Consider the following 57,671-nt stretch of genomic DNA (forward strand, 5'->3'; position numbering starts at 1 on the left):
CCGTTGGTTCCGGGCCTTGTCGGTGCGGCTCGGGCTAGGAGCCGGCGGAACCGGTCAGGCCCCGCAGCCACGGAAGCTGCGCGGAACCCGAGCCGAGGCTGCCCGAGCCGGAGTCGCCGCCCGGGGTGCCGCCGGGGGTGCCCGCCGACACGGTGGTCGTGGTCAGGGTCGGCGCGGGGCTCGGGTAGCACTTCACCGGCACGTCCACCGCGCCGAGGATCGTTCCAGAGTCCACCGAAGCGGTGAAGGTGAGGCCCGGATCGTCGTAGCTCGTGCCCGCGATGGTGCTGGTGAGGGTGCCGACGGCGGACGCGGTGAGGTTGACGGTCACCGCGGGCAGGGTGAGGGTCGCGCCCGCCGCGGTCGAACCGGGGGCGTCGAGGGTGATCTTGCCCGCCGACTGGGCGACGGTCGCGGTGACCGTGCCGCCGGATACCGAGGACGACACGTAGGTCGAGTCGGCCGGCACGGGCATGATCAGCTTGATGCCGCGAATGCTGCGCAGGGGGTGCCCGGAGACGGTCGCCGGGACCTGCATGGCCGCGGGGGTGAGCGTGATCGCCACGGCGTCACCGGTCTTCGCGGTGCTCGGCGCGGCGCCGGTCACCCCGAGGGCCATGGTGAAGGTCTGCGCGCCGCCGATCGGCGGCGTGGCCTGGCACTGGAAATTGATGGTGGTCGGGAGCGGATCCGCCTGAGCGGGGCCCGCCGCGAGGCCGAGCGGCAGCAGCGCCAGGGGCGCGAGAGCGGCTGCGGTGACGAGAGTGGATTTCATGGGTGTACTCCTCGGACTCGCGAATGCGAAAAGCCTTTTCGGCCTCGGCATTCCGTACCAGAACGCACCGAAAACGCTAGGACACATTGGGAGACAAGAGAAATCACAATTTCGAGGCGACTAACAATGTCTGGGTGTCAATCGGTTCGGTGAATTACCGGATACCGGTGCGCATCAGGAGCCCGAGCCGGAGGACGAGCCCGAGCCGCCGGGGCCGCTGGCCGAACCCGACGCGGAGCCCGAGGCCGAGCCGGTGCCCACCGGGCCGTCGGGCACGCTCGCGCCCTTCGAACCGGGGCGATTGATGTAGACCGACACCGGGGTGGAGGCGTTGGCTTCCACGGTCACCACCCGCGCGCCGGGGGCGGAGGTCACGGTGCCGCCGTCGACTCGAACCTGATATCCGTTGGGGTAGTGCAGATCCGAGACATAGATCTCGGTCGGCTTGCCGGTGGCGCGGGGCGTGTAGCGGTAGGCGAAGTCGCCGCTCGCGGAGTCGAAGATCATCCGGCCGGGGGCGCCGGAGGTGGCCTGGGGATAGGTGCGGACCAACTGGCCGCCGATGTCGCCGACGAACGGATCGCCGCCGCGGTACTGCCAGTACTGCCACCCGATGAACCGATCGTCGGCATTGATCAGGGTGTTGCTCAGCACCGTCGCGTCGCCGTCGCCGAATTCGGTGACCAGCGAAGGGATTCCGGTGCGATGGGTGAAGGCGTCGATATTGCCCCAGGTCTTGCCCTGCTGCAGCGGGCACAGGCCGCGCAGGAAGGTGGGCAGGCCGCTGTAGATGGCCATCTGGCTGGGGATGCAGTAGTCGTGCGGGGCGAACGCGATGTTCGGGGCGCTGATCGGCGGGTTCTTGCCCAGATTGCTGGGCATGGTCTCGTTCCAGGTGACATTGGGTTCCCACAGCACCATCAGGACGGCGTTGCGGGCGCGCACCGCGTCGGTCAGCTTCTGCATGGCGGCCTGGTATTTGGCGTCGAATCCGGTGCAGCCGTCGGGGAAACAGGACAGGAACGCCGTGCCCGGCCACGGCTCATTGAGCAGTTCGATGCCCATCGCGCCGGGGTGGCCGTTCAACTTGTCGGCGAGCGCGGCGAGGGCCTGGCCGAGATAGTCGAGTGCGCCGTAGGTGTTGTTCCAGACCTCGTCCCAGCCCGCGTTCATGGTGGGCATCAGGTAGTTCAAGGGGAATCCGGGGTTGGGTTCACCCGCGGCCGGGCGGGCGTGGATCGCCCACTCCGGGAACCCGTTGCCGCCCCAAGGCTTGGACAACCCGTCCTGATGATTGTCGAGCACGGTGTGAATTCCGTACTGCGCCAACATATCCACAGTGCCAGCCACCCGATCCAGGTACGCGGTGTCGACCACGCCCTTGGTCGGCATGAGCCCGTCGAAGTTGACGCCCAGCCGCACGGTGTTGAACCCGTGCCGGGACAGCAGGTCCGCGTCCTGGGCCGTGATCGTGGTTCCGGGCGCGAAGTAGGGCGGTTCCTTGTTGACGCTGTTGACGCCGTGCAGTAGCACGACCCGCCCGAATTCGTCGACGAAGCGGGACCCGTCGACATGCAACGGCACGAGCGTGTCCGGCGCGGCCGTGGCGGCCGGCGCCGAGGTGGCCAGGACGCATCCGGCCACCGCCGCGAGTACGGCCACGGATCGGGACACCCACCCGGTGCGACGGGTGCGGTCGGCGACTGTCGTTTTCATGGTCTCCTACTTGTCCGATCCGGGTCGCCGCGCGGTGGAAGGTTCCGGAGACGTGGCGGACCGCGCCGCGCCACGGCCGGCGAAGAATGAGCGCATTTCGCTCACGCCGGGAACGCTAAAGCAGCGGGCCACGGAACTGAAACCCTAGTTTGCGGCGCATTGACAAGTTGGCCTTGTCAATCGGCGGGGAACTACTGTTTCCACTCGACACTGCTGTGCCATTAGGTTTTTCGTGCGGACATCCGGCGATGCCCGGAAGAGATCTTCGGTGTCTGCGCCCACGGAGAGGTTGAATATGCTTTCGAGAGGCCGAGTCCTGGCCCCGGTCGCCGCGGCCGTACTCGCGTTCAGCGGATTCGCGGCGCAGCAGGCGCCCGAGGCGGCCGCGGAACCCGGCGGCTGGACCCTGCCTCAACTCACCGTCTCGAACGGCGTGATCACCGATGTCGCCGGTCGCACGGTGCTGCTGCGCGGCGCGAATGTCAACCAGCTCAACGACTACGCGCAGAACGATCAGCCGCTGCCGACCGCCGCGCCGCTGGATCACACCGACTTCGAGCAGATGGCGGCCCTCGGCTTCAATGTGGTGCGGCTGAATCTGGCCTGGTCCGCGCTGGAACCGACACCGGGCGCGTTCGACCAGGCGTACCTGGCCCGGATCCACACGGCCGTGAACGACGCCAAGGCGAACGGCATCTACACCGTGCTGGACATGCATCAGGACGCGTGGGGCAAGGCCGTGGGCACGCCGAAGGGCCAGGGCTGCCCGATCTTCATGAAGCCCGGCATCGGCTGGGACGGCGCGCCCGCGTGGGCGACCCTCACCGATGGCTGGACCACCTGCAATTTCGGTGGCGTCCGTGAGACCGCGCCGGCGGTGGCCCGCTCCTTCCAGAACTTCTACGACGACACCCAGGGCATCCAGGGGCACTTGGTGAACACCTGGGCCAAGCTGGCGGCGGAGTTCAGGGACGAGCCCGCGATCGCCGGGTACGACCTGCTCAACGAGCCCAATCCCGGTCTGCGCGACCCGTTTTCGGCGGCGGACCAGCTCGGCAAGTTCTATCAGCGGGTGATCGCGGCCATCCGGCAGGCCGAGCACGGCAGCGCACCGCACCTGGCGATCTTCGAGCCGTCCGCCATCTGGTCAGCCCTCGGGATCGACGCCACCCCGCCCGCGAAGTACATCACCGATCCGCTGGCGGTGTTCTCCCCGCACCTGTACAGCGAGTCCATCAATATCGTCAACGCCTTCCCGAGCATCGAACTGGGCTTCAAGATCGGCTTGGACGCCGCCGCCAAATACAAAGCGCCCCTGTGGACCGGCGAGTGGGGCTGGTTCGGCGACCCGAGTTCCGACGCGCCCAAGGTGGATCGGTTCATCGACCAGCTCAACGCCAACCGCGTGGGCGGCACCTGGTGGTCGTGGAAGCAGGCGTGCGGCGATCCGCACAGCGTGCGCGACGGCAATACGAACAAGGTGCAGGGCAACCTGAATCGCATCGACTGCCCCTCGGGCGTTCCGCTGGGCCTGGCTCCCGGCTACGCCCGCCCGGTGTCGCGCGCGTATCCGCGCGCGGTGCCCGGCACTCTCGCCACCGTGACGGCGACCGGTTTCACCGGCACCGGGACCGGTCGCGTGGAAGCCTGGTACCCCGGCACCGCGCGCCCGAATGTCCAGTCCACCAACGTTTCCGACCTCACCCTCACCCAGGTGGAGGGCGGCTGGCAGCTGATCGGCACCACGGTCGGCTCGTACTCGATCAAACAGTCCTGACGGAGCCCGGTCCGGCGCTCCCCACAGTTAGTAGGTCCTCTGTGTCTTCCCGCAAGCAGCTCCGCGCCGATACCGCGGCTGTCGCCATGGCCGGTCTGATCGCGCTGGGCGCGGCCCTGGGCGCCGCGCCCGCGACCGCGCAGCCGAGCGATATCGCCTCCGGATCCGGTTCCGGCTCCGGGAGTTTCGGTTCCTCGGGCTCGGCCGATTCGGGTTCGGCCAAGGCCGACGACCTGGTGTCCACGCTGCCCGCCCCCGCCGTCACCGCCATCCGGCTGGACGGGGCGCGCAACTTCCGCGATATCGGCGGCTACCGCACGACGGACGGCCGCACGGTGCGCTCCGGCGTGGTGTTCCGCTCCAACCGCATCGACAAGCTGACCGACGCCGATCTGGCCAAGCTGGTCACGGCCGGGGTGACCCTGGATGTGGACCTGCGCAACGGTTCCGAGCGCAGCAGCGCGCCCGACCGGGTGCCGACCGGCGCGACCTACAAGGTCGCCGACGTGGTCAGCTTCGACAGCGGCATCGGCTTCCACGAGCTCCCGCCGATCACGCTGGGGCGCGCGGTGATCGACGGCCTGATCAACGGCTCATCGAACATGGGCCTGTCGATCCAGTACCCGTTCATGGTGAACTTCCACGGTTCCGACGTCGCCTTCGGCACGCTGCTGCGCTCGATCGCGGGCAACAATGGCGGCGCGACGATGTACCACTGCATGGACGGCAAGGACCGCACCGGCTGGGCGACCGCCGTGCTGCTCACCCTGCTCGGGGTGCCGCGCGATGTGGTGAACGCCGACTTCCTGGCCAGCAATACCGAGCTCGGCGACCCGGAGGCCGTCGAATTGTCCTGGCTGCATGCCGCTTTCACCGAAGTGGACCGGCTCTACGGCAGTGTCGACACGTACGCGCGCGAGGGGCTGGGCCTGGATCAGGCCACCATCGACGCGCTGCGCGCGAAGCTGCTGGTCTGATCCGGCCGGGTCAGCGCAGGCAACGCTCGTCCGCGATCTCCTCGCACAGCGCGTTGGAGATCGCGGCGGCTTCCTCCCGCGCCCACACGCCGAAGCCGGGGTAGCACAGGTCCGCGCCGGACAAGCAGTCCCAGCAGGCATTCGCGCCGTGCGGCGGCCGGACCGGGAACAGCATCACGATGAAGCGCTGCGGCACAGTGGTTTTCCCGACCACGACGCGCCGATAACCCTGCGGCACCACCAGCGAGCCGGAAGCCGTGGTGGCGAAGTAGACCTCGGCGAACGCCGCAGCCCGGCGCCACTTCTCGGCGGTGGCCAGTTCGCGGGCGCCGAAGAGGTGGATGTTCCCGAACCGCGACCAGCCGTCACAACACCGCAGAAAGTCGCGGTAGGCGGCGTCGAAGGAGACGCCCAGCCGTTGTTCGGCCGCGTCGATCTCGGCGTCGGTGGCGGGCGGATTGGGGGCGGCCGACAGGTCCGGTTCGCCGAGGCGCTCCGCGACGTCGCACTGCAGGGTGAACAGCTTGCCCACCAGGGCATTCCAATTCGTCACAGGCTTCCTCCGCTGCCGGATCGCTCAGGAACAAATGTGCAAGGGAACCGGAGCGCGAATGGGATACTGAATACTTCCTATTCCGGCCGCGGTGAACGCCCGGTAAACGGTAGTGCATCGTGGTGTGGAAGAGAAATCATTCCGGGGCGGCGATTCACAACCCCGATTTGTGAATCATCACGGAGGCTTCCGGAAACGCTTCCGCCTGGATGGAAAGTCACTCTAGACTGCGCGCCATGGAAGTTCACACCCGCCAGTTGCAATACTTCATCGCGGTCGCGGAGGAGCTGAGTTTCACCCGGGCGGCGCAGCGATTGCACGTTTCGCAGCAGGGTTTGAGCACCCAGATCAAACAGCTGGAACACGCGATGGACGTGGTGTTGTTCTCCCGCACCACCCGCAATGTCGAACTGACCGCGGCCGGCACGGTCTTCCTGCGCGATGTGCGGGGCGCGCTGACCGGACTGGACGTGGCGGTCGAGCGGGCCCGCTCGGTGCACCGCGGCGAACAGGATCGTCTGGTGCTGGGCGCGCTCGAGGGGGCGGCGCTGACCCTGACCGAGCCGATCCTGTCAATGTTCCGGCAGCGCCATCCGGGGATCACCGTCGAGTTGCGGCACTTCACCTACGAGGACCCATCGGCGGGGCTGGCCAGCGGGTCGGTGGACGTCGCGTTCGCCCGCAGGCCGTTCGTCGATGACGGCGTGCAGTTCGAGACCCTGTTCTCCGAACCGCTCATGGTGATGGTGCCGACCACACATCGACTCGCTGACCGCGAGCAGGTGTTCGCCCACGAGTTGCTCGATGAACCGATCCTCGGGGCCGCCACCACCGATCCGGTGTGGAACGCGTTCTGGGAGTTGGACTCCTACCGCAGCGGAATCCCGGCGCCGGTGGTGTCCCGGTCGAACTCCCTGCTGGAGGAACTACACAAGGTCGCGACCGGCGTCGGCGTGGTGCTGACCGTGGCCGGTGCGCGCTGGATCCCCTTCCCGGGCGTACGCCTGCTGCCGATCGCCGATGTCCAGCCCAATGACGTGGCCGTCGGCTGGCGCACCGCGCACGAATCCGCGCTGGTCCGTTCGTTCGTCGAGGTCGCCCGGTGCGTTCGCGATACCCATCCTGATCTGGTCACCCAACTGGAAAAACCGGATTTCGCGGATTGCACGGTGCCGCCGCACCTCTGATTGACAATCGAATCTTGTCAAAGTCCAAAAAACACTGATTTCTCGTCGATTTCCTTGCGAACTAACGTTTCTCAGCAATCGTTAAGCAAGAGAATTCGAGGGCCGATGAGGGTTTTCACTGTTCTACTACTGGCCGCCGGGCTGCTGATAGCCCCGGCCGTTCATCTCGAACCGGTCGCGCAGGCCGCGCCCGCCGGTCTGAAAGGTCCGCTGAGCACCCGCGGCCGCTATATCGTCGACGAGGCCGGCAACCGGGTGAAGCTGCAGTCCGGCAACTGGCACGGCTCCAGCGGCACCTGGAACGGCAGCGGCGACGACGAGGATCCGGCGAACAACTTCGCCCAGGAGACCGGGCATCGCGCACCACTGGGCCTGGACCGGGTGCCGCTGGACAAGATCGTCGGGGACTTCAAGGAGCTGGGCCTCAACAGCATCCGGCTACCCTTCTCCAACGAGATGATCACCGACAGCCGCCCGGTCAAGGGCCTCACCGCCAATCCGGCGTTGAACGGGCTCAAACCACTGGAGGTCTACGACCGGGCGGTCGCGGCGCTGACCGGGGCCGGGCTCGGCGTCATCCTCAACAACCACACCACCTCCACGCGGTGGTGCTGCGCGGTGGACGGCAACGAACGCTGGAATTCCGGGCAGGACACCGCCAAGTGGGTGAGCGACTGGGCGTTCATGGCCGCCCGCTACAAGGCCGATCCGGGTGTCATCGGAGCGGACCTGCGCAACGAGGTACGCCGCGACACCTGGGACAACCCCAACTGGGGCATGGGCGACGGCCACGACTGGGAGGCCGCCGCGCACGAGGCGGGCGACCGGATCCTGAAGGACGCCAACCCGAATCTGCTCATCATGGTCGAGGGCCTCAACTGGATGGGCATCCCCACCGACCTCACCTGGCACGAGCGCCCGATGCTGAAGCCGGTCAAGACGCTCTCGGAAACGCTGATCCGATCGCACAAGGTCGTCTACGCGGCGCACTTCTACGGCTACATCGGCCCGAACCACACCGGCGGCACCGGCATCAGCGGCGGCGAGACCCACGATCCGCGCTTCCGCGACATGTCCCGCAGTGACCTGTTCAAGTCCATGGACGAGCTGGCCGGGTCCATCGCGACCACGCCGGACAAGCACTTCACCGCGCCGGTCTGGGTGAGTGAGTTCGGCATCGGCAAGGGCGCGACCGGCGCGGACCAGGCGTGGTTCCCGAATATGGTCGACTATCTGATCGACCGCGACCTCGACTTCGCGTACTGGCCGATCGTCGGTTTCCAGCATCAGGACAAGGGCAACGACTGGGGTCTGCTCCGCTATGACACCGACGGCAGCAAGCGCAGCGTGATGGACACCGACGACTGGCGGGGTGCGCACGTCCGGCGGCTGCTGGACGCGGCGGGGCAGACCGGCCAGATCGCGCCGGTGCGCGGCTGGTCGATGCTCAACGCCATCCACGACGACCACAACGCGTCGCTGCGCGCGGCCGCCGACTGGGATTCGGGTGCCCACAAACTGGTCTGTCCGGACGACCAGCGGCTGATCGGTATCAGCTCGCGCGGGCAGGGCGGCCTGTGCACCGACGCCACCGAGGGTGATCTCTGGCAACCCGGCACCTCGGCGACCAAGGTCTCCAGCGAGAAGGTGACGACGGACTGGGCGGGTGGATTCACCAAGTACCAGTGCACCGAAGGTCAATTCATGATCGGTTACAGCCTGCGCGGCGACGGCATGTCGGCCATTCTCTGCGCTCCCGCCCGGCGCGCGCTGGCGGGTGCGGGCCGGACCGTGTGGGACGACCGTGGCGACAATCGCCCGGCCTCGGGCGAGGGCGGCGATTACGCCAGCGGCTGGTACAAGGGCCAGTGCAACGCCGACGAGTACGCGGCGGGCATCGCGTTCTCCTGGGCCAATGCCCGCGGCGGCCATCCGGACGCCCTGTACTGCCGCAAGCTGACGTAGCGGCCGCCGGTTGACATACCCCGGGAGTTCCAAATACCGTCAGTATTTGAATTCCTGGGGTATCCAACAAGGAGGTTGGGATGGGCACGCGGCGGCAGCCTCGGATCGTGATCATCGGGGCCGGCGTGTCCGGAATCGCGACGGCGATCACCTTGCATCGCAAGGGGTTCCACGACTTCGTGATGCTGGAGAAAGGCTCCGACGTCGGCGGCGTGTGGCACTGGAACCGCTACCCCGGCCTGACCTGTGACGTGCCCTCGCAGCTGTACCAGTTCGGGTTCGCGCCGAAGCCGGACTGGTCGCACATCTTCGCGCCGGGCCCGGAGATCCAGGGATATCTCGCCGACGTGGTGGAGCAGTACGAGCTGCGACCGCACCTGCGGGTGAATTCCGAAGTGGTCGCCGCGACCTTCTCCGGCTCCGAATGGCAGGTCGAGACGATCGACGGCAGCACCTACACCGCCGATTTCGTCATCGCCGCCACCGGCGTCCTGCATCACCCGGCCGTGCCGAACATCCCCGGCCTGGGCGAGTTCACCGGCCCCATCGTGCACACCGCGCGCTGGGACGACACCGTCGAGACCGACGGCAAGCGGATCGCGGTGCTCGGCACGGGATCGACCGGCGTGCAGGTGGTTTCGGCGCTCCAGCCCAAGGCGGAGAGCATCACGCATTTCGTGCGCAGCCCGCAGTGGGTGATCTGGGCCCCGATGTGGCTCCCGCAGCCCGCGCTGGTGGGCGCGGCCCTGAAGCGTCTGCCGCAGGTGAATCGTGCGCTCTACCAAGCGGGAATGACCGGCGCGCGGCTGTTCACCGACGTGGTCACCCGGCCCAGCTGGCGGCGGCGCGCGGTGCAGGGGTACGCCCGCATGAGCCTGCGCACGCAGGTCACGGAACCGGGTCTGCGCGAACAGCTCACCCCCGATTACGAGCCGCTGTGCAAGCGCCAGGTGCTGTCGGGCACCTATTACCGGGCCCTGCGCGCCCGCAATGCCGAGCTGGTCACCACGGGCATCGACGCCGTGACTCCGACCGGCATCCGCACCGCCGACGGCCGTCACCACGAGGTCGACGTGATCGTGCTGGCCACCGGCTTCCGCGCCCACGACTACATGCGGCCGATGAATCTGACCGGCCGCGACGGCGTCTCGATCGACGACGCCTGGGCCAAGGGACCGCGCGCCTACCGGATGACCGCGATCCCGGGCTTCCCCAACCTGTTCACCGTGCTGGGCCCGCACTCCCCCACCGGCTCGATCCCGCTGCACCACGCCGCCGAGGTGACCGCGCGCTACATCACCCGCTGGATCCAGCGGTGGAGCGCGGGCGAATTCGACACCGTGGAGGTCACCGAGGCGGCGACCGACCGGTTCGAGTCCGAGGTGGCCGAGGCCATGGGCCCGACGGTGTGGAACACCGGCTGCAACTCCTGGTATTTCACCGAGGGCGGCAGCATCGACCTGCTGCCGTTCGATCGCGCCACCATGGAGTCGATGCTGGCCGAACCGGATCCCTCCGACTTCAATTTCCACTAATTAGCGAATCTTCAGTTACCATCGTCTGATTGTTGCCCGCGCGTTCGTCTACCAGGGCGGAGATACGCCATGATCGGACAGCACGAGTTTCGAAGACCCGTTCGCACCCTCGCTCTCACGCTGGGTTTCACAGCATTGACTTGCGCACTATCCGCCACCGCGGAGGCCCGGCCCCGGCACGACTGGGACGCCGTGGTCGAGTGCGAGGCGGACGGGGACTGGACCGCCGACACCGGAAACGGGTACTACGGCGGCTTGCAGTTCAGCCCCAGCACATGGCGGGCATACGGCGGTAGAGGGAATCCGGCCGATGCCACCCGGGAGGAACAGATCCGGGTCGCCGAACGCGTCCTCGCCCGGCAGGGTCCGGGCGCCTGGCCCACCTGCGGCGCCTTCCTCTGAACCGCTACCCGGCGGCCTTGGTCCGGAAGACGATCCAGCGCATGGACGCGTACATGAACAATCCCTCGCCGAGACTGCCCACGATGCGGGCGATCCGGTAGTCGACGCCGAGCGTCGCGACGCCGCTCGTCACGCCGAGGATGAACGCCAGGTAGTTCACCACCACCACCACGATGTAGCGGGCCAACTGGGGGCCGACCGCGGCATGCGATTCGAAGTTCAGGACCCGATTCAGCAGGTAGCTCAGGCCGAAGGCGGTGCAATAGGCGACCGTCACCGCGACCGGGAGCGGCGCGACCGGGTGCAACGTGGTGAGCAGCAGCAGGTCCACGCCGAAGGTGAAGGCGCTCACCAGCAGATAGCCGACGAACGTGGGGGCCACGAAGCGGCGCAGCCGGGCCGGCAGTAGCGCGACCACCCCGTCGCACAGCGCGTGGAACCAGCGCACCAGGCGCGCCGGTCGCGACTGTGTCCGCATACCCACCCGGCCACCCTGACACCCCCGCATGTCCCGAAGATGATCAGTGGACCAACTTCCGCTGGCCGATTCGCCCATCGACAACCTGCCCTTGTCAATCGCTCGGAAATCAGTGTTTCCGCGCGATCTCGCTGTGCCATAGCATCCTTCGGCGCGTCCCCGAGACCTCGACGGGACGGGAGTCGGAAGTGTCGACCGACATGCTGAATGGAGATTCCTGATGGGGCGTGGATTCGGAACCGCGAATCGGCGGAAGGTGCTGGGCGGCATGCTCGCCGCCGGCGCGGCGGGTGCTGCGGGCGTGGCCGGGCTGCCGGAGGGCATGGCGGAGGCGCTGGCGGAACCGGGCCGCTCGGGCAGCCTCGATCAGGTGCAGCACGTGGTGATCCTGATGCAGGAGAACCGGTCCTTCGACCACTACTTCGGAACCATGAGCGGTGTCCGGGGTTTCGGTGACAAGCGCGCGGTGCGGCTGCCCGCAGGCGGTTACAACCCGGTGCTGCAGGCCGCCATGGACGCGGCGCTGGCCGGTGGGCTCGGCACCGACCTGGGCAGTGGGTCGGCGGGCACCGGCAGCGCGAGCGGTTCGGCCAGCGGGAGCGGCGGCGGGAGCAGCAGCGGATCGGGTGGCGGCGGCGAACGGAACGCCTTCCAGCAGCCGGACGCGTTCAGCAGCACCGGATTCCTGCTGCCCTGGCACGTGGACACCACCCGCGTGGACGGCCAGGACATGGGCGATCTCGCGCACGACTGGAACACCACCCACGTGGCGTGGGCCGACGGCGCGTATCACTCGTGGATCGCGGCCAAGTCCAAGATGACGATGGGCTATTTCACCGAGGCCGATATCCCGTTCCATCGCGCGCTGGCGTCCGCGTTCACCATCTGCGACCACTACTTCTGTTCGATCCAGGGCCCGACCACCCCGAACCGGCTCTACCACTGGACCGGCACCGTCGACCCGGCCGGGCGCGCGGGCGGTCCCGCGGTGGCCAATCCGCCGGACTACCGGCCCGCCTTCCACTGGACCACCTACCCCGAACGCCTGCAGCAGGCGGGGATCTCGTGGCAGGTGTACGCCGACTCGCACAGCGGCGGCCCGTTCCTGGCGGACTACGGCGACAACCCGCTGTGGCTGTTCCAGAACTACCACGATGCCGCGAAATCCCCCGATCCCGCCGTCCGGCAGCTGGCCGACCGCGCCATGGTGACCACGGGCGGCATGACGCCCCCGCCGGCCGGCGTCGACGGCAGCGATGTCGATTACGTTCTGCAGCGCTTCATCTCGGACTGCGCCAGCGGAAATCTGCCGCAGGTGTCCTGGGTCGTCGCGCCCGCCGGGTACTCCGAGCACCCCGCCTACCGTCCGGCCGACGGCGCCGCCTACATCCAGCGCGTCCTGAAAGCGTTGTGGGACAACCCGAAACTGTGGGAGTCCACCGTCCTGCTCGTCAACTACGACGAGAACGATGGCTTCTTCGACCACATGGTGCCCCCGACCGCGCCGCCCGGCACCCCCGACGAGATCCTGCCCGCGGCGGGCGATATCGGCGGCGACCTGAGTTCCGGCTCGGCGACGCTGGGGTCGAGCTCGGGCTCGGCGAGCATCGGCAATCTGATCACCAAGGCGGCCTCGGGGCTGAGCGGCAATGCCCCCATCGGCCTGGGCCCGCGCGTCCCCATGCTGGTCATCTCGCCGTGGAGCCGCGGCGGCTACGTGAATTCCCAAGTGTTCGACCACACGTCGGTGCTGCGCTTCCTCGAGGCCTGGACCGGTGTCGCCGAACCCAATATCTCCGCCTGGCGGCGCGCGGTCTGCGGCGACCTCACCAGCTGCTTCGATTTCAGCCGCCGCGACACCAGCATCCCCACGCTGCCCGACGCCAATGCCGAGCGCGCCCGCGCCGCCGGGCAGAAGAACCTGCCCAAGCCGGTCCCGCCGTCGCCGGGCGGTCAGCAGATGCCCGCCCAGGAGCCCGGCCGCGCCAAGGCACGTCCCCTCCCCTATCAGCCGCTGGCCTGGTTCGAGGTCTCCGGCTCCTCCGCGACCGTCCGATTCGGCAATCAGGGCTCGGTTCCCATGCCGTTCCAAACCTATGCCTACCAAGGCAATTCGATCCGGCAGACGGTCGTCGCCCCCGGCGCGACCGCCGAGGAGCGTTTCCCGGTGAGCGGCGCCTACGACTTCGCCGTGCACGCGCCCAACGGCTTCCTCGCCGAGGCCTCGGGCGACGGTGACGCCGCGCTGACCGCCACGGCGGCCATCGGCGGCACGGCGTCGACTCCCACTTTCGTTGTCACCGTGCGCAATTCCGGTTCCGCCTCGGCGACGATCGATGTCGGCGGCTCCCGCACCACCGTCGACGCGGGAGCCACCCGTGACATCACCGCCCCGCTCGATCAGGGCTGGTACGACCTGACACTGACCGCGTCCGGAAACGGCAACTGGCGCAGGCACTTCGCCGGTCATCTGGAGAACGGCAGCGCCGGCGCCACCGCCTGACCGATGGGGGCGGCTAGTTGCGTTCCAGCGCCGCTGCCGCCTCCTTCCGCAGGTCGGTGTAGGACTCCTTGCCCACGTCGATGGTGACGTTCTCGATGGTCCCCCGGTGAACGTGCCGGGGGTCCGATACTGGAGGGACACGCTGTCGTAGCCGACACAGAGCCCGTCACCGGCGAGGGTGGACTTTCCGACCTGGGCGCGCATCGGACCCTCGTTGACGGGCCAGCCGTCCACGTAGAGCGTTGTGGTGACGAGGGATTCGCCGTTCGGCCCCTTGTCCTCGCGGAAATCCGGTTGATCCGAGCTCAGCGCTGTGGCGTCATGGAACCCGATGAAGCAGCAGCGCACGGGTACCGCCCGATCCGTCACCGACGGCCTCAAACTGCACCGGCACCTGGTGCGGTCGCCCGGTCGTGCCCACACGGTGATCACCTTGCGACCCGGGACGCATGCTCGGTTCAGCACCAACCGATTCCACGAGACCTGGCACGTGCTGTCGGACGATCACGGTTCCCGGCTGCTGGGCCGGTTGCTGTGGGGGATGTCGTATCAGGCGCGTCCGGGGACCGTCGTGCTCATCGATCAGGCCTTCCTCACCCCGAATCCGTTCGATGCCGAACCGCCCGATCCGATCCTGCTGGTTCCCGGCTGGTGCACGCCGTTCGACGACCGGATCGCGGGACAGCTGAAGCGGCGGTTGCCGCTGACGAAGCCGGAGGGCACCGTGCGCTGGCAGACCTTCGGGCTGGACCGGACCCTGGAACCGGCCGCCCTGGAGGACTGGTGGAGCCGGTATCGCCACCGGGAGCATCGCGGCCGGGTCACCCGCAGTCACGGGCTGGTCGTGCTCACCCCGTCCACTCCCGACGAAGCCCGCGCGTGGGCACTGAGCGCCACGAGCCTGGACGCGTCCGGCCCGTACGGCACCGACTACACCTACCTCGGCCCGTACGACCGGGGCTTCGACGGTGAGATCCAGATCTTCCGCCGGTTCCGCCCGATGGTGAGCGTCGCCGGTCGGGCTCGCGCACAAGTGCTTTCGCGGCACGAGGGTCCGGTCGATCCCGACCTGCTGCGCCCGGCTATCTGGCGGGAAGCCGAAATCGTCCGGGGCGAAACGCATCTGAGAATTCGCGTGTGGCGCGACCGCGGCTACGAGCTCGGGGCCGCGGCGGCCGCCATGCTGGCCCACGCGGACGTGACCACGCTCGACGACCTCGCCGCCATCGGTTCCGTCGAGGCCTATCGCCGCATGCGTGCCGCCGACGTGCGGGGCCTCGACCTGGAGATGCTCTGGGCGATGGAGGGCGCGGTCACCTACCGCGACCGCCGCGGTGTCGGCGCGGAGCGGCGCCGGGAGCTGCGCGCCCAGCTGGGCGAGGAACCGGGGGCGGCGGTCACAGCGGCGGCACGTACGTACCGACCACGTCGCGCACCCACCAGGCCCGGGTTTCGAGCAGTTCCCGTGGGCCGGTGAAGCGGTATTCGTAGAGCAGCGCCCGGACGTGCCGGGGCGGGCCGTCCGGGAACGGGTTGCGGCGCACCAGGCGCAGGGTGTCGCGGTCGTTGCGCAGCAGGCGGCGCAGGAAGCCCTCGAACCAGGGTCGCGCGTACGCGGAGGAGTGGGCGGCGAACCACAGCAGCCAGTCCAGGCGCAGGTGGTACGGGGCGAACTGGCGCGGCATGCGGCGCGGATCGCCGGGCTGGCCCTTGAATTCGTATTCGCGCCACCGGGTGTGGCGGGTGAGCACCGCCTCGTCGGTGCCCTCGATGACCACCTCGTAGCGGATGCGGTCGATGACGCCGAACGCGCCGAAGGTGTTGATCAGGTGGAATGGGTTGTAGGACTCGTTCATTCGCTGCCGGCTCGACAGCATATTGCGGACCGGCAGATAGCTGAGCGTCAGCGTGAAAGCCGTGAACGCGAACACCAGCACCGTGAACCAGATCGGAGCCTCGGGTAGTTCGTGCCGCTCCGATACCGGAAACACCAGTGCGGCAGCGGAATTCGAGATCGCCGACCAGGCCAGGAAGATGGTCAGCCAGTTGAGCCACGCGAAGTTCCCGGACAGCACCAGCCACGACTGGGTGACGATGATGATCGTCGCGGCGATGCTCGCCACCGGTTGCGGCGCGAAAAGCCCGAACGGCACCACCAATTGCGCCACATGATTGGCCGCCACCTCGACCCGGTGCAGCGGCCGGGGCAGATTGTGGAAGAACCAGCTCAGCGGACCGGGCATGGGCTGGGTCTCGTGGTGGTAGTACAGGCACGTCAGGTCACGCCAGCAGCGATCGCCGCGCATCTTGATCAGCCCGGCCCCGAATTCCACCCGGAACACCAGCCAGCGCGCCAGCCACAGCACGAGCAGCGGCGGCGCGACCCGGTCGTTGCCGAGGAACACGGCCAGGAATCCGGCCTCCAGCAGCAGTGACTCCCAGCCGAACGAGTACCAGACCTGCCCCACGTTCACGATCGACAGGTAGAGCACCCACAGCAGCAGCCACACCACCATGGCCGCCCACAGCGGCAGCAGATCCGCGGCCCCGCACACCAGCGCCGCCGACACCGCAGCGCCGAACCAGGCTACGGCCGCGAAGAACCGGTCGGAGTAGTAGAAGTGAAAGATACTCGGCGTCGCCTGGAACGACCGTCGCGCGACCCAGCGCGGAATCGGCAGCATGCCGTGTTCCCCGATCAGCGCCCGGAACTGCCGGGCCGCCGACACGAAGGCGACCACGTACACGAGCGCCACTCCGCGCGTCAGCACCTGTCGCGCGAGCCAGTATTCCGGTGCGCTGAACCACTCCATCCCGCGCCTCCTGCGCCGGTGCGTCGCCTCAGCTCGGCCACTCCGCTCCTACTGAGAAGCCTAGCCATCCCGCGCGCGCACCGGCCCGGGTGACCCGGCGGCCGTTGACTCCCCGCCCGCCAACGGCCGCGGCCGCGGCAGCGGTACGGACCCTCGCACCCCTTGCCGCGCCCTCCACGATTCCGTAGTCGGACCGGTCTGTCTGTCGGGTGTTCGACGGACACCCGTGCCCCGGAAGGGATGGGATGCTGGGCCGAATCCGGTTCGGTACCGTGACCGGGTGCTGCGCGAAGCCGACCCGACCCACGCCGCGGTCGCGCAGGAGGCGACGTGGCTTGCCATCCGGTTCCGGCACGCCGCCTGCCTGCTGCTGACGGTGGTGCATCTGGCGAGTGGGGCGGTCGAGCCGGGGCTGGGGCAGGCGGTCACGCTGGGGCTGGCGGTGTGGTCCGCGAGCCGGCTGTGGGGTCGCCGGCTCGGGCCCGGGTGGACCGCGGCCGATGTCGCGGTGGTGGCCACCTACCTTCTGGGGACGACCAGTGTGGCCGCGTCCGGAATCGGGACCGGAGACCTCATCGACGTGAAGGTCGTGGCGGCAACGGTGATCTCGGTCGGAATCGCGGAGCGGGTGCGGGTGTCGGCGGCGGTGACCGGTCTGGTCCTGCTGCTGCTCTACTACGCCAATCGCGCCACGCCCGGGCTCACCCCGTGGAACTTCCTGTCCGATCTGACCGTCGCCTACCTGCTGGTGGAGTGGCTGCTGGCGGTGGGTGTGCGCCGGGTGGTGCTGGGCGCGGCCGCCGTGCACGACCAGACCGTGACCGCCGCCGCCGACGCCCGGATCGCGAGCGAGGTGGCGGCCGCACGCCGCCGCTACGAACGCGAGCAGTGGGCCGTCATGCACGACACCGCCGCGGCCACCCTGCTGATGGTCGGGCAGGGCGCGGCCGGGGATCGAGACCGCATCGCCCGGCAGGCCGCCCGCGATCTGGCCGTGCTGGATTCGGGGATTCCGCTGCCCGGCGACGACACCCGGGCCGACCTGTCGGTCCTGCTGCGGGAGGTGAGCAACGGCTGTGCGACGCCGCTCACCCTGCGCACTCCGGGCCCGCTGCCCGTGCGCGGCACCCTCGCGTGGACGGTGACGGCCGCCGTGCGTGAGGCGCTGACCAATGTCGATCGCCACGCCCGCGCCGCAACCGTCGACATCGGCGCCGGGCCGGGCGCGCTGGTGATCACCGATGACGGTGTCGGCTTCGACGGCGTCCCCGGCGAGGACCGTTACGGCATCCGCCATTCGATCGTCGAGCGCATGCGGGCGGTCGGCGGCGACGCCGAGGTCACCAGCCGCCCCGGCCACGGGACGCGGGTGCGGCTGAACTGGCCGACCGCCGAACCCGGTGCCGCCGAGGACCACTCGTTCGATGCCCCGGCCGCGGGCATCGACAGGCTGGGCCGCAGTTTCGGGTACGGCATCGTCGGCGTCGCGGTCGCCGACACCCTGTTGCAGTCCACCCTCACCGATGCGGCGGCGGCACCCCCGGCGGCGGTCAACGCGGCGCTGGTGGCGGTGAACGTGGGATGCGCGCTGGCCGCGCTGATCCCGCGCCGCCGGGAATCGGTGACGCTCGCGCTCATGGCGTTCGCGATCGCGGCCTCGCTGACCCTGATCGCCCTGTTGCCCGCGGATGCCGTGCTGGCGGGCGCGAACTGGTCGATCGGCGCGTCCGGCTGGGCCGTGGTGGCGCTCGGCTTCCGGCTGTCGCCGCGACTGTCGCTGACCGCGCTGACCGCCTGGTGGGTGCTCGTGTGCGCACTCGTCCTGGTCCGGGCGCCGAGCCTGGACAGCCTGCGGGTGCTGGGCTATCACACCGCGGCGATCTTCTTCCTCCAGTTCCTCACCGCCCGCTTCGCCGCGACCCTCGACCGCGTGGCCCGCGACGCCGCCGCCCTGCACCGGGAACGCCTGCGCCACCGCACCGCCGACGCGGTCGGCCACATGACCGAACAGGAATGCCTGCGCCGCTACCGCGAACTGCTGAGCGAATTCACGCCGCTGCTGCGAGGTTTGGCCGACGGCACCCTCGATCCCGCCGAGCCCGCGGTGCAGGTCGCCGCGCGCACCGAGTACGCGCGCCTGCGCCGCCTGTTCACCCAGCAGGACGGCCTGGGCCATCCGCTGCTGGCCGACCTGCGCGGCGGCATCGACGCGGCGGAGCGGCGCGGGGTCGCGGTCACCGTCGAAGCCGAGGCCGACGCCCATCCGGAACCCGGCCGCGAACTCCCGGACCCGGTGCGCGGGCATCTGGTGGCCGCGACCCGGATCATGCTGGACGCCAGTCGTTCCCGGGCCCGGGTGGTGGTGACCACCGACGCGACCGGCTGTACGGTCAGCGCGCTCGGCGACTGCCCCGCCGACACCGTCGACCGCCTGTCCGCCCTGTCCACCGCGGCCGCCGACCCCACCGGCGCCGTGCACACCGAGGTCGTCACCGCGGGCGAATTGCTGTGGGCGCGACTGCATCACCGCTTCGAGTTGGAGAACGCCCGATGATCCGCATCGCCATCGTCGACGACCACCCGCTGATCCGCGACGGCGTGCGCGGCTGGTGCGCCGCCGCCGAACCCCGGCTCGAGGTGACCGCCGACCACGCCGACCCGGCGGCCTTCCTGGCCGCCACCGGCCCCGATCGCGGCGACCTGGACGCCATCGTCCTGGATCTCCAATTCGACCAGCGCGCACCGGATCTGAACGCGCTGGCCACCATCTGCGCGCGCGGCCACCGCGTGGTCGTCTACTCCCAGCACACCGAACCCCATCTGGTCCGCGACTGCCTGGACCTGGGGGCGGTCACCTACCTGTCGAAAACCGAAGGCCGCGAACACCTGATCACCGCCCTGCACGCCGCCGCCGAGGTGCGCCCCTACCTCAGCCCGACCATGGCCCGGGCCATGAGCACCGACGGCGACGACCGCCCGAAACTGTCCCAGCGCGAACGCGAGGTCCTGCTCGCCTGGTTCCAGACCGAATCCAAAGCCCTCGTGGCCCAACAGCTCTACATCACGCCGGGTACGGTCAACACCCACCTGGAACGCATCCGCGCCAAGTACGCCGCGGTGGGCCGGTCCGCCCCGACCAAGGCCGCCCTGGTCGCCCGTGCCATCCGCGACGGACTGATCAGCACCGACGAGCTCTAGTCGGCGGCGTCCGCGTCGAGGTCGACGTCGATCTTGTCGCGGTCGGCCCACTCCAGCAGGGGCGCGAGGTCGAAGACCGCCTCGTCGATGCCGGCGTGCAGGTCGCCGAGGTCGGCGTAGCGGGCGGGGACGGTCTTCATGGTGAAGTCGCCGGGATGGATGTCGGGAATCTCGTTCCAGCGCACCGGGGTCGAGACCGTCGCCTCGGGGACGCCGCGGACCGAGTAGGCGGCGGCGATGGTGTGGTCGCGGGCGTTCTGGTTGTAGTCGACGAACAGGTGCGCGGGATCGCGGTCCTTGCGCCACCACGCGGTGGTGACGTCGGCGGGCGCGCGGCGCTCCACCTCGCGGGCGAAGGCCAGCGCGGCGCGGCGGACGTCCTGGAAGCCGTACTCCGGCGCGATCCGGACGTAGACGTGTAATCCCTTGCCGCCGGATGTCTTCGGCCAGCCGACCGCCCCGAGTTCGTCGAGGACCTCATGCACCACCCCGGCCACCCGCCGCACCCGCGACCACGGGCAGTCGGGCATGGGGTCCAGGTCGATGCGCCATTCGTCGGGGAGTTCGGTGTCGAAGCGCCGGGAGTTCCAGGGGTGGAATTCAATGGTCGACATCTGCACCGCCCAGATCACGTCGGCGAGCTTCTCCACGCAGAGTTCGTCGGCGGTGCGTCCGTAGCGGGGGAAGTAGAGCTGAACGGTGGGGATCCAGTCGGGCGCGCCGCCGGGCAACCGCTTCTGGTGGACCTTGCCGCCGGGCAGGCCCTTGGGGAAGCGGTGCAGCATGCAGGGCCGGTCGCGCAGCGCGTTGACGATGCCATCGCCGACGCTGAGGTAGTACCGGACCAGATCCATTTTGGTGGCTCCGGTCTCGGGGAAGTAGACCCGATCCGGATTGGACACGCGCACCGTGTGTTCGCCGACCGGCAGCTCGATCGCCGGGGCGGCTGACTTGCCGGCCATCTGTCCGACGGTAACCGGCATTTCGGTCAGCCGCGACCGGCTCGCCGCGAACCACCCGCCGAACTAGAACAAGTTATAGTTCTCGGTGCTGGGTAATTCTTCGCTCGGGAAGGTGGTCGCAACGGTGCGGACCTGGGACTCTTCGGCCGATGTGGTGGTCGTCGGATACGGCGGCGCGGGTGTCGCGGCGGCGTTGGCCGCGCGGGAGTCCGGGGCGGAGGTGCTCGCGCTGGACCGCTACCTGGGCGGCGGCGCGACCACGCTGTCCGGCGGCATCGTGTACGCGGGCGGCGGGACCTGGGTGCAGAAAGCCGCGGGCGTCGAGGACGACGTCGAGAACATGCTCGCCTACCTGCGGGCCGAGGTCGGCGACACGGTGAGCGAGCAGACGCTGCGGCGGTTCTGCGAGGAATCGCCCGCGCTCATCGATTGGCTGACCGGACACGGGGTTCCGTTCGACGCGTCGCTGTGCCCGTTCAAGACCTCCTACCCCACCGACGACTACTACCTGTACTACTCGGGCAGCGAGAACTCCGGCGACTTCCGGGAATTGGCGAAGCCGCGGCAGCGCGGGCATCGCGCGCACGGGCGCGGGGTGTCGGGCAAGAAGCTGTTCGGGCCACTGGCCGAGTCGGCCGCGAAGCACGGGGTCCGGGTCCAGACAGGTACCAGGGCAACGAGTCTCGTGATCGAGGACGGCCGGGTGGTCGGCATCGAGGCCACCACGATCGCCGATGCTCCGCCGGCCGTGCGACGCCGGTTCGCGGCGCTGGCCAAGATCTCGGCGAAACCCGGTGTGTACCACCAGGGTCTGCGCAAGGCGGTGCAGGTGCTGCTGGCCCGGATCGAGCGGCGTTACGGTGTGCCCGTGCGCATTCGGGCGCGCTCGGGTGTCATCCTGACCACCGGCGGCTTCATCGCCAATGGCGAGATGGTCGAGCGGCACGCCCCCGACTACCCCTGGGCCGAGGGCCTGCCGCTGGGCACCGCGGGTGACGACGGCAGCGGTATCGCCATGGCGCAGGCCGCGGGCGCGGCCACCGACCGCATGGACGTGCTGTCGACCTGGCGCTTCATCGCCCCGTCGAGCGCCTTCTTCGGTGCGATCGCCGTGGATGCCAACGGACAGCGCATGATCGACGAATCCCGCTACGGCGCGGCACTGGGCGCGGCCATCGCGACCAGCCCCGGCAATCGGGCCTGGCTGCTGGCCGATGCCCGGCTGCTCACCGAGGCGCGCCGCCAGCTGCCCGAGCAGTCGGTGTGGTTCCAGCGCATGCAGGCCGAGCGGCTGCTGCGGGTCGGCAGCGTGAGTGGCCGGACCGTGGAGGAGGTCGCCGCCCGCGCCGGGATCGAACCGGCGGCGCTGCGCAAGACCGTGGACGCGCACAATCGCGCCATCGAGCAGTCGCTGCCCGATCCGATGGGCAAGCCCGACGATCTGCGCCGCCCGCTGCACTCGGGACCCTTCACGCTGCTGGACATCTCGTTCAAGGCGCGGCTCACCTATCCGATGCCGATGCTGACCCTCGGCGGCCTGGTGGTGGACGAGGAGACCGGCGCGGTCCGCACCGAATCCGGCACGGCGATCCCGGGTCTGTTCGCGGCGGGACGGGCGGCGGTGGGCGTGTGCTCGAACTCGTACGTGAGCGGTCTGTCGCTGGCCGACTGTGTCTTCTCCGGCCGTCGCGCGGGCACCCACAGCGTGGAGCTCGCCGCCACTCACTGACGGGTGCGGGCGGTGTCCCGGATTTTCCCGGGACACCGCTTACGCCGTGACCGCCGTCAGCGCGTGTACGACGGCACCGAATCCCGGCTGGTTCGGGCCCCAGGCGCCGGATCGAGCCGGGGAGATCCGCGCCCGCCGGTGACCGCCTCCGAGGTCAGCCGGCCGTGTCGGATTCGAAGGCGCGCAGCAGATCCGCCGCCACACTGACGGCGATGACCGCGGGCTCCTTGCCGGTGATCTCGGTCAGCCCGATCGGAGTCTTGATGCGCGCCAACGCTTCCGGCCGGTGACCGCCTTCGGCGGTGAGCCGCTTGGTGAAGCGCGCCCATTTGGCCGGGGACCCGATCAACCCGACGGTGCCCAGCCCGTCGGTGCGCAGGGCGGCGTCGCAGAGCGCGGCGTCCTCGGCGTGATCGTGAGTCATGATCAGGACGTGGGTGCCGGGCGGCAGGTGGCCCAGCACCTCCTCGGGCAGCAGCGCGACGCGGTGGGTGTGGATCACGGCGATGGCGTCGTCCAGGGCCGCGAGCCGCCCGGCGGCGAGCATGTCCGGCCGGGTGTCGATCAGGTGCAGGTCCAGTTCGTGGCGGGCCAGGATGCGGGCCAGTTCCAGGCCCACATGGCCGACCCCGAAGATCGCGACGGCCGGGGGTACCGGCAGCGGTTCCAGCAGGACGGTCACCGTGCCGCCGCAGCACTGCACGCCGTGCTGGTTGACGACCTTGTCATTGAGGGCGAAATCCATCAGCTCGGGTTCGGCGGGCAGGTGGGCGATCAGCTCACGGGCGCGTTCGACGGCGACGGCCTCGACATTGCCGCCGCCGATCGAACCCCAGGTATCGCTCTGTCCCACCACCATTTTCGCGCCCGCGCGGCGGGGCGCGTGGCCGCGCACCGTCGCCACGGTGACCAGCACACCGGGTTCCCGGCGTTCGCGCAGTCGCGCGACGGCCGTCACCCAGGTCAGATCAGGCACCGGCGGGCACGCTTTCCCCGGCGGCGAATTCGCCTGTCTCCACGTCTGATTCGCCAGCGCGGCGAGCCGCGTCGAGCGCCCAGTACACGGCCTCCGGGGTGGCGGGCGCGGCGAGTTCCACGCTCACGCCCTCCGGTCCGAAGGCGGCGGCCGCCTGCCGCAGCGCCTCCCGCACCGAGAACGCCAGCATGAGCGGCGGCTCCCCCACCGCCTTGGACCCGTACACCACGCCCTCCTCGTGCGCGTGCGCCAGCAGGCTGACATTGAACTCCTCGGGCATCTCCGAGAAGCTCGGCAGCTTGTAGGTGCTGGCGGCCTGGGTGAGCAGCCGGCCGCGCCCGGGTCCGTCGCCGGTGTCCCAGCGGATGTCCTCGAGGGTCAGCCAGCCCGCGCCCTGCACGAAACCGCCCTCGATCTGGCCGATGTCGACGAGCGGGGACAGGCTGTCGCCGACGTCGTGGACGATGTCGACCCGGCGCACCCGGTACGCGCCGGTGAACCCGTCCACCTCCACCTCGGTGGCCGCGGCCCCGTAGGCGAAGTACTTGAACGGCGACCCGTGCATGGTCTCGGCGTCCCAGTGCAGGCCCTCGGTGCGGTAGAAACCGGCCGCCGACAACTGGACCCGCTGCAGGTAGGCGGCGCGCACCAGGTCGTCCCACGCGACCCCGTCGGTACCGGCCCCGAGGGCGCGGGCGACGCCGTCGGCGATCCGGATATCGGAGGCGTTGACGCCCAGCCGCGTCGCCGCCACCCGGGTCAGCCGTTCCCGCAGCTGCTCGCAGGCGTTCTTCACCGCGGCGCCGTTGAGATCGGCCCCGGAACTCGCGGCCGTCGCGGAGGTGTTGGGCACCTTGTCCGTTCGCGTCGGCGCCAGCCGCACCTTGTGCAGCGGGATGCCCAGCGTGGTGGCGGCCACCTGCAGCATCTTGGTGTGCAGGCCCTGCCCCATCTCGGTGCCGCCGTGGTTGATCAGCACCGACCCGTCCTTGTAGATCAGCACCAGCGCCCCGGCCTGGTTGAAGGCCGTCATATTGAACGAGATGCCGAATTTGACGCCGGTGATCGCGAGCCCGCGCTTGAGGTGCCGATGTGACGCGTTGAAGGCGGCGATCTCCCGTGCGCGGGAGTCGATCTCGCCGTTGGCCAGCACCTGGTCCCAGGTCTCGGCAATGCGCTCGGCGTGGCGCACTTCCTGCCCGTAGGGTGTGCACTGCCCGGGGCGATAGAAGTTGCGGCGGCGCAGTTCTCGCGGATCCAGGCCGAGCAGCGGCGCGCACCGCCCGAGCAGATCCTCCATCACGAGCATGCCCTGCGGCCCGCCGAATCCGCGGAAGGCCGTATTGGACGGCTTGTTGGTCTTGGCGATGCGACCGCGGAAGCGCGCGTTCGGAATCGAGTACAGATTGTCGACGTGGCACAGCGCGCGAGCCAGGACCGGCTGTGACAGGTCCAGGCTCCAGCCGCCGTCCGAGGTCAGCGTGGCGTCGAGGGCCAGCACGTGCCCGCCGGCGTCGAACCCGGCCCGCCAGCGCGCGTGGAAGCCGTGCCGCTTGCCGGACATGGTCAGATCCTGGGTCCGGTTGAGCCGCAGCCGGACCGGGCGTCCGGTGAGGGTCGCGCCGAGCGCGGCGATGGCCGCGAAGCCGTGCGGCTGCATCTCCTTGCCGCCGAATCCGCCGCCCATGCGCAGGCATTGGACGGTGACCTCGTGATTGCGCAGCCCAAGCACGTGGGCCACGATCTCCTGGGTCTCGGAGGGATGCTGGGTGCTCGACTGCACGAACACCTGCCCGGCCTCGTCGACCTGTGCCAGGGCGGCGTGGGTTTCGAGATAGAAGTGTTCCTGGTCGGAGAACAGGAGTTCCCCGGAGAAGATGTGCGCCGAGGCGGCGAAGCCGGACTCCAGGTCGCCACAGCGGACTTCGGGTTGTACCCCCTGGAAGCTCCCGGCGGCCTCCGCCTCCTCGATGGTGATGATCGACGGCAGCGGTTCGACCTCCACCTCCACCGCGGCGGCCCCCAGCCGCGCGGATTCCAGGGACTCGCCCAGCACCCAGCACACGGCGTGGCCGTGGAAGCAGACCTCGTCGGGGAACAGCGGTTCGTCGTGCTTGACGCCCGCGTCGTTGAGGCCGGGCACGTCGGCGGCGGTGAGCACCCGCACCACGCCGGGCACCCGCAGCGCGGGTCCGGTGCGCAGGGCGGTGATCCGGGCGTGCGCGTGCGGGACCTGCACCGGGTAGGCGTGCAGCACGTCCTTGGTGCGGTACACCAGGTCGTCGGTGTAGAGCGCGGTCCCGGTGACGTGCAGGGCGGCGCTCTCGTGCGGGAGCGCGATCCCCACGACCGGATCGTCGGGTCGTTGCGACAGGTGACTCATGACAGCACCCCCTCGGTCTCGGTGGTGTCGGAGAACAGTTTTCGCAGGCTCTCGCCCAGCATGGCGCTGCGATATCGCGCGCTGGCGCGGTGATCGTCGAGCGGTGTGCCTTCGCCGTGCAGGATGTCCGCGGCCGCGGCGACGGCGGCTTCGGTCCAGGGCCGCCCTTCGAGGGCCGCCTCGGTCGCGTAGGCGCGCACGGGTGTCGCGGCCACGCCGCCCAGCCCGATGCGGGCCCGGCGCACCATGCCGTCGTCGATATCGAACGCGAAAGCCACTGCCACACTGGAGATATCGTCGAACCGGCGCTTGGCGATCTTGTGGAAGGCGGCCACGGGCGCGAGCGGCAGCGGGATGCGCACCGAACGGATGAGCTCCCCGGGCCGCCGCACCGAACTCCGGTACCCGGTGAAGTAGTCGGCGAGTGCGACCTCCCGCTCCCCCTCGGCATCCGCGAGCACCACCGAGGCTTCCAGGGCGAGCAGTACCGGCGGCGCGTCGCCGATGGGCGATCCGGTGCCGAGGTTGCCGCCCAGCGTGGCGGCATTGCGGATGAGCCGAGAAGCGAACTGCGGGAGCAGCTCCGACAGCAGCGGCACCCGTCCGGCGAGCCCGCGTTCGAGCTCGGTGAGGGTCAGCGCCGCGCCGAGCTCGATCCGGTCCGCGGCGATCACCAGCTCGCGCAATTCGGGGAGCCGGTCGACGGCCAGCGTGTACTCCGCCCGCCGCCCACGGATATTCGCCTCGACGCCCAGGTCGGTATTGCCCGCGAGCACGGTGGCGTCCGAATGGTCGCGCAGCAGCCGCAGCGCCTCGGCCAGCGATGCGGGCCGGACGAATCGCCGTCCATCGGAACTGAAGTCGGTCGCCGCCGGTTCCGGCGCGTCGGCCTCGCGCCGCCGGGCCAGGGCGTCGTCCTCGGCCGGCGCGCCGACCGCGTAGGCGGCGTCGCGGATCGGCCGGTAGCCGGTGCAGCGGCACAGGTTCCCGCTCAGCGCGTGCAGATCGAAGCCATTGGGCCCGGTCTCGCCGTGCGCGCACACCTCGTCCGTGGCGGTCCGATCCGGCCGGTAGTACTCGGCGGCCATGCTGCACACGAATCCCGGTGTGCAGTAACCGCATTGCGAGCCCCCGCGCACCGCCAGCTCCCGCTGCACCGGATGCGGCGCGGCCGCGGTGCCCAGCCCCTCCGCGGTGACGACCTCCTGCCCCTCCAGCGCGACGGCCGGGGTCAGGCAGGCGTTGACCGCCACCCATTCGGTCGGCTCGATCCGGCCCGGCCGGGCCACCAGGACCGAACACGCGCCGCATTCACCCTCCGCACAGCCTTCCTTGCATCCGGTGAGCCCGTGCTCCCGGAGAAAGTCCAGCAGGGTGGTGTGCGTCGCCGCGGGAGAAATCGGTGTCGATTTTCCGTTCACCGTCATGAAAATTGCCATTGCCGGCCGCTTTCGTCGTCGAGTGCACTATCCAGTGTCGGCGGATCAATTCCGCTCGTCGAGAAAGCCGGCTCAGCAGCCGTGGGCGACGCGCCCGGGCACCCACACCGTGCGATGGGCCAGGCGACGCAGATCGGAGTTGGTGGACATCCGCTCGCCTCCTGTCTGTGACCACGGGTTATGTGGCCTGAACCTACGTCCGGCGGGATATTCGGTCAACACGGGACGCCGCTGACCGTGTGATTCTGTAGGAAAATACGAAGGCGGCCGAGAGCCACGCCGAACCGGCTGGACAATTGAACAATCCGCTGCGGACCCGGTATTTCCTGCGTCATCATTCGGTTCGTGGTCACGGCCTCCCCCGGCCGTTGATCCACGTGTTCCAGGAGGCTTGTCATGCAAATGCGCTTTCTCGCAAAAGTGCGCCCCTCCCGTAAATCCGAAATCGATGCCGCCACCGGACTCGTCAAGGCCCGTCACCCGGTCGACGAGATACCACCACCACCCACGCTGTTCTTGCTGGGCCTGCAACATCTGGCGATCATGTACGCGGGCGCGGTCGCGGTGCCGCTGCTCGTCGGCGGGGCGCTGAAACTCCCCGCCCACACCATCGCCCTGCTGGTCAATGCCGATCTGCTCGTCTCGGGCATCGTCACCATCATTCAGGCGGTCGGCATCGGCCGCATCCTGGGTGTGCGACTGCCGGTGGTCGCCGGCGCGACCTTCACCGTGGTCTCGCCCATGATCCTGATCGCTCAGGAGTTCGGCGGCGGCGAGGCCGGGCTGCCGACCGTGTACGGCGCGATCCTGGTGTCGGGCGTGTTCGGTTTGATCATCGCCCGCTTCTTCGCCATGGTGGTGCGCTTCTTCCCGCCGCTGGTGTCGGGCTGCGTGATCTGCGTGATCGGTTTGTCGCTGATCGGCGCGGACGCCGGGCTGATCGCCGGGGACGACCCGAAAGCCGCCGACTACGGACAGATCTCGAATATCGCGCTGGCCGGTCTGGTGATCGCGCTGATCGTGGTGATCCACCGGTTCGGCCGCGGTCTGGTCAGTCAGCTGGCCGTGCTGCTCAGCGTCGCGATCGGCACGCTGGTCGCGGTGCCCATGCATCTGGTGGACATGTCCGGGGTGGGGTCGGCGGGCTGGTTCGCCGTGTCCCGGCCGTTCATCTTCGGCGCGCCGGAGTTCCATCTGGGCGCGATCATCTCCATGTGCGTGGTCATGCTGGTGACCTTCACCGAGTCCACCGCCGATATGGTCGCCGTCGCCGAAATGGTGGACAAGCAGCTCGAACCGCCCGATCTGGCGCGCGGTCTGGCCGCCGACGGCTTCTCCGCGGTGCTGGCCGGCTTCATGAACTCCTTTCCCGACACCGCCTTCGCCGAGAATGTCGGCCTGGTCGGCCTGACCGGGGTGCGCAGCCGCTGGGTGGTCGCGGCCTGCGGCGGCATGCTGGTCGCGCTGGGCCTGGTGCCGAAGGTGGGCAGCGTGGTCGCGGCGCTGCCGGGTCCGGTGGTGGGCGGCGCGGCCACCGTCATGTTCGCCATGGTCACCGCGGTCGGCCTGCGGATTCTGCACAAGGTCCAGTTCGAGGGCACCAGCAATATGCTCATCATCGCGGTCACCCTGTCGGTGGCGCTGCTGCCCGCGGTCGCCCCGAACATCTACAAGCAGTTCCCCACCGACTTCCAGATGATCGCGGGCAGCCCGATCACCTCGGCGGTGATCGTGGTCTTCGTGCTGAACCTGGTCTTCAACCACTGGGGTGCGGGGAAACGACCGGTTCCGCCGGGCGGGACCGCGGTGTGACGAAACCAGCAAACCCTGCCGGTAGGGTTCAGAACATCCGGGAGGGGGTATCGCACATCTGAGGTGGGTTGGGTGTTGATCGGTGCCAAAACAAAAGACGGTGCGGTCAGATCGAAAGACCAAGCGGTGGCGAGCGATTCCGGTACGCCATCGCGACCGTGGAATCGGACGACGGCGTGGGTGCTCGCCTGCGGCGCGGCGCTGTCCCTGGCACTGATATTCACCACCGTCGACCCCTGGCTGGACCAGGTGGGTTTCCTGGCGGGCGGTTTCGATGTGCACGTCTACCGCGACGGCGCCTGGAAGATCTACAACGGGCATCCCCTCTACACCGAGACCACCCATCGCGGGCTGTCCTTCACCTACACCCCGTTCTCCACCCTGAGTTTCCTGCCGATGCTGGCCATCCCGTGGGCGTCCGTCACGAATACCTGGCTGGCACTGAACATTTGCGTGCTCTACGCGTGCGTCCTGTTGTGCTGGCGGGTGCTCGGCTACCGCCTGACCTGGCGACTGGCCGGGCTGAGCGCGCTGCTCACGGCCACCTGCATGTTCCTGGAGCCGGTGCGCACCACCCTCTACTACGGCCAGATCAACCTGGTGCTGATGGCCTTGATCCTGTGGGACTTCTCGCGCCCGCCGAACAGCCGGATACGCGGGGTCGGGGTCGGGCTGGCCGCCGGGATCAAGCTGGTGCCGCTGTATTTCGTGGCGCAGTTCGTGGTGTTGCGGCAGTGGGCGGCGGCGGTGATGGCCGCGGCCACCTTCGTGTTCACCATCGGGCTCGCCGGGGCGGTGCTGCCCTCGGATTCCCGGCAGTACTGGACCCGCACGTTCTTCCAGTCCGACCGGATCGCCCCGGATACCCAGCCCGCCAACCAGTCCCTGCGCGGCACGATCGCGCACTTCACGGGCGGCCAAGTGCCGCAATGGCTGTGGCTGCTGCTGGCCGCGCCGGTGGCGATCGGCGGGCTGCTGCTCGCGGCGGAGCTCTATCGGCGCGGTGAGAAACTGCTGACCGCCACCCTCGCGGGCCTGACCTCGTGCGTGGTGTCGCCGTTCTCCTGGAATCACCACTGGGTGTGGTTCCTGCCGCTGTTCGTCTACCTGGTGCATCGCGCGGTGTCGGCCCCGCGCTGGTGGGCGGCGGCCGGCGCCGTCTACGTGGCGACCGGCGCGTGGGCCTACCACTGGACCGACACCTGGGTGGTGGTCGGCTGGTTCCTGTTCCCGCCGTCGTGGCCGATCTCCCCGATCCTGTTGAACTGTTACGTCATCGTGTACGCGGTGATCGCGGGATGTCTGATCGCGTCCGTGCGGCGCACCCGTGACTCCCATTAAGCAACCGACCGGTCGGCAAACCGGCCGCATCCGTTACGCAAGAGTGCCCGGACCTATATCCGAAACAGGCCGTCAGTGGGAATCCCTCTCCCGCATACCCTTCGCGGAAGCGATGACAGAGGAGGACGCCATGACCGAGCCGATGTGCATCGATTGCTGGCGGCGTGACAACCTCAGCTTCACCCAGCGGCTGGACCCCGCCTACATCAAGCCGGGCCCGAAATACCGCTGCGCGCTGCACCGCGCCCAGTACGAAGCCGACCTGCCGCGCCCGGACCACACCGAGCGCACCGACCGCGCGGCATGACGACGCACCGGACGCCACGCGGACTCCGGGTATCCCCGGATGGCCCTGGCGGCCGAGTTTCGACACACTGGATGCCGTGAATCGTCTATCGCCCGAACGGGTCCGCGCCCACCGCGGAGGACACCGGTGACCGCCCTCGCGCGCGGCGAGAACCGGCCCGCGCCCGCCGACCGGATGACGGTCACCGTCACCTGCTCCGTCGCGGTCGATGTGTCCGCGCTGCTCCTGGGCCCGGATGGGCGGGTCAGGTCCGACGGTGACTTCATCTTCTTCAACCAGCCGGTGGGTCCCGGCGTGATGTACCGGCACGGCCGCGGCGCGGGCGACATGGTCGACGTGATCACCGCCGCGCTGCCCGCCGACGTGGACAAGATCGCCATCACCGCCAGCCTCGACGGCAGCGGGCCCGCCACCTTCGCCGGGGCGGCGGGCTCGCTGACCGCCACCATCGGATCCGACGCGGGGACACTGACATTCCCGATGAACGGCCTGACCAGCGAGGCCGCCGTGGTGTGCGTCGAGATCTACCGGCGCGGGGACGGCTGGAAGGTGCGCGCCGTCGGCCAGGGGTACGACGACGGGCTCGCGGGTCTGGCCGCGGCGTTCGGGGTGAACATCGACGACGAACCGGAACCCGCGCCGGCGCCCCCGTCGGCCGGCTTCGCGGCGCCACCCCAGCCCGCCGGTTACCTGCCGACGCAGCCCAACCCGGCGCCGCGGCCGATGCCGCCGCCCACCATGCCCGCGCAGCCCTACCAGCAGCCCGTGCCCGCGCCGTCCTATCAGCAGCCGGTGCCGCCGCAGCCCTACCAGCAGCCGATGCCGGCTCCGCAGCCGATGCCCGCTGCCCCGCAGTCCTTCTCGCCGCCCGCGTATCCGCCCGCGGCCCCCGTTCCGAATCCCCCCGCATCACAAGGAGTTCCGCCCGTGCAGAGCGAGCTGTTCCATCCGCAACACGCCGAGGTCAGCGGTCTCGGCATCCAGAAGCAGGGCGGCAAGATGATTCGCGTCGCGGTGGACGGGGAGACGCTGGCGCGAGCCGGGTCGATGGTGGCCTATCAGGGTGATCTGCGGTTCAAGGCGCTCGGTTCCGGCGGGATCGGGCGGGCCATCCAGCAGCGGCTGACCGGTGAGGGCGTGCCGCTCATGCAGGTGCAGGGGCGCGGGGATCTGTTCCTGGCCAATGCCGCCTCCGATGTGCACATCGTGGATCTGGACGGCACCGACGGACTGACCATCAACGGCGCGAACGTGCTGGCCTTCGACTCCTCGCTGTCGTACAACATCCAGCGGGTGCAGGGCGCGGCCGGCTATGCCAGCAATGCCGGGTTCTTCAACTGCGTGTTCACCGGTCGCGGCCGGATCGCCATCACCACGCACGGCCAGCCGGTGGTGCTGAACGTCGATCAGCCGACCTACGCCGACCCGCAGGCGGCGGTGGCGTGGTCGTCGAGTCTGCAGACCGGGATCAAGCGCAACGACTCCATGGGTTTCGCCCGCCTGATCGGCCGCAGCACCGGTGAGGGCCTGACGCTCTCGTTCTCGGGTCGCGGTTTCGTGATCGTGCAGCCGTCGGAGCTGCCGCCGGGCGGATTCATCGGCGGGACCGGCGGCGGGCAGGAAGCCGGACAGCAGGGCGGCCTGCTCGGCGGTCTGCTCGGGTAGCGTCGGGGGCAGTCTCGTTCCGAGGGAGGGCTCGTGCGCACACTGACCCGGCTACTGCTGATGCTGGTCACGCTGGTTTCGGCCTTGGCGCTGCCGCCATCGCAGGCCCTGGCCGCGCCGGCCGAACCGGCGCTGGACGAGTCCACCTCCCGGCAGTTGGACGAGCTGCTCGCGCTGCGCAACTCGATCCCGGGCGCCCGGACCGACGCGATCGCGCAACTGTCCGGCCGCTTCCTCGGCACCCCGTACGGGGCGAACATGCTGATCGGTTCGGCCACCCGGGCCGAGCAGCTGGTGGTCGACTTCCGCCGGGTCGACTGCTTCACCTACCTCGATTACGTGGACGCGCTGAGCCGTTCGGCCGACCGCGCCCAGTTCGTGCAGAACCTGGTGGCCACCCGCTACGCGGATTCCCGGGTGGAATTCACCAGCCGCAAGCACTTCTTCACCGATTGGGCGACGGTGAACCGCACGGCCGCCACCGATATCACGCGCGGCCTCACCCCCGCCGCGGTCACCGTCACCAAGCATCTGAACGCGAAAGCCGATGGCGGCAACTATCTCCCGGGCCTGCCGGTGATGGACCGCGACATCGCTTTCGTGCCCGCCGCGGCGGTCGACAATACGGTGATCGGAAAACTCCGCACCGGCGATTTCCTCGGCGCGTACACCGATGAGGCGGGCCTGGACGTCACCCACGTGGGCATTTTCATCGACACCCCGAACGGGCCGATGTTCCGCAACGCGTCCTCGCTGGCCGCGAACGAGCAGGTCGTCGACACCCCGCTGACCCAGTATCTGACCACAGTGCCGGGCCTGGTGGTGCTGCGCCCCATCTGAATCGGGTGGCGCCCGATTCAGCGGGTGCGAGAGCAGGCGACGCCCCTCAATTCGCCGCCTGCTGAATCGAAAGTGGTGCCGAGAGCAGAATTTCGGTCCGAATGATTGGTATCTCTCGAATCTAACGCGGCGACCGCCCGAATGTGATTCGTTTGAACAGGAAATCGACAGGACCGAACACCCGCGCACCGTCCCGCGATCGGTCATTCTGAGCTGATGGGTGTGGCGTGATGGCTGACGCGGCAACGGGTCTGGCGAGTGGGCGGCGGGGTCTGGAACTGCGGGGCCGCGTGGTGACCCGCGCCGGGGTGCTCGAGGACGGTGTGATCACCGTGCGGGGTGAGCGGGTGGCCGCGGTCCGGCCCGCCACCGAATGGGCCACCACGCACAGGGAATTGCCGCCGGTGTACGCGGGCACGGTGGTACCGGGCCTGGTGGACATCCACACGCACGGCGGTTTCGGGTATCGCTTCGACACCGAGGACGCGACCGAGGCGAAGGAGGCCGCGGCCTTCCATCATCGGCGCGGCTCGACCAGCGTGCTCGCCAGCATCGTGACCGCGGCCCCGGACACGATGGTGGCGCAGGCGGCCGTGCTGCGCCGGCTCGCCGCGGACGGCGTGATCGCGGGCGTCCACATCGAGGGCCCGTTCCTGTCGCAGACCCGCTGCGGCGCACACGATCTCGGCTATCTGACCGATCCCGACCCGGAGCTCATCGACCGCCTCCTGCATGCCACCGACGGTCAGCTGCGGGTCATGACCCTGGCCCCCGAGCGCCCTGGATTCGATACCGCCGCCAAACAATTGGCCGACAGCGGCGTGGTGGTGGCGGTCGGGCACAGTGATTCGAGTTTCGCCCGCTTCCGGGCGGCGCTGAGTCCGCAGGGCTGCGGCACCCTGGTCACCCATCTCGCCAACGGCATGCCGCCGCTGCATCACCGCGCGCCCGGCCCGGTGGCGGCGGGCCTGGTGGCGGCGGCCCAGCGACAGGCGTTCGTGGAGGTGATCGGCGACGGCGTGCACGTCGACTCCGGTTTCGGCGCACTCGTTTTCGCCACCGCCCCCGACCGGGTGGTGCTGGTCACCGACGCCACCCAGGCGGCGGGCATGCCGGACGGCCAGTACCGGCTGGGGCCGCGCCCGGTCACCGTGACCGACGGGGTGGCGCGGGTGCCGGGCGGCTCGCTGGCGGGCGGCACCGCGACGCTGCTGCACTGCCTGCGCTGGGCGGTGCGCGACTGCGGCATCCCGCTCTACGACGCGGTCGCCGCCGTTACCTCGACCCCCGCGGACGCGGCGGGCCTCGACGACGTCGGCGACCTGCGTCCCGGCATGTACGCCGACGCCGTGGTGCTCGACGACCAGCTGGGCCTGCGCCAGGTGCTGCGGCGCGGACGCTGGCTGGCCTGACCGGCCTCAGGCCCCGGCGGTGAACTCGCGCAGGGTGATCGGCGGCCGCCCGGTGAAGCGCTCGATGGATTCGGTGACCCGGAACAGCTCATGCCCGGAGCCGATGGCCGCGAACATGGTCCACAGGTGGGTCAGGTGTTCCACGACCACTTCGTCGCGGTACACCGTCAGCGCCCATGCGGACCATTCGGCCGGATCCACGTTCCGGTAGGGGACGGCGAGTATTTCGGCGGCCTCGCCGACGGTCATGATCTCCCCGGCCAGCCACAGCACCGGATCGACCGGGCCCGCGGTGCGCAGCACCCCGGCCCCGACGCCCGCCACGTCCGCGCCCGCGATGAGCGGCAGCACGGTGTCGGGCGAGCCGAGCGGCAGCGCCAGCTCACCCCGGTCCCCGATGGCCACCCGCAGGTTCTCGAAGAACACCGCGGCCCGCAGGTGCACCGCGCCGATCCCCGCATTGTCGAGGACCTGTTCGGCCACCCAGTGCCGCCGCATGTGCGGGGTGCCCGCCTGCGGATCGGAGCCGAGCTGGGAGGTGGCGACCACCCGCTCCAGCCCGGCCTGCTTGCCGACGGCCGCGAGCACCGCGGTGGCGTCCAGCATTCCGGCGGTCACCGGATAGGTGAAGTAGGCCCGGCGCACGCCCTGGAGAGCGGGTGTCACGGCGCTGATCTCGCGCAGATCGCCCGTGACCACCTCCGCGCCCAGGTCCTTCAGCTCGGCCGCGCGGCCGTCGTCACGGTGCACGAAGGCGCGCACCGGCAGGCCCTCCCGCACCAGGATCTCGGCGACGCGGCGGCCGGTGCCGCCCTGACTGCCCCCGGCCGCGCCGGTGACGAGAATCGGTTCCACGGTCGTGCTCCTCACGCGTGTTCCGGCAACCGGAGTTCGAAGGCCCCGCGCGCGGCGAGATCCCGCAGGAAGCCGACGGCCTCGAAAGCCTCGGCGGGACTGGCGACTCCGCTCTTGGCGGCGCCCTCGGTGAGCCGCACCGCCGCCTCCACCGAGGCCAGCGCGGCGGCCGACCACAGGTCTCGCCCGGACAGCGTCCCGGACACGGAGCCGCCGGACGCGAGCACCTGGGCGGCGATCATGAAGCGGCTGTCGGCGCGGGAGGCCGGATCGACCTGCTCGCTGGTAAAGGCCTGGTCCTCGGCGAAGGTGTGCGCGGTCAGTTGCGCCTCCACCGCTTTCGTGCGGGTGTGCCGGGGCACGGTGACGGCTTCGGGGAACGGCACCGGCGCGATCATGGGCCGCGGTCCGACCGGCGGCGGGAACGCGAAGATCGCCTGCCGCGGTTCCACGAATCCGTATCGGGGTTGCCCGTCCTCGTAGCCGATGCGGTCCGTGTCGGCGAACAGCAGTCGCGCGGTCTCCACCGCACCGTGGGTCATCATCCAGTTGGTGACGTGGTAGGCCACGGTGATCCGGTCGATGCCGGACGTTCCGCGCGCAACGGCCCCGGCGAGCAGATCACCCAGTCCCCCATAGAAACTCACGCTCGGCAGCAGGGTGATCCCGGCCCGCTGGGCGGGTTCGGTGAAGTCGTCGAACAGCCGCTTCACGTGGTGCACTTCCACGGCGTGGTCGACATAGTGGCAGCCGCCCTCGACGGCGGCGGTGGCCACGGGCAGTCCGGTGGTGGCGAAGGGCCCCGCGCAGTGGATGATCACGTCGGCGGCCTCGGCCAGTGCCCGCAAGGCCGCCGGATCATCGAGCGCGGCGGGCATGACCCGTGCGGGGCCCAGGGCGGCGAGGGCATCCGGATCGCGCCCGGACACAACGACTTCCTTCCCTCGTGCGATGAGGTCGGCGGCGACGAGGCGGCCGGTGTGACCGGTGGCCCCGTAGATGGCGAATACGGTCATGAAAGATCAACTCTTTTGACTCGACGGTGATTTCGAACGTCTGTTCACAGGTATAGACCTCACCGCCGCCCGAAATTCATCGCTCGCGGGCCGGAAATTCTTGCCCCGGATCTACTTCCGCAGCCGCACCGGCAGTCGCTTCAGGCCGCGGATCACCGGATTCGGGTGCCAGCGCAGCTCGGAATCGTCCACGGCCAGCTCGATGTCCGGGAACCGGAGCAGCTGGGTGAACGCGACCCGGGCCTCGAGCCGGGCCAGCGGCGCGCCGACGCAGTAGTGGACGCCGTGGCCGAAGCCCAGGTGCGCGACGTGCTCGGTCGGCGGATCCAGGCGATGCGGGAATTCAGCGTTTGGCGGCGGCCCGATCCCGCATGCGGTTGAGGGTCAGCCGCCACACGGCGGTCGCCACCTCCAGCGGCACCCGCGGCTTGGCCGATCGTTTGGTGGCGAGCAGGCGCGTCTTGCGCAGCAGGTCGGGGCTCGCCTTGTCGGGGTGGCCGGTGTCGTAGGGCGGGTGCGGGTCGTACTCGATGTAGAGCTGGGTCATCTGCGCCCGCTCCTCCCCCGCGATCCGGCCGACCAGCCACAGCCCGAGGTCGATGCCCGCGGAAACGCCTGCGGCGGTGACGATCTTGCCGCTGTGCACGATGCGGTCGTGCGGCCGCGACTCGGCGCCGAAGGGCGCGAGCGCGGGCTGGCCGAGCCAGTGGGTGGTGGCGGGCTGACCACGCAGGATGTCGGCGGCGGCCAGGATCAGCGATCCGGTGCAGACCGAGGTGGTCCACTGTGTCTTGGGGTGCACCGCCCGCAGCCAGTCGATGAGCTCGCGGTCGGCCATCGCGCCGGTGGTGCCCTGTTCCCCGCCGCCGACGAGCACCAGATCGGGTGCGGGCGTCTCGGCGAAGGTGTGGGTCGCGCCCAGTGCCAGCACCCCGCTGTCGGCCACCACCGGGCCGACTTCCCCGGCGACGAAACGGATCTCGCTGTCGGGGATGCCGCGCAGCACCTCGTAGGGTCCGACCACGTCCAGCACGGTCATGCCGGGATAGAGCACGATGGCGATCTGGAAGGTCATGAGGCACGCTCTCCTTCGGAGTTCTTGAACCGGGCGCGGTACTCGCCCGGGGGGATGCCCAGGTGGCGGTGGAAGATTCGGTACAGGGTCTCGGGGCTGCCCAGTCCGACCGCGGCGGCGACCCGGTCCATGGGCTGGTCGGTGGTCTCGAGCAGACGGCGGGCGGCGGCGATCCGCACTCGTTCCACGTAGCGGGCGGGCGTGGTCCCGGTCTCGCCGGCGAAGACGCGGGAGAAGTGCCGCGTGCTCATGCCGACCCGCAGCGCCAGGGCGGGCAGCGACAGGTCCGCGGCCGGATGCTCCTCCATCCACACCTGGAGTTCGCGCAGCGGATCGCGCCGGGGCGAATTGCCGGTGAGCGGTGCGCTGAACTGACTCTGCCCGCCGGGCCGATGCAGGTACACCACCATCCAGCGCGCGACCTCGCGGGCCAGTTCGGGTCCGTGGTCGGCGGCCACGATGGCCAGGGCCAGGTCGATGCCCGCGGTCACCCCGGCCGAGGTCCAGATCGGGCCGTCGCGCACGTAGATGCGGTCGGGTTCGGTGGTGATGGCCGGGAACTGCTGGGCCAGCAGTTCCCCGCCCGCCCAGTGGGTGGTGGCGCGGCGGCCGTCCAGGAGTCCGGCGCGGGCCAGCAGGAAGGTGCCCGAGCAGACCGAGCCCACCCGGTCGGACATCGCGGCCACCCGGCGGATCCCGGCCACCAGTACGGCGTCGCCCGAGGCCGCCCAGAAGGCCAGTCCGCCCACCACCAGCAGCAGGTCCAGCGGTCCGGTCCAGGTGTCGAGCCCGTGCCGCGCGGTCACCTCGATGCCGCACGAGGACCGCACCGGACCGGCCTGCGCCGCGGCCAGTTCGACCCGGTAGCCGCCGCCGTCGCCGAGCAGGGCGGCCGCCCCGGAGAACACGTCCGCGGGCCCGGCCAGATCGGTCAGCTGGAACCCGTCGAACACCACGATCAGCACCACCCGCATGCCCCCAGCCTGCGGCCCGCGGGCGACGGCGTCAACGACACGACTCTTGCAGATTCAGCCATCGCGGCGATGGCCGCGGGGTTGCCGTCCCGGCCCGCTTGATATGAATGCGTGCGTGGCCCGACACCTTTTCCAGTGCCCGCTGCGGTGGTCCGATGTGGACGCCGACGGGCACGTGCACAATGCCGCGCATTTGCGCTACCTCGAGGAATCCCGGATCGATCTGTTCTGGAAGAAGGGGTTCGGCGGGGCGAACGTGGTCGCGCAGATGGATATCGACTATCTGACGCCGCTGCGGTACCGGCCCGATCCGGTGCGGATCGAGACCTGGGTGAGCCGGGTCGGCACCTCCTCGTTCGTGTTGGAACAGGAGATCCGCGACGACGACGTGGTGTATTCGACGGCGGTGTGCACGATGGTCGCCTTCGACCAGGAGACCCAGCGGTCCCGCGCGCTGCCCGAGGACCAGCGCGTGCTCCTGAAGGACCTGGAGGCCTGATGCACACCTACGACATCCAGTTGCGCCGCACTGATATGGACGCGCAGCAGCATCTCAACAATGTGGTCTTCGCCCAATACCTCGACGAGGCGCGCGCGGATCTGCTGGACCGCTACGACTCCGACGGCGGTCCGTGGCGCGTGGTGGTGGCGGGTCAGCGGCTGAGCTACCGCATGCCGCTGGTCTTCCGGGCCGCGCCGGTGACCGTCACCTCCCGGGTGGAGAAGCTCGGCACCACCTCGTTCACCCTGCGGCACGAGGTGCGCGACGGCGAATTCCTTTATCTCTTCGCGACTTCCACCTTGGTCGCCATCGCCGACGGCGCGCCACGCCCGCTGACACGCGGGGAGCGCGAATATCTGATGACCTTGGCGGTCCCCGGCGCTTAGAATTACTTGTATCGCCTGGTCAGCGTTGCAAGGGGTTACATCATGGCCAAGATGACCGTCGTCGAATTGCTCGACGTGTTCAAAGGTATGACGCTGCTGGAACTTTCGGAGTTCCTCAAGGCGTTCGAGGAGGAGTTCGGCGTCAGCGCCGCGCCCCCGGTGGCCGTCCAGGTCGCCGCGGATTCCGCGCCGGCGGAGGCGGCCGACGAACAGGACGAGTTCGATCTCGTCCTGGAATCCTTCGGAGACAAGAAGATTCAGGTCATCAAAGCCATGCGGGAGATCATCCCGGGGCTGGGTCTCAAGGAGGCCAAGGACCTGGTCGAGGCCGCGCCGAAGGCGGTGCTGGAGAAGGTCGACAAGGACGCCGCCGAGGCCGCGCGAATCAAGCTCGAGGCGGCCGGCGCCCGTGCCGCCCTGCGCTGATCACTCCTTCGCGTGGCGGCGGGCGGCCGCTTCCAGGTGCTCGCCGAGTTCGGCCTGCGGCACCTTGTCGAGGGCTCGATCGGGGCTGTCGCGCACCGAGCGGGTCGCCGGCCAGACCGCACCTGCCCGCCGACCAGCGGTCGGTCATGGCGGGGGCAGGAAACCGGTCTTCACGTAGTAGTCGAGGTAGCGGGCCAGGATGGGGCGATCGACTCCCGGACAGGCCGAACGGGGATCGCGCGGGGCCATGCCGGTGACCTCGGCCGAATAGTTGACGCTGAGGGCGGCCGCGCGCACCAGACGGGCGTCGGCGTCCGGCCGTTCGGCCGCCGTGAGCAGGGCGGCGGCGAAGTCCGCCGGAGCCACCGGCGCGAGATGGTAACCGTGATAAAGGATTTCGTCTCGCACGGTGGTGAGGGACACCGTCCGGGCCGGCAGCAGGGTGACGGTCTCGACCTCACCGGGTTCGGCCGGCTTCCGGGCGGCGGAGACGATCGCGGCGGCGACCTGATCGACGGGCACCATGGCGACCTCGGCATCGGGCAGCTCGGGGGCGAGGCCGAGGACCAGCATGGCGCGCAGCATCGTCCACCAGGCGTCGTCGGCCCCGGCCGCGCCGCACCGGGAATCGCCGGTGATGAGGCCGGGGCGGTAGACGCGGGCCGGCACGCCGCGCTCGGCGGCGGCTCGAACCAGCTGTTCCCCAACCCATTTCGTGGCTGTATAGCCGGGCACGCCGTCCGGAAGCGGGCCGTTCGAGATCGAGGCCGTGGAGATGTAGTGGACCGGTGTGACGTGGTGCGTGGCGGCCAGCCGGAGTATCTCGGCGGTGCCGGTGACATTGGCGGCGCGCATGCGGGCATACGGTTCGAGGTGGTTGACGAGCGCGCCATTGTGGTAGATCGCGTCGATCCGCTCGGCCAGGTCGGTGAACTCGTTCGCGCTCAGGCCGAGACCGGGCTGCGCGAGATCGCCTGGGACCGGAACTATTCGATCGATGTGCGGGACGAGATCGATGCCGAAGCGGTCGGCATTGGCGACGATGCGGCGGCGAGCCTCGGATGCGCCGGGTGCACGGGTGAGGCAGTGGATGGTGGCGGAAGTTCGTTCGAGCAGCTCCCGGAGCAGGAAGCTGCCGAGGAAACCCGTTGCGCCGGTGAGCAGTACCGCCGACCGCGAGCCCGGACGGCGGGGCGGGAGACCGGCCGCGGTGATCTCCGGATCCAGCACGGCGTCCGCCACCGGGTCCGGGCCGGCGCCGACCATGGGTGTTTCCGCCCGCAGAGCGGCGGCCAGATCCCGGACGCGCGGGTGGGTGAACAGGTACGCGAGGGGCACCGGAAGGCCGAGCCGGCCGGCCAGTGCGGCACGGACCCGGATGGCGGACAGGGAGTTTCCGCCCAGCGTGAAGAAGTCGTCGTCGCGTCCCACCTTCTCGACACACAGTTCGGCGCCGAAGACGTCCGCGACCGCGTGTTCGTCGGCTGTTTCCGGCGCGGCGTACGCCCGCGACGACGGTTCCGGGTCGGGGAGGGCGGCGCGGTCCAGCTTGCCCGTCGAGCCGAGCGGGAAGGCGTCCAGGACGACGAGGTCCGAGGGAATCATGTAGCCGGGCAGCCGATTTCGGGCCGCTGCCAGAACCTCGTCCGGGCACGGGATGGTACCGGTGACGGCGCGCAGGTATCCGACGAGCCGGTCTCGGCGGATCGCGACGACGGCTTCGGCCACGTCCGGGTGGGCGCGCAACGCGGCCTCCACCTCCCCCGGCTCCAGCCGTTGTCCCCGCAGTTTGAGCTGGAAGTCGGTGCGGCCCAGGTACTCCAGTCCACCATCGCGGGTGCGGCGGACCAGGTCGCCGGTGCGGTACATGCGTTCCCCCACCCCGCCGAAGGGGTCGGCGACGAAGCGGTCGGCGGTGCCCGCGGGTCGGCCGAGGTAGCCGCGGGCGAGCTGTGTGCCCGCGACGTACAGTTCCCCGGGTGTGCCCGGCGGCACCGCGTGCAGGCGGGCGTCGAGCACGTAGGCGCGGGAATTCCAGTGCGGCGCACCGATGGATACCGGGCCGCCGGCGTGGTCGGTAACCTCGGTTCCGGTGATGGATATGGTCGCCTCGGTGGGCCCGTAGAGGTTGTGCAGCCGGGCCGGGCTCGCGGCCCGGAACCGCGCGATCAGCTCGGCGGGCAGGGGCTCGCCGCCGACGCACACCACCCGCAGGCCGGACAGCGCGCCGTCGGGCGCGAACTCCAGCAGCGCTCGCAGCAGGGAAGGGACCGCGAGGAAAGACGTCACTCGATGCCGGATCAGGAGGTCCGCGAGGTGGTCCGGATCGGTGCGACGAGCGGTCGACGGGACCACCAGGTGACCGCCCACCGCGAGCGGGGCGGTGTAGCCGATGAGGGAGGCGTCGAAGGTGCTCGGCACCAGCTGGATATAGGTATCGCTGTGGGAAATACCGTATTCGGCGGTGAGGAAGGCGATGTGGTTGGCCATGGCGGCATGAGAGATGCCGACGCCTTTCGGGCGGCCCGTGGACCCGGAGGTGAAGAGCAGGTACGCGAGGTCCTGTTCGCGCAGTGGCCGCGATCGGTCGGCGTCCGTGATCGGTGCGGGTGAGAAGCTCTCCAGCTCCGGGGCATTCACGAGATCGGCGGTCACGACGCGGACGGGCTCGGCCGTGGCGAGCATGTCGGCGGTGCGTTCGGCGGGCTGGTCGGGGTCGATCGGCAGATACGCGCCGCCGGCCTGCACGATGGCGTAGAGGCAGATCACGAGATCGGGTCCGGGATGCACGGCCGCGCCGACCACCGTGCCGGGTCCGACGCCCGAGGCGATCAGCTTGCGCGCCAGCCTGTTCGACCGCTCGAAGAGTTCGCCGTACGTCAGCGCGATGCCGTCACCGGTCACGGCCACCAGTTCGGGAGTGCGCACCGCCCGATCGGTGAAGCCACTGAACAGGAACCTCTGCGGCACCTCGCGCCGCGGACCCGTCGTCGGCAGGACCGCGAGTTCGGCAGGATCGGTGCAGGGCAGGTCGCCGACGGTTGCGTGCGGATCGGCGGCGATGGCGGCGAGCACGGCGACCACCCGCGCGCCGAGCCGGACGATCGTGCTCTCGTCGAACAGGTCGGTGGCGTACCGCCACGAACAGTGCAGTCCCGCAGGACCTTCGGCATCCTGTTGCGGCACCACGGTGAGCTGGAGATCCATCGGTGACACCGCCTCGCCGAGATCGATTCCGGTGACGGTGAGCCCCGGCAGTCGCAGCACCTGGTCGCCGAAGTTCTGGAACGACAGCGCCACCTGGAACAGCGGGTGATGGGCCTGGGTCCGGGGTGGATCCAGGGCGGCCACCAGCCGTTCGAAGGGCAGCTCGGCATGCGCGAAGGCGGCCAGGTCGGTGTCCCGCACCCGGTCCAGCAGGTCGGTGAAGCGCTCGGCCGGGTCGATGCGGGTGCGCAGGACCAGGGTATTGACGAACATGCCCACGACATCGTCGAGTTCGGGTTCCCCGCGGCCCGCCACCGGCGCGCCCACGGCCACATCGTCCACTCCGGCCAGCCGCGCCAGGACGACAGCGAGCGCGGCGTGCACCACCATGAACAGCGAGACGCCCCGGGTGCGGGCCAGCTCCTCCACAGCCCGATGAAGGGAAGCGTCCACCCGGAAGTGCTGTGCCGCACCGCGATGCGAGGCGACCGCCGGGCGAGGACGGTCGACGGGCAGGTCCAGCAGGGGCGGCAATCCCGCGAGCGCGGTCCGCCAGTGACCGAGCTGCTCGGCGTGGAGTGAGCCGAGATCGTCTGCCGCGCCCAGTAATTCGCGCTGCCACACCGCGTAGTCGGCGTATTGCACCGGCAGCGGTGTCCAGTCGGGGGCGACGCCCCGGGTCCGGGCGGCGTAGGCGGTCATGAGGTCGCGGGTCAAGGGGGCCATGGAGAAGCCGTCGGCGACCAGATGGTGGATGACCACCCCGAGCACGTGATCCCGCTCCGCGATCCGGAATAGCCGCAGCCGCAGCGGAACCTCGGCGGTGACATCGAATCCCGTGCCCGCCCAGGCCATCAGTTCGCTCCGCACTCCGGACTCGGTCACGTCGGCCGCGACCGGGTCGATCGGCAGGGCGTCCGCCGGGCGGATGTCCTGGTACCCGTCGCCACCGTCCTCGGGGTAGACGGTCCGCAGGGCCTGGTGCCGTTCGACCAGGTCCCGCAGGGCCCACGCGAGCGCGGCCACGTCGAGTTCCCCGGTCAGGCGCAGCGCGAACGGAATGTTGTAGGCCGCCGACTCCGGATTCAGGCGCGCCAGGAACCACATGCGCTGCTGCGCGAGCGACAGCGGGACCCGCATCCCCGGCCGTCGGGCCGAGGTCAACACGGGCCGATCACCGGTGCCGAGCCCGTCGATGACCGCCGCCAGCGCCGCGACCGTCGGATGCTCGAACACCGACAGCACGGGGACCCGCACGGCTCGGCCCGCTCCCAGTCGTCCCGCCAATCTCGTAGCGAGCAAGGAGTTTCCGCCGAGGTCGAAGAAGTCGTCGACCGCACCCACTCGCGCGACACCGAGCAGCTCCGTGAAGGCCGCGGCCACCTCCCGCTCGGTCGCGGTCAGGGCCCGCCGGTTCGGCCGGGCGGCGAAGACCGGCTCGGGCAGCGCGTCGCGATCCAGCTTCCCGGACGGGGTCAGCGGAAGGCTGTCGACCACCGTGATGGCGGCCGGCACCGCGTGGCGCGGAAGCTGTTGCCGCGCATAGTCGGTCAGCGCGGCACCATCGATATCGGCTCCGGGGACGGGCACCACGTACGACACCGGCCCATCGACGCCACCGGGCAGCCGTCGCACCAGCGTGGTCGCGAAAGCGACGGATTCGTGGGCGAACAGCACCGCGTCGACTTCGTCGAGCTCCAGCCGGATCCCGCGGATCTGCACCTGGGAGTCGTTGCGTCCCAGATATTGCAGTCCCGGCACCCCGTCGCGGTCGAGCACCCACCGCACCATGTCTCCGGTGCGATAGATGCGCTCCCCCTTGCCGTTCGGGTGCGGCACGAAGCGCGCGGCGGTCAGGCCGGGCCGCCGGTGATAGCCGCGCGCGAGCCCCGGCCCGGCCAGGTAGAGCTCACCGGCCACAGCGGTAGGCACCGGCCGCAGCCGCGCGTCGAGCACCAGGGCGGTCACACCGGGAATGGGTCCGCCGATGGTGACGGTGTCGGCGCTGGTGAGCGCGTCGCTGATGGTCGCGGCGACGGTGGTCTCGGTGGGTCCGTAGAGATTGAAGAACCCGCGCCCCGGTGACCAGCGGGCCACCAGATCGGGCGGGCATTCCTCACCACCCGCGACCACGACCGCGAGGTCCGGCAAATTCGAAGCATCGATCCCGGCCAGCGCGGCCGGCGTGACGAAAGCGTGCGTCACCCGCTCGGCCCGCAGCAGCTCCGCGAGCTCGCCGCCACCGAAGCAGTCGGCGGGCGCGACGACCATCGTGGCCGCCGAGCCGACGGCCAGCAGGAGTTCCAGGACTGCCGCGTCGAAGCTGGGTGACGCGAAGTGCAGGGTGCGGGAATCCGGGGCGACCCGGAAGCGGCGGATGAGTTCGCCGCAGAGCCCGGCCAATCCGCTGTGGGTGACCGCAACGCCCTTGGGGAGGCCCGTCGAACCGGAGGTGTAGATGACATAAGCGATGTCGTCGCCGTGCACCCGGCGAGTGCGGTCGGTGTAGTGCAGCGGTTCGGCCGAGATGTCGGCCAGTTCCGCGCGGCAGTCCGGGGCGTCGAGTTCGAGCCAGTCGAGCCCGTCGCCGAGCCGCTCGCGGGTGGCGGTGAGGGTGAGTCCGCAGGCAGCGCCCGCGTCGGCCAGCATGTGCGCGACCCGGTCCGGCGGGTAGGCGGGGTCGACGGGCACGAAGGCCGCCCCGGATTTGGCGACCGCCCACACCGCGACGACGGCCTCGGCCGAGCGCGGCAGCGCCAGCACCACGCGGTCGCCGGGACCGAGTCCGCGGGCGATGAGCAGCCGGGCCACCCGGGTGGAGTACGCGTCGAGCCGGGCATAGGTGAGCGAGCGTCCGCCCGCGCGCAGGGCGATGCCGTCCGGTCTGCTCTCGACCGCGGCGGCCAGCAGACGCGGCAGCGTCTGGACCCGTCTTCGGCCGCCGGGACCCGGCGCCCGGCGTGCCGCGGGAAGATCGACGGTCACCGGTTCCTACCTTCAAAGCCTCGACTCGCGTACCCACCCGAGCGAACTGATTACCGGTCCGGAGCTGATCGGGCAATACATCGGTCGAGCGCCCCCGCGCCGAGGCTACCAGCGCAAATGCCGGGCAAACGGGTGAGTGCGGCGGCTCACGCCCCGGCCGCGGCGTGCAGCAGTGGCGCGGGCCGGCGCCGGACCGGCAGGCCCGCGAGCGGCTCGCCGAGGTAGTCGGTGAACAGCTCCGCCAGCGGCCGCGCCTCGACGGTGTCGAAGCCGCAGGTCGGCGGTGAAGCCCACGATCTTCGCCGCCAGTGGATCGGTGAAGACCCGTGGTTCGCCCGAGAGCTGGTGGTAGGCGCGCGCGTACGCGGTCGCCAAGGCGGTTCTGCTGGCCCGACCGATCTCCATGCCCGCCAGCCTAGAACCGATCTCGTAGGCTTTCGCCGTGAACGCGATGAGGCCCAGAGCGCTGCTGTTCGATGTCCAGGGAACCGCCACCGACTTCCACTCGACCATCGTGCGGGCCGCCGTCGCGGCCGCCGGGGAGCTGAGCCCGGACCAGGACTGGGGAAAGTTCGTGAACGACTGGCGCGCGGCCTATTTCGCGGAGACCTCCCGGCAGCCCGCGGACAGCGGGTGGGTGAGCGTGGCGTCGATCTACCGGAAGACCCTCGACCCGCTGCTCGAGTCCGAGGGCATCGATCTGAAGCTCGCCGCTCGCGACGAACTGGCCCGCGTCTGGGCACGGCTGGATCCCTGGCCCGACACCGTCCCCGGCCTGCGCCGCCTGCGCGCGAAATTCACCCTCGCGACCCTGTCCAATGCCGATGTCAGTGCGGTGGTGGAGATTACGCGCCACGGCGACCTCCCCTGGCACGCGGTCTTCGCCGCCGAGATGGTGGGCGCGTTCAAACCGGATCCGCGCACCTACGGCCTGGCCGCCCGCTACCTGGGCCTGGTGCCGTCGGAGATCATGATGGTGGCCAGCCACAAGTACGACATCCGGGCCGCGCGCGAGCTCGGTTTCCGGACCGCGTTCGTGGCCCGGCCGCTCGAATACGGCGACCCCGCGCTCGCCGATGCCGAGTTCTCCGCCGAGTTCGATATCAATGCCGTGGATTTCCTGGATCTGGCCGACCAGCTCGCCTGCTGAGCGCCGACCGGTCTCCTAGAGTGGCAGGTGGGCGTTTTCGATACGGGAGGATCGGCCTTGTCCACAACATTGGTGAAGGGTCAGAACGGCGCACTGACCGCGGCGGAGGTGGTGGTCTCCGTCCGGGTCGCGGCCACCGCCGAATTGTCGGCGCTGCTGGTGACCGAGCAGGGGAAAGTGCGCTCGGACAACGACTTCGTGTTCTACAACCAACCGACCGGTCCGGGAGTGCGGTTGCGCAATGGCGTGGCCGGGCAGCCCGCCGACCTGGCGGTCTCACTGGCGCAGGTGCCCGCCGAGATCACCCAGATCCGGGCGGTCATCACCCTCGACGGGACCGGGGCCACCTTCGGGCGGATCGCCCCGCCGATCGCGGTGGTCTCCGACGCCGGCGGAAACGCGCTGTACGAGTACAAGATCGAGGATCTGCAGAGCGAGTCCATCGTCATCGCAATCGAGCTGTACCGGCGCTACGGCGCCTGGAAGGTGCGGGCGGTCGGACAGGGGTACGCGGGCGGATTCGCCGCCCTGGTCAGCGATCACGGCGTGACGGTCGAGGACGCGCCGCGGCCCGCGCCCACGCCCGTCGCTTCCCCACCGCCGCCGTCGGCCTACCCGCCGCCGATCGCTCCGCCCCCGGTCCCGCCGACACCGGCCGACCGCACCCAGCCGCCGCCTCCGCCGCCTTATCCGCCGCAGCCCACCGAGGGCGGGCTCTCGGGCGCCAAGCCGGTGAATCTGTCCAAGGGCCAACGCGTCACGCTCCGCAAGGAGGGCGGGGTCGCGCTCACCCGCATCCGCATGGGCCTGGGCTGGGACCCGGCCAAACAGGGCGGACTGTTCGGCCGCCGCGCCGCGAACATCGACCTGGACGCCTGGGTGGCCATGTTCGCCGACCGGCACCTGGTGGACGTCGCCTACTACGGTCAGCTGATCTCGAAGGACGGGTCCATCCGGCACTCCGGGGACAATCTCACCGGTGAGGGCGCGGCCGGGGACGACGAGGTGATCCTGGTCGACCTGAGTCGCATTCCGCGCCATGTGAATACGCTGCTCTTCATCGTCACCTCCTACCAGGGCCACACCTTCGAGCAGGTGAGCAATGCCTACTGCCGGCTGGTGGACGACACCACGAAGGCCGAGCTGGCCCGCTACGCGCTGGCGGGGGGCATGCCATTCACGGCCATCGCCATGGCGAAGGTGTTCCGCTCGGGCGGCGAATGGAAACTGCAGGCCATCGGCGAGGGCTTCCAGGCCAAGCACCCCGGCGAGGCGGTGCCGCAGCTGGGCCGGTTCATCACCGTGGACTGAACCGGTTCACAGGAATCCGACCACTTGGGACGCCGCTTCGACCGGGTGCCCGGCCTCGATCGGGTGGCCCAGCGCCGACACCTTCCAGATGCCGTCCTCGCGATGCACCTTGGCCACCACCATGCCGGTGTGCGCGCCGCCCGAACTCAGGTTGGAGCGGGTGAGCTCGGTGCTGGTGGTGCCGTCGGTCAAGCGCCAGAACGCGTTCCGGACCCGTTCGAAGGTGTGGCCCGCGTAGGAGGTGATCACGAAGACGATGGCGGTGACCTGCGGGCCGATCCGGGTCAGGTCCACGGTGATGGTCTCGTCGTCACCCTTGCCCTCACCGGTGAGATTGTCGCCGGAGTGCCGGATGGCGCCGTCCTTGGTGACGAGCTGGCCGTAGTAGGCGGCGTCGATCAGATCGTGCCCCGCGTAGACCAGGGCCGAGGCGTCCAGATCGATCTCGACCGGCCGCGAACCCCATTTGTGCTGGATGTGCACCGGATCCCAGCCCAGGCCCATCTTGACGAAGCTCAGGTCCTGCCCCTGCCGGCGCAGGGCCACGGTGTCGCCGGACTTCATGACCGGCGCGATCACCGCGGCGGGCCGGGCCGCGTTCGGCGAATTGCTGATGGACACACCGTGATCGGCGACCAGCGCCGCGAAGCCGCGGGGGTGGCCGAAGCCGACCGCACGGGCGTACCAGCCGTCCTCGCCGCGGTCCAGGTCCACCGCCGCCACCGTGGTCTCGTTGCCGAGGCCGTCGATCACGTACTCGTACAGCGGGTTTCCGCGATCGTCGGCGATGCCGATGTGCGGGGCGGGATGGTCGCCGAAGCGGCTGTCGCGGTCGTCGAGGCTGGCCACGATGCGAATATGGGCCACGCCCGGCGGCACGGCGCTCAGATTCACCGCGACAGCGTGCTGCCCGGGCACCAGCTGGATGCCGGGGCCGGTGGGCTGGTTGTAGAAGATCAGGTCGGTATCGTCGCGTACCGCACCGCGATCGGTCAGGAGCAGCGCGGCGAGATCGACTCCCGCGCTGAAGTGCACCGTCACGGTGATGTCCGAGACGCCCAGTTCACCGGTCTGCCCTTGGGTGAGAAGTGCGGCCACGCTCACCACTCTATGGGTTCTGCCGGTCACCCGGATGAAACGAACCCATATCTGTTTCGCGCGTAGCACTCTGCGCGCGCGAACCCTGGGGCGTACGTGGACGTTTGGCCATCTCCCGGCGAATCGTTGTATGCCACAGGGTGAATCGGTCGCATGTTCAGTTGGCGAGCTGTGGCCGGAGTGCGAACACCGCCCACAGCACCAGGCCGACCACGGTCGCGGCCACGCCGATCTCGCACACCCGCGTCCAGCCGCCCGCCTCGAACGCGGCCCCGGCCGTCACCGATCCGGTCACGCCGCCGAGGAAGTAGGTGACCATGTAGGCCGTGGTCAGCCGGCTGCGCGCGGCCGGATCCAGGGTGTAGATGGCCGACTGGTTGGTCAGATGCGCGCCCTGGATACCGAAGTCGAAGACCACCAGCGCGGCGATCAACGCCACCACGTTGTGCCCGCCCCAGATCACCAGCGCCCAACTGGCCAGCAGCACCAGCCAGGTCAGCGTGGTGACGCGGCGCAGGTGCCCGCGGTCGGCCAGCCGGCCCACCACCGGCGCGCCCAGTGCCCCGACCACGCCCGCCAGGCCGAACAGGCCGATCACGAATTCGCCGTAGTGGTAAGAACTTCCGCCCGATCCGGACAGCTGGAACGCCAGCGCGGTCCACACCAGCGAGAAGCTCCCCATCAGGATGAAGCCGAGCAGCATGCGCTGCCGCAACACCGCGTGGCGGCGGATCAGACCCAGGATCGACACCAGCACCCGCGGATAGCTCTCGCCGGTCGCCGCGCGCGGGGTGGCGGGCGCGAGCAGGTACACGCTGATCGCCATCACCACCTGCAATCCGGCCGCCACCAGCAGCACCGCGCGCCAGCCGCCCAGCTGCGCCACCGCCCCGGCCAGCACCCGCGACAACAGGATTCCCAGCAGCAGACCGCTCATCACGGTGCCGACCACCTGCCCGCGCCGCGCCGGATCGGCCAGCGCCGAGGCCCACGGCACGACCACCTGCGCCGCCGAGGCCGCGACCCCGGTGGCCACCACTCCGGCCACCAGCACCGCGTAGTTCGACGCGAACGCCGACACCAGCAGGGCCGCGACCGAGGCCAGCAGCAGCACCGGCACCATGCGGTGGCGGCGCAGGAAGTCGCCGAGCGGGACCAGGAACGCCAGACCGCACAGGTACCCGATCTGGGCCGCGCTCACCAGCAGGGCCGCGCTCGCGGTGGACACCTTCAGGTCACCGGCGACCTGGTGCAGCAGGGGTTGCAGGTAGTAGTTGCCCGCGGCCGAGGAGCCCGCGGTCACCGCGAACACCAGCACCGTCGTCCGGGTCAGCGTCGGGGACGTCTCGGGCGCGATCGGTGCGGGCGTCTGGGCGCGGAGCGTGGAAACCATCACCGATTCATCGTGAGGCGGGATTCCGATCTACAAAAGCGATGGTTTTCGATACTGTCATCTATCGAATAGATGGCAGGGCTAGGCTCGACCCATGGAGCTACGTCAGATCGAGTGCTTCCTGGCCTGCTGTGACCACCGGTCCTTCACCGCCGCGGCCCGCCACCTCAACCTGGTGCAATCGGCGGTCTCCACCAGCGTCGCCAAACTCGAGCACGAACTCGGGGTGCGCCTGTTCGACCGCACCCCGCGCACCCTCGAGCTGACCGTCGCGGGCCGGGCCATGGTCGCGCCCGCCCGCACCCTGCTGCGCGCCCGCGGCGACATCGTGGACGCCATCGACGCCGCGCGCGGGGAGATCCGCGGCGAGGTGGTCGTCGGCAATCTGATGAACATCCACAACATCGACCTGGCGGGCATCATCGCCGAACTGCACCGGCGGTATCCGGAGGTGACCCTGCGGATGCGCCAGAGCATCTCCGGCATGGCCGGCAATGTGGCCGGGCTGCTGGACAATTCGCTCGAACTGGCGCTGCTCGCGGGCATGAGCGACGAATTCCCCGGCCTCACCACCCATCTCATCGCCGAGGAGACGCTGGTGCTGTGCACCGCGCCCGGGCATCCGCTGGCGGGCCGGCCCTTCCACGCCGCCGACCTGCACGGGGTGCGGTTCATCGACTTCCCGCCGGGCTGGGGCATCCGCACCATCGCCGACGAGCTGTTCCCGGGCCGCTACCCGGTCATCGAAGTCGCCGATCAGGCGTTCGCACTCGAGTTGGCGGCCAAGGATTTCGGAGTCGCGCTGATCCCGCGATCGGTCGCGCGGCTCTCCCCCGGCGTCCCGTTCGCCGACTACCGGCCCTACCCGCTGCCGTGGCGACTGTGCGTCGGGCACGCGGCCGCGCGCACGCCGTCCAATGCGGCGCGCACCGTCATCGAAGCGCTCATCGCACAGGGCCACGCGCTGCGGGGCGAGCGATAGCGGGCGGGCTTGCCCGCCTCAGGGATTGGCTGTGGCGGGCGGACCGGTGACGGTCAGGGGTGGGAGCGGGTCCCGGTACCGCTCGATCTCCACCAGGGACAGCTGCCCGGTGCACCCCTGACTCAGCCGGGAGGTGCCGCGATCTCGGGTAACCGCGTTGGGGTTTCCGTGGCGGCAGAAGGTGGCGTCGGCCGGGTCGGGGTCGTACCACGCGCCTGTCGACAGCTGCGCGACGCCGGGGCGTACCGAGTCGCTGATCTCCAGCCCCGCCAGGCAGCTGCCGCGGTCGTTGAAGACGCGAACGATGTCCCCCTCGGTGAGACCGCGCGCGGCGGCGTCGTCCGGGTGCAGTCGGACCGGTTCGCGGCCCCGGATCTTCGAGGACTGGCTGTGCGCGCCGATATCGAGCTGACTGTGCAGTTTGGTCCGAGGCTGGTTGGCCACCAACTGAATCGGGAACCGAGCCGCCAGCGGGCCGCCCAGCCACTCGTCCGGTTCGAGCCAGACCGGATGGCCTGGGCACTCGTCGTAGCCGAAGCCCGCGATGGTGTCGGAGAAGATCTCGATCCGGCCGCTGGGGGTATGCAGCGGGTGGGCGTCCGGGTCGGCGCGGAAGTCGGCGAAGGCGATGTGCTCCTCGGCTTCGATGGGCAGGTCCAGGGACTCCCCGGCCCAGAAGCTGTCGTAGTCGGGCACCTGGTGACCGCGCGTGCTCGAGCGTTCGCGCCATTCGTCGTAGAGGTGGCGCAGCCATTCCTGTGCCGTGCGCCCCTCGGTGAATTCCTTACCGACACCGAGCCGTTCGGCCAGCTCGCCGAACATCCAGTAGTCGTCGCGGGCCTGCGCGTGCGGCCGGGTCAGGGCGGGCATCGGGAAGAGGTAGCGGTCGCCCTCGCCCGAGCCGTAGTCGTCGCGTTCGATGGTCATGGTCGAGGGCAGCACGATATCGGCGTGCCGGGCCGTGGCCGACCAGAACGGATCGTGCACCACCACGGTGTCCGGGCGGCCGAAGGCGGTGCGCAGCCGGGCCAGGTCCTGATGGTGATGGAAGGGATTGCCACCGGCCCAATAGACCAGGCGGATAGCGGGATACGTGCGATGCTCGCCGTTGTACTCGTACGGCTCACCCGGGTTCAGCAGCATGTCCGCGATGCGCGCGACCGGGATGAAGTCGTGGATGGCGTTGCGCCCCTGCGGCAGTTTCGGCGGGGACGTGACCCGCACGGCCAGACCGACATTCCCGGCCGAACCGTAACCGTGACCGAATCCGCCTCCGGGCAGACCGATCTGGCCGAGCATGGCGGCCAGCACCACGCCCAGCCACAGCGGCTGCTCCCCGTGTTGGGCCCGCTGCAGCGACCAGCTCACCGTGACCAGGGTCCGGGTGGCCGCCATCTCGCGGGCCAGGCCGCGAATCCGGTCCGCGGGAACACCGGTGAGGGGCTCGGCCCACTCCGGGTCCTTCACGATGCCGTCCGCCGCGCCGCGCACATAGTCCCGGAAGCGGTCGTAGCCGACGGTGTAGCGGTCCAGGAAAGCCGTGTCCGCCAGGCCTTCCGCGTCCAGCACCTGGGCCAGCGCGAGCATCAGCGCGGCATCGCTGCCGGGCCGGGACGCGATCCATTCGGCGTGGGCCTCGGCCGGGCTGTCGTCGCGCAGCGGGCCGATGGTGACGAAGCGGCAGCCGTTGGCGTGCGCGGTCTCGATCCAGCCGCGGCCATTGTGCTTGGAGACCCCGCCGGGCGAGACCACCACGTTCTTCGGCGACAGTCCGCCGAAGGAGACGATCAGCTCGGCCTCCCTGGCCAGCACCGACTTGGTGGTGGCCCGGGACATGATGGTGCCCATATCGGCGAGGATGTGCGGCAGCAACACCGTCGACGCGCCCAGGCTGTAGCTGTTGCGGTGCGAGACGTAGCCGCCGAGGCAGTTCAGGAATCGGTGAACCTGGCTCTGCGCGTGATGGAATCGGCCCGCACTGGCCCAGCCGTAGGAGCCGCCGTAGACGGCGCCCGCACCGAATTCCCGGTACACCCTGGACAATTCACCGGCCAGCAGATCCAGCGCGGTCTCCCACGAGACCGGCACGAACTCCTCCGCGCCGCGCGGCCCGGGCCCGGGGCCGTGTTCCAGCCAGCCGCGCCGCACATAGGGCTGGTCGATGCGAGCCGGATGATGCTGGGCCGAAGCGACATTCTCGATGAGCGGAGTGGGTTCGGGGTCCGCCCGCCACGGGCGGACCGCGGTCAGCCGTTCGCCGTCACTGTCCGCTTCGAGAACGCCCCAGTGGGTGAGATGCGTGGCCATGCCATCAACATACGCCCGGCCGGTCAGGGCGGGGTTGCGCAATCAGTAGCTAAGAGTACGCTCATTTTTGAGTCAACTCATTTACGCAGGCAGGGTTGGAGGTGTCCGATGGCCACAACGGCCACATCGGCGCACGAGGGACGACGGCAACGCAAGATGCACGACAAACAGTCCAGGATCTTCGAGGCGGCCGCGACCCTGTTTGCCGAACAGGGCTTCGACCGGGTCACCACCCAGCAGATCTCCGATCGCGCCGATATCGCGGCGGGCACGCTGTTCCGCTACGCGGCCACCAAAGGCGAACTGCTGCTGATGGTTTACAACGAGGAGCTGCGCACCGCGCTGGAGGTCGGCGCGGATCAGGCTCGCGCGCAGGCCGATACCGTCGCGGCGGTGTGCGAAATGCTGGGCCCGCTGCTGCGGACCGCCGCGCGACGGCCCGAGAACACCATCGTCTACCAGCGTGAACTGCTGTTCGGCTCACCCACCGACAAGTACCGCTCCGAGGGCCTGGCCCTGGTGGCCCGGCTGGAATCCATGATCGCGCAACGGCTCGTCGCCGACTCCGGCGCGACGGGGTCGCAGCAGGTCGAGGAGCAGGCGCGAGTAGCCGGTCGCAGCATCTTCGCGGTGCTGCATCTGGTCCTGGCCCGGCCGTCCACCGGCGCGCACCCCGGGCACGACGCCATGGCGGATCTGCGGGCGCAGATCGCACAGATAATCACCGGGTTCTTCACATCCACAGGGAGGCAATGACAATGGGCATCGAGATCCGCAAGGTCACCGTGCTCGGCACCGGAGTGCTGGGTTCCCAGATCGCGTTCCAGACCGCGTTCCGCGGCTTCGACGTCACCGGCTACGACATCGACGATGCGGCGCTGACCGCGGCGCGCGGACGCTTCGACAAACTGGCCGCCACCTACCGTGAGCAGGTGCCGAGCGCGGGCGACGGCAAGGCCGAGGCGACCGCGGCGGGCATCGCGCTCAGTTCCGATCTGGGCGCGGCGGTTTCGGAGGCCGACCTCGTGATCGAGGCGGTCCCGGAGGTGCTCTCGCTCAAGCAGGAGATCTACGAGAAGCTGGGCACGCTCGCCCCCGAGCGCACCATCTTCGCCACCAACTCCTCCACCCTGCTGCCCAGCGCCATCAAGGATTTCACCGGTCGGCCCGACCGGTTCCTGGCGCTGCACTTCGCGAATCAGGTGTGGCACTTCAACACCGCCGAGATCATGGGCACCGACGACACCGATCCGGCCGTCTACCAGGCGGTGGTGGACTTCGCCTCCGCCATCGGCATGGTGCCCATCGAACTGCACAAGGAGAAGGCGGGTTACGTCCTCAACTCGCTGCTGGTGCCGCTGCTCAACGCGGCCATGAACCTCGCCGAGGGCGGCTACGCCGAGCCCGAGGCGGTGGACAAGACCTGGCGCATCGGCACCGGGGCTCCGGCCGGGCCGTTCCAGATCCTCGACATCATCGGGCTCACCACGCCCTACAACATCCTGATGAGCGGCGACGCCACCGGACAGCGAATCGCGCAGTGGCTCAAGGACAACTACATCGACAAGGGCAAGCTCGGCATCGCCACCGGGGAGGGGTTCTACAAGTACACGGCCTAGGCGCACACCGTCTTTCCGGACCGATCCCCGAGGGGCAGGAATTCTGATGGAGTACACCAGCGGCAATTACGAAGCCTTCACGCGACCCCGCAAGCCCGCGGGCGTGGACGGCAAGACGGCCTGGTTCGTCGGGTCGGGTCTGGCCTCGCTGTTCGACCTGCCCGGGCCGGAGCTGCTGTGGCGCGGGGTGGCGAAGCGGCTCGGCAACAACGAGATCGGCGAACTGCTGACCCAGTACGGGGTCATCGGCAAATAGCGCTCGCCGCGACGGCCCGGTTCCGCAAGGGATCGGGCCGTCGTCGTCTCCGTACCCGGCCGCGAGCTGGATAGTGAACTAATTGTCTATATGATCCCTGGACAGCTCATGCGTACGCGCGATACGGTTCGAACCCATAGGCAATGATTTGACTACCTGGATGCGAGGGATCATGCACCCGTTCCGTCAGGCCGTCGAGGCCCGCGATGCCGCGGCCATCGAAGCGCTGCTCGCCGACAATGTCGTGTTCACCAGCCCGGTCGCCTTCAAGCCGTACCCGGGTAAGGCCATCACCGCGGCCATCCTGCGCGGGGTGCTGCGGGTGTTCGAGGACTTCCGGTACGTGAAGGAGATCGGCGCGCCCGACGCCGCCGATCACGCGCTGGTGTTCGAGACGACGGTCTCGGGCAAGCGGATCACCGGGTGCGACTTCCTGCACCTCGACGCCGACGGCAAGATCGACGAGTTCACCGTCATGGTTCGCCCGCTCTCGGGTGCGCAGGCGCTGGCCGAGGCCATGGCCGCCCAGTTCGCGCAGATCCAGGCCGAGGCCGTCGCGCAAATCGAACGGGAGGCAGCGGCGGCCGAACACCAGGCGGCGGGTGCGTGAACGTGTTCGCGGCGGCCGCCGTGGCCGCCGGTTTCCTGGGATGATCCACGGACAGTCACCGAAAGGCCGATCCGCCATGACCGATGGCACCTACACCCGTTACGTCGCCCTCGGCGACAGCCAGACCGAGGGCGTCGGCGACGGCGACGACCGGACCGGCCTGCGGGGCTGGGCGGACCGGTTGGCCGAGCGAGTGGCCGCCTCCAATCCGGGCCTGTCGTACGCCAATCTGGCGGTGCGCGGGAAGCTGGCCGGGCAGATCCGGGCCGACCAGTTGGACGCGGCGCTGTCGCTGCGGCCCGATCTGGCGACCGTGCTCGCGGGCATGAACGACCTGCTGCGCCCCAACTTCGATCCGGACGCCATCGTCGCGGACGTCGAGGCGATGTTCGCCGCGCTCACCGCGACCGGCGCGGTCGTGGCCACCCTGACCTTTCCCGATGTCGCCGAGACGATTCCGCTGGCCCGGCCGCTGCGCGGGCGGGTGTCGATCCTCAACGAGCGGTTGCGGGCGGCGGCCCGGCGGCACGGGGTCCTGATCGCGGAGACCGGGCATCACGCTGTCGTCACCGACCCGCGGCTGTGGAGTCCCGACCGGTTGCACGCCAGTCCGCTCGGGCATCAGCGCATCGCCGAGGCCATGGCCGAGGCGCTGCGACTGCCCGGCTCCGACGACACCTGGACCCGTCCGCTCATTCCCGCGTTGCCCCAGCAGGGGCTGCTGCGGTCAATGGCGGCCGAACTCGAGTGGGCGGCAACCGCACTGGGGCCGTG

General features: G+C 69.8%; 46 protein-coding genes and 1 pseudogene (1 of these 47 running past the window's edge). 28 read left to right on the plus strand and 19 right to left on the minus strand.

Going from position 1 to position 57,671, the window contains the following annotated elements:
* Window positions 1-34 precede the first annotated feature (34 nt).
* Together ACFV4K_RS05545 and ACFV4K_RS05550 are read right to left on the minus strand one after the other, a co-directional pair.
* Window positions 35-775, minus strand: a complete 741-nt coding sequence (locus tag ACFV4K_RS05545) for a hypothetical protein (protein WP_379272316.1) — start codon at window positions 773-775, stop codon at window positions 35-37.
* 174 nt (window positions 776-949) lie between these two features.
* Window positions 950-2,491 carry a cellulase family glycosylhydrolase gene (locus ACFV4K_RS05550; protein WP_379272318.1) on the minus strand — a complete coding sequence of 514 codons (1,542 nt, stop codon included), beginning with the start codon at window positions 2,489-2,491 and terminating at the stop codon, window positions 950-952.
* Window positions 2,492-2,786: 295 nt separating this feature from the next.
* On the opposite strand from ACFV4K_RS05550, the gene ACFV4K_RS05555 reads away from it, so the two are divergent.
* Both ACFV4K_RS05555 and ACFV4K_RS05560 read left to right on the plus strand, forming a co-directional pair.
* Complete coding sequence (locus ACFV4K_RS05555) at window positions 2,787-4,268, plus strand: glycoside hydrolase family 5 protein (RefSeq protein WP_379272320.1); 1,482 nt, start codon at window positions 2,787-2,789, stop codon at window positions 4,266-4,268.
* Window positions 4,269-4,309: 41 nt separating this feature from the next.
* Entirely contained in the window at window positions 4,310-5,245 is a 936-nt protein-coding gene (locus ACFV4K_RS05560; protein WP_379272321.1) for a tyrosine-protein phosphatase, read from the plus strand.
* A 10-nt stretch (window positions 5,246-5,255) separates the two neighbouring features.
* Here the strand turns inward: ACFV4K_RS05560 and ACFV4K_RS05565 are convergent, their stop codons facing one another.
* Window positions 5,256-5,798, minus strand: coding sequence for an SMI1/KNR4 family protein (locus tag ACFV4K_RS05565; protein WP_379272323.1), 543 nt, complete (start codon window positions 5,796-5,798; stop codon window positions 5,256-5,258).
* 236 nt (window positions 5,799-6,034) lie between these two features.
* Between ACFV4K_RS05565 and ACFV4K_RS05570 the strand changes: the two genes are divergently transcribed.
* From ACFV4K_RS05570 to ACFV4K_RS05585, 4 genes are all read left to right on the plus strand, one after another.
* Window positions 6,035-6,985, plus strand: a complete 951-nt coding sequence (locus tag ACFV4K_RS05570; protein WP_379272325.1) for a LysR substrate-binding domain-containing protein — start codon at window positions 6,035-6,037, stop codon at window positions 6,983-6,985.
* Window positions 6,986-7,090: 105 nt separating this feature from the next.
* Entirely contained in the window at window positions 7,091-8,950 is a 1,860-nt protein-coding gene (locus ACFV4K_RS05575; RefSeq protein WP_379272326.1) for a glycoside hydrolase family 5 protein, read from the plus strand.
* 80 nt (window positions 8,951-9,030) lie between these two features.
* Window positions 9,031-10,485 (plus strand): flavin-containing monooxygenase, encoded by a 1,455-nt coding sequence (locus tag ACFV4K_RS05580; protein WP_379272328.1) that lies wholly within the window; start codon window positions 9,031-9,033, stop codon window positions 10,483-10,485.
* A gap of 135 nt (window positions 10,486-10,620) precedes the next feature.
* Entirely contained in the window at window positions 10,621-10,887 is a 267-nt protein-coding gene (locus tag ACFV4K_RS05585) for a transglycosylase family protein (protein ID WP_379272330.1), read from the plus strand.
* Window positions 10,888-10,891: 4 nt separating this feature from the next.
* Here ACFV4K_RS05585 and ACFV4K_RS05590 read toward each other — a convergent pair whose 3' ends face one another.
* Complete coding sequence (locus ACFV4K_RS05590) at window positions 10,892-11,365, minus strand: GtrA family protein (protein WP_379272387.1); 474 nt, start codon at window positions 11,363-11,365, stop codon at window positions 10,892-10,894.
* A gap of 322 nt (window positions 11,366-11,687) precedes the next feature.
* Between ACFV4K_RS05590 and ACFV4K_RS05595 the strand changes: the two genes are divergently transcribed.
* Window positions 11,688-13,868, plus strand: coding sequence for a phosphocholine-specific phospholipase C (locus ACFV4K_RS05595; RefSeq protein WP_379272388.1), 2,181 nt, complete (start codon window positions 11,688-11,690; stop codon window positions 13,866-13,868).
* A 13-nt stretch (window positions 13,869-13,881) separates the two neighbouring features.
* Here the strand turns inward: ACFV4K_RS05595 and ACFV4K_RS05600 are convergent.
* Window positions 13,882-14,153, minus strand: a pseudogene (locus ACFV4K_RS05600) (arylsulfatase); the annotation flags it as partial.
* 46 nt (window positions 14,154-14,199) lie between these two features.
* Between ACFV4K_RS05600 and ACFV4K_RS05605 the strand changes: the two are divergent.
* Window positions 14,200-15,345, plus strand: coding sequence for a TfoX/Sxy family DNA transformation protein (locus tag ACFV4K_RS05605; RefSeq protein ID WP_379272332.1), 1,146 nt, complete (start codon window positions 14,200-14,202; stop codon window positions 15,343-15,345).
* On the opposite strand, the gene ACFV4K_RS05610 is transcribed toward ACFV4K_RS05605, so the two are convergent.
* Entirely contained in the window at window positions 15,266-16,681 is a 1,416-nt protein-coding gene (locus tag ACFV4K_RS05610; protein WP_379272334.1) for a lipase maturation factor family protein, read from the minus strand. The genes ACFV4K_RS05605 and ACFV4K_RS05610 overlap by 80 nt on opposite strands.
* Window positions 16,682-16,961: 280 nt before the next feature.
* Between ACFV4K_RS05610 and ACFV4K_RS05615 the strand changes: the two genes are divergently transcribed.
* On the plus strand, window positions 16,962-19,235 hold the full coding sequence (locus tag ACFV4K_RS05615; protein ID WP_379272336.1) for a hypothetical protein: 2,274 nt from the start codon (window positions 16,962-16,964) through the stop codon (window positions 19,233-19,235).
* A complete protein-coding gene (locus tag ACFV4K_RS05620) occupies window positions 19,232-19,879 on the plus strand; it encodes a response regulator (RefSeq protein WP_379272338.1) in 648 nt (215 codons plus the stop codon). Before ACFV4K_RS05615 ends, ACFV4K_RS05620 begins: the two co-directional genes overlap by 4 nt.
* Here the strand turns inward: ACFV4K_RS05620 and ligD are convergent.
* Window positions 19,876-20,841 (minus strand): non-homologous end-joining DNA ligase, encoded by a 966-nt coding sequence (gene ligD / locus ACFV4K_RS05625; protein WP_379272340.1) that lies wholly within the window; start codon window positions 20,839-20,841, stop codon window positions 19,876-19,878. The two genes, ACFV4K_RS05620 and ligD, sit on opposite strands and share 4 nt — an antisense overlap.
* Window positions 20,842-20,965: 124 nt before the next feature.
* Between ligD and ACFV4K_RS05630 the strand changes: the two genes are divergently transcribed.
* Window positions 20,966-22,570 carry an FAD-binding protein gene (locus ACFV4K_RS05630; RefSeq protein WP_379272341.1) on the plus strand — a complete coding sequence of 535 codons (1,605 nt, stop codon included), beginning with the start codon at window positions 20,966-20,968 and terminating at the stop codon, window positions 22,568-22,570.
* A 154-nt stretch (window positions 22,571-22,724) separates the two neighbouring features.
* On the opposite strand, the gene xdhC is transcribed toward ACFV4K_RS05630, so the two are convergent.
* Genes xdhC through ACFV4K_RS05645 form a run of 3 tightly spaced genes read right to left on the minus strand, consistent with a single transcriptional unit; the run spans window position 22,725 to window position 27,356 of the window.
* Window positions 22,725-23,546: a xanthine dehydrogenase accessory protein XdhC gene (gene xdhC / locus ACFV4K_RS05635; protein WP_379272343.1), complete on the minus strand. Its 822-nt coding sequence runs from the start codon at window positions 23,544-23,546 to the stop codon at window positions 22,725-22,727.
* The gene (gene xdhB / locus ACFV4K_RS05640) at window positions 23,539-25,929 is read right to left on the minus strand and encodes a xanthine dehydrogenase molybdopterin binding subunit (RefSeq protein WP_379272345.1); all 2,391 of its coding nucleotides are present in this window, start codon (window positions 25,927-25,929) and stop codon (window positions 23,539-23,541) included. The genes xdhC and xdhB overlap by 8 nt, the downstream gene beginning before the upstream one ends.
* Window positions 25,926-27,356, minus strand: a complete 1,431-nt coding sequence (locus ACFV4K_RS05645) for a xanthine dehydrogenase small subunit (RefSeq protein WP_379272347.1) — start codon at window positions 27,354-27,356, stop codon at window positions 25,926-25,928. The genes xdhB and ACFV4K_RS05645 overlap by 4 nt, the downstream gene beginning before the upstream one ends.
* Window positions 27,357-27,764: 408 nt before the next feature.
* Here ACFV4K_RS05645 and ACFV4K_RS05650 point away from each other — a divergent pair, with 408 nt between their 5' ends.
* From ACFV4K_RS05650 to ACFV4K_RS05675, 6 genes are all read left to right on the plus strand, one after another.
* Complete coding sequence (locus tag ACFV4K_RS05650) at window positions 27,765-29,180, plus strand: nucleobase:cation symporter-2 family protein (RefSeq protein WP_379272349.1); 1,416 nt, start codon at window positions 27,765-27,767, stop codon at window positions 29,178-29,180.
* Between the two features lie 126 nt (window positions 29,181-29,306).
* Complete coding sequence (locus ACFV4K_RS05655; protein WP_379272350.1) at window positions 29,307-30,521, plus strand: glycosyltransferase 87 family protein; 1,215 nt, start codon at window positions 29,307-29,309, stop codon at window positions 30,519-30,521.
* Between the two features lie 130 nt (window positions 30,522-30,651).
* Window positions 30,652-30,828 carry a hypothetical protein gene (locus tag ACFV4K_RS05660; RefSeq protein WP_357090651.1) on the plus strand — a complete coding sequence of 59 codons (177 nt, stop codon included), beginning with the start codon at window positions 30,652-30,654 and terminating at the stop codon, window positions 30,826-30,828.
* Window positions 30,829-31,002: 174 nt separating this feature from the next.
* Entirely contained in the window at window positions 31,003-32,493 is a 1,491-nt protein-coding gene (locus tag ACFV4K_RS05665; protein ID WP_379272390.1) for an AIM24 family protein, read from the plus strand.
* A gap of 33 nt (window positions 32,494-32,526) precedes the next feature.
* The gene (locus ACFV4K_RS05670) at window positions 32,527-33,333 is read left to right on the plus strand and encodes a DUF1460 domain-containing protein (RefSeq protein ID WP_379272352.1); all 807 of its coding nucleotides are present in this window, start codon (window positions 32,527-32,529) and stop codon (window positions 33,331-33,333) included.
* Between the two features lie 230 nt (window positions 33,334-33,563).
* Complete coding sequence (locus tag ACFV4K_RS05675; protein WP_379272353.1) at window positions 33,564-34,745, plus strand: N-acetylglucosamine-6-phosphate deacetylase; 1,182 nt, start codon at window positions 33,564-33,566, stop codon at window positions 34,743-34,745.
* A 6-nt stretch (window positions 34,746-34,751) separates the two neighbouring features.
* Here ACFV4K_RS05675 and ACFV4K_RS05680 read toward each other — a convergent pair whose 3' ends face one another.
* From ACFV4K_RS05680 to ACFV4K_RS05700, 5 genes are all read right to left on the minus strand, one after another.
* The gene (locus ACFV4K_RS05680) at window positions 34,752-35,600 is read right to left on the minus strand and encodes an NAD(P)H-binding protein (RefSeq protein WP_379272355.1); all 849 of its coding nucleotides are present in this window, start codon (window positions 35,598-35,600) and stop codon (window positions 34,752-34,754) included.
* Between the two features lie 11 nt (window positions 35,601-35,611).
* Window positions 35,612-36,616, minus strand: a complete 1,005-nt coding sequence (locus ACFV4K_RS05685) for a saccharopine dehydrogenase NADP-binding domain-containing protein (protein ID WP_379272356.1) — start codon at window positions 36,614-36,616, stop codon at window positions 35,612-35,614.
* A 111-nt stretch (window positions 36,617-36,727) separates the two neighbouring features.
* Window positions 36,728-36,982, minus strand: coding sequence for a cytochrome P450 (locus tag ACFV4K_RS05690; RefSeq protein WP_379272391.1), 255 nt, complete (start codon window positions 36,980-36,982; stop codon window positions 36,728-36,730).
* Entirely contained in the window at window positions 36,960-37,691 is a 732-nt protein-coding gene (locus ACFV4K_RS05695) for a DJ-1/PfpI family protein (protein ID WP_379272357.1), read from the minus strand. The genes ACFV4K_RS05690 and ACFV4K_RS05695 overlap by 23 nt, the downstream gene beginning before the upstream one ends.
* Window positions 37,688-38,665, minus strand: coding sequence for a GlxA family transcriptional regulator (locus ACFV4K_RS05700; protein WP_379272359.1), 978 nt, complete (start codon window positions 38,663-38,665; stop codon window positions 37,688-37,690). The genes ACFV4K_RS05695 and ACFV4K_RS05700 overlap by 4 nt, the downstream gene beginning before the upstream one ends.
* A 115-nt stretch (window positions 38,666-38,780) precedes the next feature.
* On the opposite strand from ACFV4K_RS05700, the gene ACFV4K_RS05705 reads away from it, so the two are divergent.
* From ACFV4K_RS05705 to rplL, 3 genes are read left to right on the plus strand one after another with little or no spacing between them, the layout of a single operon-like run.
* Window positions 38,781-39,164, plus strand: coding sequence for an acyl-CoA thioesterase (locus ACFV4K_RS05705; protein ID WP_379272360.1), 384 nt, complete (start codon window positions 38,781-38,783; stop codon window positions 39,162-39,164).
* Entirely contained in the window at window positions 39,164-39,553 is a 390-nt protein-coding gene (locus ACFV4K_RS05710; protein WP_379272362.1) for an acyl-CoA thioesterase, read from the plus strand. The genes ACFV4K_RS05705 and ACFV4K_RS05710 overlap by 1 nt, the downstream gene beginning before the upstream one ends.
* Window positions 39,554-39,595: 42 nt before the next feature.
* On the plus strand, window positions 39,596-39,979 hold the full coding sequence (gene rplL, locus ACFV4K_RS05715) for a 50S ribosomal protein L7/L12 (protein ID WP_379100612.1): 384 nt from the start codon (window positions 39,596-39,598) through the stop codon (window positions 39,977-39,979).
* A 144-nt stretch (window positions 39,980-40,123) separates the two neighbouring features.
* Here the strand turns inward: rplL and ACFV4K_RS05720 are convergent, their stop codons facing one another.
* On the minus strand, window positions 40,124-46,171 hold the full coding sequence (locus ACFV4K_RS05720; protein ID WP_379272364.1) for an amino acid adenylation domain-containing protein: 6,048 nt from the start codon (window positions 46,169-46,171) through the stop codon (window positions 40,124-40,126).
* 451 nt (window positions 46,172-46,622) lie between these two features.
* Between ACFV4K_RS05720 and ACFV4K_RS05725 the strand changes: the two genes are divergently transcribed.
* Entirely contained in the window at window positions 46,623-47,321 is a 699-nt protein-coding gene (locus ACFV4K_RS05725) for a haloacid dehalogenase type II (RefSeq protein WP_379272392.1), read from the plus strand.
* Between the two features lie 57 nt (window positions 47,322-47,378).
* Entirely contained in the window at window positions 47,379-48,632 is a 1,254-nt protein-coding gene (locus tag ACFV4K_RS05730) for a TerD family protein (RefSeq protein ID WP_379272366.1), read from the plus strand.
* A 6-nt stretch (window positions 48,633-48,638) separates the two neighbouring features.
* On the opposite strand, the gene ACFV4K_RS05735 is transcribed toward ACFV4K_RS05730, so the two are convergent.
* Window positions 48,639-49,730 (minus strand): TerD family protein, encoded by a 1,092-nt coding sequence (locus tag ACFV4K_RS05735; RefSeq protein WP_379272367.1) that lies wholly within the window; start codon window positions 49,728-49,730, stop codon window positions 48,639-48,641.
* A gap of 157 nt (window positions 49,731-49,887) precedes the next feature.
* Window positions 49,888-51,123, minus strand: a complete 1,236-nt coding sequence (locus ACFV4K_RS05740) for an MFS transporter (protein ID WP_379272369.1) — start codon at window positions 51,121-51,123, stop codon at window positions 49,888-49,890.
* A gap of 94 nt (window positions 51,124-51,217) precedes the next feature.
* On the opposite strand from ACFV4K_RS05740, the gene ACFV4K_RS05745 reads away from it, so the two are divergent.
* Window positions 51,218-52,105, plus strand: a complete 888-nt coding sequence (locus ACFV4K_RS05745) for a LysR family transcriptional regulator (RefSeq protein WP_379272371.1) — start codon at window positions 51,218-51,220, stop codon at window positions 52,103-52,105.
* An 18-nt stretch (window positions 52,106-52,123) separates the two neighbouring features.
* Here ACFV4K_RS05745 and ACFV4K_RS05750 read toward each other — a convergent pair whose 3' ends face one another.
* Window positions 52,124-54,412 carry a molybdopterin-dependent oxidoreductase gene (locus ACFV4K_RS05750; protein WP_379272373.1) on the minus strand — a complete coding sequence of 763 codons (2,289 nt, stop codon included), beginning with the start codon at window positions 54,410-54,412 and terminating at the stop codon, window positions 52,124-52,126.
* A gap of 108 nt (window positions 54,413-54,520) precedes the next feature.
* Between ACFV4K_RS05750 and ACFV4K_RS05755 the strand changes: the two genes are divergently transcribed.
* The 5 genes from ACFV4K_RS05755 to ACFV4K_RS05775 all read left to right on the plus strand — a co-directional run.
* Window positions 54,521-55,168 (plus strand): TetR/AcrR family transcriptional regulator, encoded by a 648-nt coding sequence (locus ACFV4K_RS05755; protein WP_379272374.1) that lies wholly within the window; start codon window positions 54,521-54,523, stop codon window positions 55,166-55,168.
* 2 nt (window positions 55,169-55,170) lie between these two features.
* The gene (locus ACFV4K_RS05760) at window positions 55,171-56,031 is read left to right on the plus strand and encodes a 3-hydroxyacyl-CoA dehydrogenase (protein WP_379272394.1); all 861 of its coding nucleotides are present in this window, start codon (window positions 55,171-55,173) and stop codon (window positions 56,029-56,031) included.
* A gap of 46 nt (window positions 56,032-56,077) precedes the next feature.
* Window positions 56,078-56,287 (plus strand): hypothetical protein, encoded by a 210-nt coding sequence (locus ACFV4K_RS05765; protein ID WP_379272396.1) that lies wholly within the window; start codon window positions 56,078-56,080, stop codon window positions 56,285-56,287.
* Between the two features lie 172 nt (window positions 56,288-56,459).
* Window positions 56,460-56,897 carry a nuclear transport factor 2 family protein gene (locus tag ACFV4K_RS05770; RefSeq protein ID WP_379272395.1) on the plus strand — a complete coding sequence of 146 codons (438 nt, stop codon included), beginning with the start codon at window positions 56,460-56,462 and terminating at the stop codon, window positions 56,895-56,897.
* A gap of 76 nt (window positions 56,898-56,973) precedes the next feature.
* Window positions 56,974-57,671, plus strand: partial view of an SGNH/GDSL hydrolase family protein gene (locus ACFV4K_RS05775; RefSeq protein WP_379272376.1) — the 5' portion only. 97 nt of this gene lie beyond the right edge of the window; the window shows 698 of its 795 coding nt (coding positions 1-698); it begins with the start codon at window positions 56,974-56,976; its stop codon lies beyond the right edge, outside the window.

Source organism: Nocardia sp. NPDC059764 (assembly GCF_042732555.1).
GTDB lineage: Bacteria > Actinomycetota > Actinomycetes > Mycobacteriales > Mycobacteriaceae > Nocardia.

What these genes read in the sequence shown, in the direction of transcription:
- ACFV4K_RS05595 (WP_379272388.1), top strand. Translation starts at nt 11,688, where the DNA reads ATGGCGGAGGCGCTGGCGGAACCGGGCCGCTCGGGCAGCCTCGATCAG.
- ACFV4K_RS05645 (WP_379272347.1), bottom strand. Translation starts at nt 27,356, where the DNA reads ATGACGGTGAACGGAAAATCGACACCGATTTCTCCCGCGGCGACGCAC.
- xdhB (WP_379272345.1), bottom strand. Translation starts at nt 25,929, where the DNA reads ATGAGTCACCTGTCGCAACGACCCGACGATCCGGTCGTGGGGATCGCG.
- ACFV4K_RS05765 (WP_379272396.1), top strand. Translation starts at nt 56,078, where the DNA reads ATGGAGTACACCAGCGGCAATTACGAAGCCTTCACGCGACCCCGCAAG.
- ACFV4K_RS05750 (WP_379272373.1), bottom strand. Translation starts at nt 54,412, where the DNA reads ATGGCCACGCATCTCACCCACTGGGGCGTTCTCGAAGCGGACAGTGAC.
- ACFV4K_RS05660 (WP_357090651.1), top strand. Translation starts at nt 30,652, where the DNA reads ATGACCGAGCCGATGTGCATCGATTGCTGGCGGCGTGACAACCTCAGC.
- ACFV4K_RS05610 (WP_379272334.1), bottom strand. Translation starts at nt 16,681, where the DNA reads ATGGAGTGGTTCAGCGCACCGGAATACTGGCTCGCGCGACAGGTGCTG.
- ACFV4K_RS05620 (WP_379272338.1), top strand. Translation starts at nt 19,232, where the DNA reads ATGATCCGCATCGCCATCGTCGACGACCACCCGCTGATCCGCGACGGC.
- ACFV4K_RS05570 (WP_379272325.1), top strand. Translation starts at nt 6,035, where the DNA reads ATGGAAGTTCACACCCGCCAGTTGCAATACTTCATCGCGGTCGCGGAG.
- ACFV4K_RS05685 (WP_379272356.1), bottom strand. Translation starts at nt 36,616, where the DNA reads ATGACCGTATTCGCCATCTACGGGGCCACCGGTCACACCGGCCGCCTC.
- ACFV4K_RS05550 (WP_379272318.1), bottom strand. Translation starts at nt 2,491, where the DNA reads ATGAAAACGACAGTCGCCGACCGCACCCGTCGCACCGGGTGGGTGTCC.
- rplL (WP_379100612.1), top strand. Translation starts at nt 39,596, where the DNA reads ATGGCCAAGATGACCGTCGTCGAATTGCTCGACGTGTTCAAAGGTATG.
- ACFV4K_RS05745 (WP_379272371.1), top strand. Translation starts at nt 51,218, where the DNA reads ATGGAGCTACGTCAGATCGAGTGCTTCCTGGCCTGCTGTGACCACCGG.
- ACFV4K_RS05675 (WP_379272353.1), top strand. Translation starts at nt 33,564, where the DNA reads ATGGCTGACGCGGCAACGGGTCTGGCGAGTGGGCGGCGGGGTCTGGAA.
- ACFV4K_RS05725 (WP_379272392.1), top strand. Translation starts at nt 46,623, where the DNA reads ATGAGGCCCAGAGCGCTGCTGTTCGATGTCCAGGGAACCGCCACCGAC.
- ACFV4K_RS05605 (WP_379272332.1), top strand. Translation starts at nt 14,200, where the DNA reads ATGAAGCAGCAGCGCACGGGTACCGCCCGATCCGTCACCGACGGCCTC.
- ACFV4K_RS05700 (WP_379272359.1), bottom strand. Translation starts at nt 38,665, where the DNA reads ATGCGGGTGGTGCTGATCGTGGTGTTCGACGGGTTCCAGCTGACCGAT.
- ACFV4K_RS05590 (WP_379272387.1), bottom strand. Translation starts at nt 11,365, where the DNA reads ATGCGGACACAGTCGCGACCGGCGCGCCTGGTGCGCTGGTTCCACGCG.
- ACFV4K_RS05665 (WP_379272390.1), top strand. Translation starts at nt 31,003, where the DNA reads ATGACGGTCACCGTCACCTGCTCCGTCGCGGTCGATGTGTCCGCGCTG.
- ACFV4K_RS05710 (WP_379272362.1), top strand. Translation starts at nt 39,164, where the DNA reads ATGCACACCTACGACATCCAGTTGCGCCGCACTGATATGGACGCGCAG.
- ACFV4K_RS05760 (WP_379272394.1), top strand. Translation starts at nt 55,171, where the DNA reads ATGGGCATCGAGATCCGCAAGGTCACCGTGCTCGGCACCGGAGTGCTG.
- ACFV4K_RS05695 (WP_379272357.1), bottom strand. Translation starts at nt 37,691, where the DNA reads ATGACCTTCCAGATCGCCATCGTGCTCTATCCCGGCATGACCGTGCTG.
- ACFV4K_RS05545 (WP_379272316.1), bottom strand. Translation starts at nt 775, where the DNA reads ATGAAATCCACTCTCGTCACCGCAGCCGCTCTCGCGCCCCTGGCGCTG.
- ACFV4K_RS05555 (WP_379272320.1), top strand. Translation starts at nt 2,787, where the DNA reads ATGCTTTCGAGAGGCCGAGTCCTGGCCCCGGTCGCCGCGGCCGTACTC.
- ACFV4K_RS05575 (WP_379272326.1), top strand. Translation starts at nt 7,091, where the DNA reads ATGAGGGTTTTCACTGTTCTACTACTGGCCGCCGGGCTGCTGATAGCC.
- ACFV4K_RS05755 (WP_379272374.1), top strand. Translation starts at nt 54,521, where the DNA reads ATGGCCACAACGGCCACATCGGCGCACGAGGGACGACGGCAACGCAAG.
- ACFV4K_RS05740 (WP_379272369.1), bottom strand. Translation starts at nt 51,123, where the DNA reads ATGGTTTCCACGCTCCGCGCCCAGACGCCCGCACCGATCGCGCCCGAG.
- ACFV4K_RS05580 (WP_379272328.1), top strand. Translation starts at nt 9,031, where the DNA reads ATGGGCACGCGGCGGCAGCCTCGGATCGTGATCATCGGGGCCGGCGTG.
- ACFV4K_RS05770 (WP_379272395.1), top strand. Translation starts at nt 56,460, where the DNA reads ATGCACCCGTTCCGTCAGGCCGTCGAGGCCCGCGATGCCGCGGCCATC.
- ligD (WP_379272340.1), bottom strand. Translation starts at nt 20,841, where the DNA reads ATGGCCGGCAAGTCAGCCGCCCCGGCGATCGAGCTGCCGGTCGGCGAA.
- ACFV4K_RS05650 (WP_379272349.1), top strand. Translation starts at nt 27,765, where the DNA reads ATGCAAATGCGCTTTCTCGCAAAAGTGCGCCCCTCCCGTAAATCCGAA.